This window comes from Arthrobacter sp. Sr33, from assembly GCF_054511195.1.
In genome coordinates this window covers 400,643-457,461 of the sequence record NZ_JBTNDD010000002.1, presented here as the reverse complement: position 1 = coordinate 457,461, position 56,819 = coordinate 400,643, and the positions used below count along the sequence as shown (strand labels likewise).

General features: G+C 63.3%; 52 protein-coding genes, 5 tRNA genes and 1 other RNA gene (2 of these 58 running past the window's edge). 34 read left to right on the top strand and 24 right to left on the bottom strand.

The features are described 5' to 3' along the window. Positions 1-719, bottom strand: the 5' portion of a protein-coding gene (locus ACX80T_RS05005) for a hypothetical protein (protein ID WP_459303866.1). Its footprint begins 364 nt before the window's first position; the window shows 719 of its 1,083 coding nt (coding positions 1-719); it begins with the start codon at positions 717-719; the stop codon falls past the left edge of the window. Between the two features lie 284 nt (positions 720-1,003). On the opposite strand from ACX80T_RS05005, the gene ACX80T_RS05000 reads away from it, so the two are divergent. The 6 genes from ACX80T_RS05000 to ACX80T_RS04975 all read left to right on the top strand — a co-directional run bounded on the left by ACX80T_RS05000 (position 1,004) and on the right by ACX80T_RS04975 (position 6,648). Then, complete coding sequence (locus ACX80T_RS05000; protein WP_459303865.1) at positions 1,004-1,360, top strand: YraN family protein; 357 nt, start codon at positions 1,004-1,006, stop codon at positions 1,358-1,360. Further along, positions 1,360-2,907 (top strand): YifB family Mg chelatase-like AAA ATPase, encoded by a 1,548-nt coding sequence (locus tag ACX80T_RS04995; RefSeq protein WP_019482906.1) that lies wholly within the window; start codon positions 1,360-1,362, stop codon positions 2,905-2,907. The genes ACX80T_RS05000 and ACX80T_RS04995 overlap by 1 nt, the downstream gene beginning before the upstream one ends. Next, positions 2,904-4,148: a DNA-processing protein DprA gene (gene dprA, locus ACX80T_RS04990; RefSeq protein WP_459303864.1), complete on the top strand. Its 1,245-nt coding sequence runs from the start codon at positions 2,904-2,906 to the stop codon at positions 4,146-4,148. The genes ACX80T_RS04995 and dprA overlap by 4 nt, the downstream gene beginning before the upstream one ends. A 351-nt stretch (positions 4,149-4,499) precedes the next feature. Then, positions 4,500-4,886 (top strand): methylated-DNA--[protein]-cysteine S-methyltransferase, encoded by a 387-nt coding sequence (locus tag ACX80T_RS04985; protein ID WP_165802545.1) that lies wholly within the window; start codon positions 4,500-4,502, stop codon positions 4,884-4,886. Between the two features lie 125 nt (positions 4,887-5,011). After that, positions 5,012-5,932, top strand: a complete 921-nt coding sequence (locus ACX80T_RS04980; protein ID WP_459303863.1) for a tyrosine recombinase XerC — start codon at positions 5,012-5,014, stop codon at positions 5,930-5,932. A gap of 212 nt (positions 5,933-6,144) precedes the next feature. Beyond that, the gene (locus ACX80T_RS04975) at positions 6,145-6,648 is read left to right on the top strand and encodes a DUF3145 domain-containing protein (protein WP_024476918.1); all 504 of its coding nucleotides are present in this window, start codon (positions 6,145-6,147) and stop codon (positions 6,646-6,648) included. 132 nt (positions 6,649-6,780) lie between these two features. Here the strand turns inward: ACX80T_RS04975 and fabF are convergent, their stop codons facing one another. The 6 genes from fabF to aceE all read right to left on the bottom strand — a co-directional run bounded on the left by fabF (position 6,781) and on the right by aceE (position 14,791). Further along, on the bottom strand, positions 6,781-8,016 hold the full coding sequence (fabF, locus tag ACX80T_RS04970; RefSeq protein ID WP_019482901.1) for a beta-ketoacyl-ACP synthase II: 1,236 nt from the start codon (positions 8,014-8,016) through the stop codon (positions 6,781-6,783). A 104-nt stretch (positions 8,017-8,120) separates the two neighbouring features. Next, positions 8,121-8,366, bottom strand: coding sequence for an acyl carrier protein (locus ACX80T_RS04965; protein WP_019482900.1), 246 nt, complete (start codon positions 8,364-8,366; stop codon positions 8,121-8,123). An 83-nt stretch (positions 8,367-8,449) separates the two neighbouring features. Further along, the gene (locus ACX80T_RS04960; RefSeq protein ID WP_459303862.1) at positions 8,450-9,502 is read right to left on the bottom strand and encodes a beta-ketoacyl-ACP synthase III; all 1,053 of its coding nucleotides are present in this window, start codon (positions 9,500-9,502) and stop codon (positions 8,450-8,452) included. Next, positions 9,499-10,464: an ACP S-malonyltransferase gene (locus ACX80T_RS04955; protein ID WP_019482898.1), complete on the bottom strand. Its 966-nt coding sequence runs from the start codon at positions 10,462-10,464 to the stop codon at positions 9,499-9,501. Before ACX80T_RS04955 ends, ACX80T_RS04960 begins: the two co-directional genes overlap by 4 nt. A 96-nt stretch (positions 10,465-10,560) precedes the next feature. Beyond that, positions 10,561-11,796: a PucR family transcriptional regulator gene (locus ACX80T_RS04950; protein WP_019482897.1), complete on the bottom strand. Its 1,236-nt coding sequence runs from the start codon at positions 11,794-11,796 to the stop codon at positions 10,561-10,563. Positions 11,797-12,052: 256 nt separating this feature from the next. Beyond that, positions 12,053-14,791 (bottom strand): pyruvate dehydrogenase (acetyl-transferring), homodimeric type, encoded by a 2,739-nt coding sequence (gene aceE, locus ACX80T_RS04945; protein WP_019482896.1) that lies wholly within the window; start codon positions 14,789-14,791, stop codon positions 12,053-12,055. Between the two features lie 348 nt (positions 14,792-15,139). Between aceE and ACX80T_RS04940 the strand changes: the two genes are divergently transcribed. The 5 genes from ACX80T_RS04940 (at position 15,140) to ACX80T_RS04920 (ending at position 17,582) form a co-directional block, all read left to right on the top strand. Further along, complete coding sequence (locus ACX80T_RS04940; RefSeq protein WP_019482895.1) at positions 15,140-15,559, top strand: DUF3052 domain-containing protein; 420 nt, start codon at positions 15,140-15,142, stop codon at positions 15,557-15,559. A gap of 1 nt (position 15,560) precedes the next feature. Beyond that, positions 15,561-16,043, top strand: a complete 483-nt coding sequence (locus tag ACX80T_RS04935; protein ID WP_019482894.1) for a peroxiredoxin — start codon at positions 15,561-15,563, stop codon at positions 16,041-16,043. Further along, positions 16,043-16,978, top strand: coding sequence for an NAD-dependent protein deacetylase (locus ACX80T_RS04930; RefSeq protein WP_024475982.1), 936 nt, complete (start codon positions 16,043-16,045; stop codon positions 16,976-16,978). Before ACX80T_RS04935 ends, ACX80T_RS04930 begins: the two co-directional genes overlap by 1 nt. An 87-nt stretch (positions 16,979-17,065) precedes the next feature. Then, positions 17,066-17,141: transfer RNA gene (locus ACX80T_RS04925), tRNA-Val, on the top strand. Positions 17,142-17,243: 102 nt separating this feature from the next. Continuing rightward, positions 17,244-17,582, top strand: coding sequence for a DUF732 domain-containing protein (locus ACX80T_RS04920; protein WP_459303861.1), 339 nt, complete (start codon positions 17,244-17,246; stop codon positions 17,580-17,582). A gap of 66 nt (positions 17,583-17,648) precedes the next feature. Here ACX80T_RS04920 and ACX80T_RS04915 read toward each other — a convergent pair whose 3' ends face one another. Continuing rightward, positions 17,649-19,694 (bottom strand): acyltransferase family protein, encoded by a 2,046-nt coding sequence (locus tag ACX80T_RS04915; protein WP_459303859.1) that lies wholly within the window; start codon positions 19,692-19,694, stop codon positions 17,649-17,651. A gap of 214 nt (positions 19,695-19,908) precedes the next feature. Here ACX80T_RS04915 and gndA point away from each other — a divergent pair, with 214 nt between their 5' ends. Beyond that, positions 19,909-21,348, top strand: a complete 1,440-nt coding sequence (gene gndA, locus ACX80T_RS04910) for an NADP-dependent phosphogluconate dehydrogenase (RefSeq protein ID WP_459303858.1) — start codon at positions 19,909-19,911, stop codon at positions 21,346-21,348. Between the two features lie 104 nt (positions 21,349-21,452). Here the strand turns inward: gndA and epsC are convergent, their stop codons facing one another. The 3 genes from epsC to msrA form a co-directional block, all read right to left on the bottom strand. After that, positions 21,453-22,040, bottom strand: a complete 588-nt coding sequence (epsC, locus tag ACX80T_RS04905; protein WP_459303857.1) for a serine O-acetyltransferase EpsC — start codon at positions 22,038-22,040, stop codon at positions 21,453-21,455. Positions 22,041-22,063: 23 nt separating this feature from the next. Next, the gene (gene cysK, locus ACX80T_RS04900) at positions 22,064-22,999 is read right to left on the bottom strand and encodes a cysteine synthase A (RefSeq protein ID WP_019482888.1); all 936 of its coding nucleotides are present in this window, start codon (positions 22,997-22,999) and stop codon (positions 22,064-22,066) included. Between the two features lie 100 nt (positions 23,000-23,099). Continuing rightward, entirely contained in the window at positions 23,100-23,624 is a 525-nt protein-coding gene (gene msrA, locus ACX80T_RS04895; RefSeq protein WP_026041086.1) for a peptide-methionine (S)-S-oxide reductase MsrA, read from the bottom strand. A 110-nt stretch (positions 23,625-23,734) separates the two neighbouring features. Between msrA and ACX80T_RS04890 the strand changes: the two genes are divergently transcribed. From ACX80T_RS04890 to ACX80T_RS04880, 3 genes are all read left to right on the top strand, one after another. Beyond that, entirely contained in the window at positions 23,735-24,634 is a 900-nt protein-coding gene (locus tag ACX80T_RS04890) for a Nif3-like dinuclear metal center hexameric protein (protein WP_459303856.1), read from the top strand. A gap of 113 nt (positions 24,635-24,747) precedes the next feature. Next, positions 24,748-25,488, top strand: a complete 741-nt coding sequence (locus ACX80T_RS04885) for a zinc ribbon domain-containing protein (protein ID WP_019482885.1) — start codon at positions 24,748-24,750, stop codon at positions 25,486-25,488. A gap of 4 nt (positions 25,489-25,492) precedes the next feature. Continuing rightward, on the top strand, positions 25,493-26,473 hold the full coding sequence (locus ACX80T_RS04880; protein WP_459303855.1) for a reverse transcriptase-like protein: 981 nt from the start codon (positions 25,493-25,495) through the stop codon (positions 26,471-26,473). Between the two features lie 4 nt (positions 26,474-26,477). Here the strand turns inward: ACX80T_RS04880 and ACX80T_RS04875 are convergent, their stop codons facing one another. Beyond that, positions 26,478-27,242: a YaaA family protein gene (locus tag ACX80T_RS04875; protein WP_459303854.1), complete on the bottom strand. Its 765-nt coding sequence runs from the start codon at positions 27,240-27,242 to the stop codon at positions 26,478-26,480. A gap of 108 nt (positions 27,243-27,350) precedes the next feature. Between ACX80T_RS04875 and rnpB the strand changes: the two genes are divergently transcribed. Continuing rightward, positions 27,351-27,755: RNase P RNA component class A (rnpB, locus tag ACX80T_RS04870), an RNA gene on the top strand. 115 nt (positions 27,756-27,870) lie between these two features. Beyond that, complete coding sequence (locus ACX80T_RS04865; protein ID WP_024475977.1) at positions 27,871-29,154, top strand: MFS transporter; 1,284 nt, start codon at positions 27,871-27,873, stop codon at positions 29,152-29,154. A gap of 89 nt (positions 29,155-29,243) precedes the next feature. Here ACX80T_RS04865 and def read toward each other — a convergent pair whose 3' ends face one another. The 5 genes from def to ACX80T_RS04840 form a co-directional block, all read right to left on the bottom strand. Further along, positions 29,244-29,816, bottom strand: coding sequence for a peptide deformylase (gene def / locus ACX80T_RS04860; protein WP_019482881.1), 573 nt, complete (start codon positions 29,814-29,816; stop codon positions 29,244-29,246). Positions 29,817-29,864: 48 nt separating this feature from the next. Further along, positions 29,865-31,022 carry an acyl-CoA dehydrogenase family protein gene (locus tag ACX80T_RS04855; RefSeq protein ID WP_459303853.1) on the bottom strand — a complete coding sequence of 386 codons (1,158 nt, stop codon included), beginning with the start codon at positions 31,020-31,022 and terminating at the stop codon, positions 29,865-29,867. 115 nt (positions 31,023-31,137) lie between these two features. Next, positions 31,138-31,213, bottom strand: a tRNA-His gene (locus tag ACX80T_RS04850). A gap of 140 nt (positions 31,214-31,353) precedes the next feature. Continuing rightward, complete coding sequence (orn, locus tag ACX80T_RS04845; RefSeq protein WP_459303852.1) at positions 31,354-31,956, bottom strand: oligoribonuclease; 603 nt, start codon at positions 31,954-31,956, stop codon at positions 31,354-31,356. Positions 31,957-31,976: 20 nt separating this feature from the next. Further along, the gene (locus tag ACX80T_RS04840) at positions 31,977-32,393 is read right to left on the bottom strand and encodes a hypothetical protein (protein WP_459303851.1); all 417 of its coding nucleotides are present in this window, start codon (positions 32,391-32,393) and stop codon (positions 31,977-31,979) included. 370 nt (positions 32,394-32,763) lie between these two features. Between ACX80T_RS04840 and mptB the strand changes: the two genes are divergently transcribed. From mptB to ettA, 5 genes are all read left to right on the top strand, one after another. Continuing rightward, positions 32,764-34,293, top strand: coding sequence for a polyprenol phosphomannose-dependent alpha 1,6 mannosyltransferase MptB (gene mptB, locus ACX80T_RS04835; protein ID WP_459303850.1), 1,530 nt, complete (start codon positions 32,764-32,766; stop codon positions 34,291-34,293). 55 nt (positions 34,294-34,348) lie between these two features. Then, positions 34,349-34,759: a DUF3224 domain-containing protein gene (locus ACX80T_RS04830; protein ID WP_459303849.1), complete on the top strand. Its 411-nt coding sequence runs from the start codon at positions 34,349-34,351 to the stop codon at positions 34,757-34,759. 184 nt (positions 34,760-34,943) lie between these two features. Further along, positions 34,944-35,019 (top strand) — tRNA-Arg (locus tag ACX80T_RS04825). Between the two features lie 268 nt (positions 35,020-35,287). Next, on the top strand, positions 35,288-35,956 hold the full coding sequence (locus tag ACX80T_RS04820) for a single-stranded DNA-binding protein (RefSeq protein ID WP_459303848.1): 669 nt from the start codon (positions 35,288-35,290) through the stop codon (positions 35,954-35,956). A gap of 103 nt (positions 35,957-36,059) precedes the next feature. Then, positions 36,060-37,742 (top strand): energy-dependent translational throttle protein EttA, encoded by a 1,683-nt coding sequence (gene ettA, locus ACX80T_RS04815; protein ID WP_019482874.1) that lies wholly within the window; start codon positions 36,060-36,062, stop codon positions 37,740-37,742. A gap of 134 nt (positions 37,743-37,876) precedes the next feature. On the opposite strand, the gene ACX80T_RS04810 is transcribed toward ettA, so the two are convergent. Next, a complete protein-coding gene (locus tag ACX80T_RS04810) occupies positions 37,877-38,758 on the bottom strand; it encodes an acyl-CoA thioesterase (RefSeq protein ID WP_019482873.1) in 882 nt (293 codons plus the stop codon). 156 nt (positions 38,759-38,914) lie between these two features. Here ACX80T_RS04810 and ACX80T_RS04805 point away from each other — a divergent pair, with 156 nt between their 5' ends. After that, positions 38,915-39,397 (top strand): acyl-CoA thioesterase, encoded by a 483-nt coding sequence (locus ACX80T_RS04805; protein ID WP_019482872.1) that lies wholly within the window; start codon positions 38,915-38,917, stop codon positions 39,395-39,397. A gap of 3 nt (positions 39,398-39,400) precedes the next feature. After that, complete coding sequence (locus ACX80T_RS04800; protein WP_019482871.1) at positions 39,401-40,069, top strand: hypothetical protein; 669 nt, start codon at positions 39,401-39,403, stop codon at positions 40,067-40,069. Between the two features lie 7 nt (positions 40,070-40,076). Here ACX80T_RS04800 and ACX80T_RS04795 read toward each other — a convergent pair whose 3' ends face one another. The 4 genes from ACX80T_RS04795 to pepN all read right to left on the bottom strand — a co-directional run bounded on the left by ACX80T_RS04795 (position 40,077) and on the right by pepN (position 44,597). Then, positions 40,077-40,562: a globin gene (locus ACX80T_RS04795; RefSeq protein WP_019482870.1), complete on the bottom strand. Its 486-nt coding sequence runs from the start codon at positions 40,560-40,562 to the stop codon at positions 40,077-40,079. Beyond that, entirely contained in the window at positions 40,559-41,206 is a 648-nt protein-coding gene (locus tag ACX80T_RS04790) for a mechanosensitive ion channel family protein (RefSeq protein ID WP_019482869.1), read from the bottom strand. The genes ACX80T_RS04795 and ACX80T_RS04790 overlap by 4 nt, the downstream gene beginning before the upstream one ends. Positions 41,207-41,518: 312 nt before the next feature. Continuing rightward, on the bottom strand, positions 41,519-42,013 hold the full coding sequence (locus tag ACX80T_RS04785) for an OsmC family protein (protein ID WP_019482868.1): 495 nt from the start codon (positions 42,011-42,013) through the stop codon (positions 41,519-41,521). Between the two features lie 31 nt (positions 42,014-42,044). After that, the gene (gene pepN, locus ACX80T_RS04780; RefSeq protein ID WP_459303847.1) at positions 42,045-44,597 is read right to left on the bottom strand and encodes an aminopeptidase N; all 2,553 of its coding nucleotides are present in this window, start codon (positions 44,595-44,597) and stop codon (positions 42,045-42,047) included. 176 nt (positions 44,598-44,773) lie between these two features. On the opposite strand from pepN, the gene ACX80T_RS04775 reads away from it, so the two are divergent. Then, on the top strand, positions 44,774-45,247 hold the full coding sequence (locus tag ACX80T_RS04775) for a ribose-5-phosphate isomerase (RefSeq protein WP_459303846.1): 474 nt from the start codon (positions 44,774-44,776) through the stop codon (positions 45,245-45,247). 4 nt (positions 45,248-45,251) lie between these two features. Continuing rightward, the gene (locus ACX80T_RS04770; protein WP_459303845.1) at positions 45,252-46,175 is read left to right on the top strand and encodes an Fpg/Nei family DNA glycosylase; all 924 of its coding nucleotides are present in this window, start codon (positions 45,252-45,254) and stop codon (positions 46,173-46,175) included. Between the two features lie 90 nt (positions 46,176-46,265). Here ACX80T_RS04770 and ACX80T_RS04765 read toward each other — a convergent pair. Beyond that, a tRNA-Gly gene (locus tag ACX80T_RS04765) sits at positions 46,266-46,339 on the bottom strand. Between the two features lie 132 nt (positions 46,340-46,471). Here ACX80T_RS04765 and ACX80T_RS04760 point away from each other — a divergent pair. The 6 genes from ACX80T_RS04760 (at position 46,472) to ACX80T_RS04735 (ending at position 51,833) form a co-directional block, all read left to right on the top strand. Then, a tRNA-Pro gene (locus tag ACX80T_RS04760) sits at positions 46,472-46,545 on the top strand. Positions 46,546-46,632: 87 nt separating this feature from the next. Next, positions 46,633-48,129 carry a trigger factor gene (gene tig, locus ACX80T_RS04755; protein ID WP_459303844.1) on the top strand — a complete coding sequence of 499 codons (1,497 nt, stop codon included), beginning with the start codon at positions 46,633-46,635 and terminating at the stop codon, positions 48,127-48,129. A 235-nt stretch (positions 48,130-48,364) separates the two neighbouring features. Continuing rightward, positions 48,365-48,961 carry an ATP-dependent Clp protease proteolytic subunit gene (locus ACX80T_RS04750; RefSeq protein ID WP_024475965.1) on the top strand — a complete coding sequence of 199 codons (597 nt, stop codon included), beginning with the start codon at positions 48,365-48,367 and terminating at the stop codon, positions 48,959-48,961. A 52-nt stretch (positions 48,962-49,013) separates the two neighbouring features. Then, positions 49,014-49,688 (top strand): ATP-dependent Clp protease proteolytic subunit, encoded by a 675-nt coding sequence (locus tag ACX80T_RS04745; protein WP_019482862.1) that lies wholly within the window; start codon positions 49,014-49,016, stop codon positions 49,686-49,688. Between the two features lie 163 nt (positions 49,689-49,851). Then, a complete protein-coding gene (gene clpX, locus ACX80T_RS04740; protein WP_024475453.1) occupies positions 49,852-51,144 on the top strand; it encodes an ATP-dependent Clp protease ATP-binding subunit ClpX in 1,293 nt (430 codons plus the stop codon). Positions 51,145-51,203: 59 nt separating this feature from the next. Further along, complete coding sequence (locus ACX80T_RS04735; RefSeq protein WP_459303843.1) at positions 51,204-51,833, top strand: mycothiol-dependent nitroreductase Rv2466c family protein; 630 nt, start codon at positions 51,204-51,206, stop codon at positions 51,831-51,833. Positions 51,834-51,918: 85 nt separating this feature from the next. On the opposite strand, the gene valS is transcribed toward ACX80T_RS04735, so the two are convergent. Continuing rightward, positions 51,919-54,537 carry a valine--tRNA ligase gene (gene valS / locus ACX80T_RS04730; RefSeq protein WP_459303842.1) on the bottom strand — a complete coding sequence of 873 codons (2,619 nt, stop codon included), beginning with the start codon at positions 54,535-54,537 and terminating at the stop codon, positions 51,919-51,921. 31 nt (positions 54,538-54,568) lie between these two features. On the opposite strand from valS, the gene ACX80T_RS04725 reads away from it, so the two are divergent. Both ACX80T_RS04725 and ileS read left to right on the top strand, forming a co-directional pair. Further along, complete coding sequence (locus tag ACX80T_RS04725; RefSeq protein ID WP_459303841.1) at positions 54,569-55,339, top strand: SDR family oxidoreductase; 771 nt, start codon at positions 54,569-54,571, stop codon at positions 55,337-55,339. A gap of 300 nt (positions 55,340-55,639) precedes the next feature. Continuing rightward, a protein-coding gene (ileS, locus tag ACX80T_RS04720; RefSeq protein WP_459303840.1) for an isoleucine--tRNA ligase crosses the window boundary here: on the top strand, positions 55,640-56,819 show its beginning. Its footprint extends 2,150 nt past the window's final position; only the first 1,180 of its 3,330 coding nucleotides appear in the window; its start codon is at positions 55,640-55,642; its stop codon lies beyond the right edge, outside the window.

The following is a 56,819-nucleotide window of genomic DNA, read 5'->3' as shown; positions in this document are numbered from 1 at the left end:
AGATCATGAATCGTGAGGGGAATGCCCCACTGGGTGAGTCCATCCATGGTTACGTCACCTGCAGGGAAGTACAGCTGTTGGCTTGCTAGGGCCAGAAACCCGATCAGGACTGCCATGGTTGCAACAAGGAAAAAGCGGGTGAGCTTATGCAGCCAGTCACGGTCGACTTCAGCTCGGAAGAGCCTCTGGACGTTCCCCGCTCGCACCTCAAGCAGGAAGACCACCAGGACTAGGAACAAGACACATGCAAGTGTGACGCGTAGGAAAAAGACGTACTCGTCTGCCGACGGAGCCAAACCGTCCGGTGTCTCTGATGACTTCAGTTTCTCCATTAGCACCGGAAAATCCGCCGGAACCAGAGCCACATAGACGGCATAGAAACCGGCGCCGTTGAGTGCATAGTCCTCGATCAGACCCACTCCCTGATAAGCGACAAGGCAAACCGCTATCGCAATAAGGGTTCCTACGAAAACGTCCCGGACCCAGCCCCCATAGTAGGCACTAATCGACCTTTCTAAATGGCCCTGCTCAATTGCGGTGGAGACAGTAACAACGAATAGCACCACTGGCAGCAAAACCAGGAGCCAACGAAGGTAGCTATACGTGATGAGGTGGATGTCCCTCGGGGTTTCGCTCTGAATGTTAGGAGGATTCGGCTGGTCTACGACTGGCGAAACCACGTTTTGCTGGCTGCCGTCCTGCACTGATTCGTTAGTCACGACAGGCCCCTTCTCTCGCATTCGCTTGGAAGAGCGTCCCGCCCCCAGCCTGATCTGTCAAGAAACCCCAGTGGTTTGGTGATCGTCGAAGCCTCAAGTTGTTGCGGCCATATTGGGCTCCTTCCGGCTGGGTCTACCGCCCGGCGGGTTCTGCCAGACACATCGTCAACTCCACAGTCCCACTCGCCCTGCACAGGGCGGGTGCTGCTGACTTTTCGCACATAGCTGGAGTAACCCGACACCTCCGGTACCGGCTGTAAGAGGCTGGTACCGGAGGTGTTGTGATGAAGGCGAAGGACCGACTGGGACGCAGGGGAGAGGTGCTGGCGGCGTCGTATCTCGAAGCCGCGGGGTTGGACCTGGTGGACCGCAACTGGCGCTGTGGGCTGGGGGAGATTGACCTGGTCGCGATCGACGGATCAACGCTGGTGGTGATCGAGGTGAAGACCTGCTCGTCACTGGATTTCGGTCATCCGATGGAGGGGATAAGCGCCACCACGCCCGAGCGGTTTTATTTACTTGGTGCGAGGTGGGCGCAGGCTCACGAGCTGCGCTTTTCGGAGATCCGCGTGGACGCGGTGGCCGTGCTCGACAACGGCACCGGCGAACCCCAGATCGACCATCTCCGGGCGGTCAGCTGATGCCGCTGGGACGCACCTACGCGGTGTCGCTCGTGGGTCTGAACGGCCACATCATCGAAGTGGAGGCAGACATTGGACAAACCCTCCCGGCCTTCGTGATCCTGGGTTTACCCGATGCATCGCTCAACGAAGCGCGTGACCGAATTCGGGCCGGAGCACGCAATGCTGGGCTCCCGTTGAGCCGTCGAAAGATCACCGTCAATTTGATTCCCGCCTCTCTGCACAAGCGCGGCTCAGGCTTCGACCTGGCGATCGTCATGGCGGCCCTTGCAGCTACCGGGGAGGTAAGGCGGTGCGGCAACACCGTCTTCATCGCCGAGGTGGGCCTCGACGGCAGGCTTCGGCCGATCAGCGGCGTGCTGCCCGCGGTAATGGCCGGAGTCAAGGCGGGCCACACCCGGTTTGTGGTGGCTGCCGGCAATCACGGCGAAGCGGCGCTCGTCCCGCAGGCCGAGGTCAAAGGATTTGCGAGCCTCGCCGAAGTTTTTCTGGCGTTCGGCGCAGACCCCACGAAAGTGTCCCTGCCTGACACGCCGACTGATCCCGTGCAGGCGCCACTGCCGCCGAATCCGGGGAATCGCCAGCCAGCAATCAAAGACATGGCCGACATCGCCGGCCAGCCAGCAGCACGGTTCGCCGTCGAAATCGCCGCCGCCGGGGCCCATCACATGATGATGGTGGGTCCACCCGGGGCCGGCAAGACAATGCTGGTTGAACGAATGCCCGGGATCCTCCCCGACCTCACAGATCAGGAGGCAATGGAGGTGACAGCTATTCATTCCCTCGGTCGGGTGCTTTCCTGTCACGGGCTGCAGCGACGACCTCCGTTTGAGAGCCCGCACCATACGTCGTCAACGGCCTCGATTATCGGAGGCGGTAGCGGTATTCCGCGCCCCGGCGCCGCGTCCCGGGCACACCGCGGAGTGCTCTTCCTCGACGAGGCGCCCGAGTATCAACGGGGAGTCCTTGAGGCCTTGCGAGAGCCTTTGGAAAGTGGCGAACTGGTGCTTCACCGGTCGGCAGGGACCGCGTCGTACCCCGCCAGGTTTCAACTGGTGATGGCGCTGAATCCTTGTCCCTGTGGGCTGGCCAGCGGCAAAGGCATCGACTGCGTTTGTACTGCTGAACAGCGGCGGCGATACTTCAACCGCTTGTCCCAACCCCTACTCGACCGGGTGGATCTTCAGCTGGCGGTGGCCCGGGTTTCGCTTGCGGATTACTCCGATGGCGCCCGGGCAGAGTCGTCGGCGGTTGTTGCCGCGCGGGTGGCAGCAGCTCGCGCGGCTCAACGTGAACGGTTGGCGAAGTGGGGGGCAAACACCAACGCTGAAATGCCTTCGTCGGTGCTGAACGAAGGTCTCAAACTCCCGCGGGCGGTCACAGCGCCGGTAGACAAAGCCATGAACAACGAGACACTCACCATGCGGGGACACGATCGGGTTCTGAGGGTGGCGTGGACTCTCGCCGATCTGGGCGGACAGTCCTCGCCTACCACCCACGACGTTGAAGTCGCGCTAAACCTTCGACTGCAGGAGAGTGCTTCATGACCAGTTATACCAATCCCACGGTCGTCGCCCGGGCAGCCCTATCGCGGCTGTTTGAGCCATCAGACACCGTGGGTCTGGCTTTGACTCTGGCGGCTGGGCCAATCGATGCTCTGCGGATCGCGACCGGCCGGATTTCGGCTGGATCTACGTTGCCGCTGGAGGTCGCCGGGCTACTTGAATCACAGGGGATCAGTATCCGCCCGCAGGCGCTTAGCGATGCGCTGGAACGATGGAGGCCGCGGGTCGCGGATCTGGCTCCCGAACGAGACCTTGCAACCCTCGAACGACTGGGTGGGATACTCCTGACCCCGGAAAGTGAAGACTGGCCCAACGCCATCGATGACCTGCAGCTCTCGGCGCCCTCCTGTCTCTGGGTCCGCGGAAACTACTCGCGGGGCATACCTGAGCTCAACCGCATGGTGGCAGTGGTGGGGTCACGCGACAGCACAGCCTATGGAACAGCTGTGACAGGCGACCTGGCAGCCGGTCTGGTCACCCGCGGGTACACAGTGGTTTCGGGAGGAGCCTATGGAATCGATGCGCAGGCGCACCGCTCTGCTCTGGCAGCCGCCGATGATGAACGGGCGATGCCGACTATCGGGGTGACCGCGTGCGGCATTGATCGGTATTACCCTGCGGGTAATGAGCAGTTGCTGCGCGAAACGGCACGACGCGGGCTGCTGGTCGCCGAAGTGCCGCCCGGCTCCTCGCCAACCCGGTGGAGATTCCTGCAACGCAACAGGTTGATCGCAGCCCTGTGCGCGGTGACCGTGGTGGTTGAGGCACGCTGGCGGTCGGGTGCACTGAACACCGCCCACCACGCTGCCGGGCTGGGACGGCCCGTAGGCGCCGTACCCGGGTCGGTGTTCTCAGCCAATTCTGCGGGATGCCATCGACTCATGCGGGAGGGTAGCGCCATCTGCGTCACCGACGCCGCAGAGATCGCCGAACTGGCTGGCCCCATTGGGAGCGTCATGGTTCCTGAGCCGGACGGGGAGCATGCCGTGCACGATGGTCTCACCGTCGAGGACATCCTGCTGCTTGACGCCCTGCCTGTTCGAGCGAGTACCACCATCGACAAACTGGCCTCGGTGGCCGGACTAAGCATCCGTGACGTTCTGGCAGGACTAAGCCGGTTGGAGCTAAGCACCCTCGCAGAACGAACCCACGACGGTGGGTGGCGTCGCGGCGCCCCTCATCCCGACCACAACCGGCCCCACACCAAACCCAAGAAACAATAAGGAAGGATCACACCGATGAAGACCCATAAGTTCATCGATACCCCGATAGGCAGACTCCTCCTGGTCGTCGAACGGGGTGCGCTCACAGCGGTCTTTCACGACCTGCATAAGCCACCACCGATCCCATCGGCCGTTGGCCTCCCCTTCGCCAGGATATTGGGCGCGAATACGATACCTGGTCTGAGCAACGGGTCCGGCGCCCCGGGTACCTCAGGAGGTTCAGCGGGCTTGGGTACCTCGACCGGTTCAGGAGGTTCAGCGGGCTTGGACACCCCGGCCGGTTCAGGAGGTTCAGTAGGCTCGGGCGAACATACCTCTGTTGCCGGCGGGTCCGGCGTTGTGGAGGAGCGCATGAGTGCAGCCAGCCTGAAGGCGGACACCGCCACCTTCAACCGCGCGAGCGACCAGTTCCGCGCGTACTTCGCGGGAAGCCGACGCGCCTTCAGCCTCCCTGTCCACGCCAACGGCACTGACTTCCAGCAGAAAGTCTGGGCTGCGGTCCTGGCTATCCCGTACGGGGAGACTCGCAGCTATCGGGAACTTGCCGCGCAGCTCGGGAACCCTTTAATGGGTCGGGCGGTCGGCGCTGCCATCCGGGTCAACCCGCTGTCGATCATCATTCCCGGGCACCGCGTGGTCAGGTCCACCGGCGGTATCACAGGATATTCGGCCGGACCGGAGGTCAAGCGCTTCCTACTCGAGCTTGAGGCAGGTGATGCAATCCGTCCCGCCGCCTGAGGTCGGGCAGGGCCTGTGACCCGGCTTCAACCCGGGAACTGGTTCAACCCGCGATCTGGCGACAGAAGGCCGGTAGACCGGAGCGCCTGCTTGAGGATGAACGCCGCAGGGCCCACAGTGAATAGATGCAGCAATTGCCTGAGCCCTTCCAGAGTATCGTCGCTCGGTACCAGGGCTATCTCAGCGCCGAACGGAATCGGTCTGTTCACACCGTGCGTGCCTACCTGACTGATATCGGAGGGCTGCTCCGCTTCGCTCAGGATTCCGGTGTCACACGACTGGATGAGCTGACTCTGGCTGATCTTCGATCCTGGCTTGGTTCGATGGATGCGCAGGGCCAGGCGCGGTCGACGATTGCCCGGCGCGCTGCCACCGTTCGCAGTTTCCTCGCATGGGCGGTGCGCGAGGAACTGATCGAGGCAAACCCTGCGCTTCGACTACGCGCACCCAAACGGGAAAAAACATTGCCCGGGGTCCTATCCTCGAAACAGCTGGACGTGATCTTTGAATCCCTGCGCGCCGCATCAACCGAGGGCGACCCGATTGCCTTGAGGGACACAGCCCTCGTAGAGGTGCTTTACGGCACCGGTATCCGGGTGGGGGAGTTAGTCGGGTTGGACATTGACCACCTCGACGTAGATCGCCGGACCCTGCGCGTGGTCGGTAAAGGCAACAAGGAACGAACCGTTCCGTACGGGGTGCCTGCTGCACACGCCCTCGACGATTGGCTCCGCCGCGGCCGTCCGAAACTGGTTACCGCGGCCAGCGGCTACGCGCTGTTCCTGGGTCGACGCGGGGGCCGAATGGATCAGCGCCAGGCACGGTCGACAGTCGAAAGGCTGTTCGCCGGCGTCGAAGGCACCTCGGCGACAGGACCGCACGCCTTGCGGCACAGCACTGCGACCCATCTGCTGGACGGCGGCGCAGATCTGAGGGCGGTCCAGGAAATCCTCGGACATTCGAGTCTTGCCACCACCCAGATCTATACCCACGTCTCGGTGGATCGTCTCCGTAGGAGCTATGAGCAGGCCCACCCCCGCGCCTGACGCCACACCTGGTGGTTGGCAAAGACCGACGTTGGGCGAAAGACAAGTAGCCCGAATGGCAATGTGAGTAGCACCAACGTAGTTACAGTGGCGCAATTAGACTATGTAAGGCAGAATGAACCCTAGTCTGCCGTGTCGGTGGACACAGACAGATATTTTCGATCCCGTTGCAGGTCGTTGGGGAAGACGTACCTACAGCTATGGAGGATGGAATGTCTGGTATTACGGCGCGCGGAGTGTTGTATATTCACTCAGCCCCTTCCGCGCTATGCCCACATATCGAGTGGGCCATCGGTTCTGTGATTGATCAGCGAACCGATCTAAAGTGGACCCCTCAACCTGCCTCGCCCGGTATGTTCCGTGCCGAGTTGTCTTGGGTGGGCCCGCAGGGTTCCGGTGCGCAGCTGGCATCGGCTCTTCGCGGATGGGCCCATCTTCGGTACGAGGTTACCGAGGAACAGAGCGCTGGCGCTGATGGCGGACGGTGGTCACACACACCGGAACTGGGGATCTTCCACGCCGCCACTGACGTTCACGGCAACATCATGGTGACCGAGGACCGCATCCGGTATGCCTACGAAACGGGCGCCGGCGACCCCGCTGCCGTTTACCACGAGCTTTCCCTCGCTCTCGGCGAGTCCTGGGATGAAGAACTTGAACCCTTCCGGCATGCCGCGGAAGGCGCACCGGTCAGGTGGCTTCACCAGGTCGGCTAACAAACCACCACTGCCTTGCGGACACTAACCGTCCCAGAGCTCAACCTCTTCCAGGAATAGTCAAAGGCGCCGTCCCCTGAGGGACGGCGCCTTTGACTTCGCTGGGTCGCTGGGGGCGAACCCGCTGACTTACTAGACGCTGCGAACAACTATCACAGCGTTGTGTCCGCCAAAGCCGAACGAGTTGCTCAGCGCCACCAGATCACCAGCAGGAAGCGTGCGCTCGGTGGTGACAATGTCCAGCGGAATTTCAGGATCCTGGTTCTCCAGGTTGATCGTGACAGGCATCTTGCGATCATAGACAGCGAGGACCGTCATCACCGCTTCAACGGCACCTGAAGCGCCGAGCAAATGGCCGGTCTGCGACTTGGTTGCTGACACCGCCACATTGTCGATGTGTGAACCCAGCGCTGTCTTCAGAGCCACGTATTCGGGTTTGTCACCAACGGGAGTGGATGTTGCGTGTGCGTTCACATGCGAAATATCCGATGGCTGCACCCGTGCGTCGAACATGGCGGCCTTCAACGCCCGCGTAGCGCCCAATCCGCCGGGATCGGGAGCAGTGATGTGGTAGGCATCGGCGGTGACCGATGTGCCAGCGAGTTCGCCGTAGATCCGGGCTCCGCGAGCCAGAGCATGTTCCTCAGCCTCGATGAGGAGGGCCCCAGCACCTTCACCCATGACGAATCCATCTCGCCCGGTGTCGTAGGGGCGTGACGCATGCTCGGGATCGTCGTTGCGACGCGAAAGCGCGTGCATCGACGCGAACGCGGCAATTGGCATGGGGTGGATAGCAGCTTCGGCGCCGCCACACATGACGACGTCGGCCTTCCCGGAGCGAATCAGCTCAAGCCCCTGGTGGAGTGCTTCGGTGCCCGAAGCACACGCCGAGACCGGCGTGTGGGCACCCGCGCGGGCACCCAGGTCCAAGCTGACGGCCGCTGCCGGCCCATTGGGCATCAGCATGGGCACCGTCATGGGCAGCACACGGCGTGGGCCCTTGGCGCGGAGGGTGTCCCACGCATCCAGCAGGGTCCACACCCCGCCGATACCGGTTGCGAAGGCTACCGCAAACCGGTCATGATCAATTTCTTCAAGCCCGGAATCCCGCCAGGCTTCGCGGGCTGCGATGACCGCGAACTGGGTGGACGGATCCATGCGCTTGGCTTCGACTCGCGAGAGGACCTCGCTGGCAGGGGTGGTGACCTGTGCCGCGAAGGTCACAGGCAGCTCGTACTCCTGGACCCAGTCGGCTTCGATGGTTCGAGCACCGGAAACACCTTTAAGGGCGTTCTTCCACATGGTGGGAACGTCGCCGCCGATGGGCGTCGTCGCGCCTAGGCCAGTGATCACTACTTTGCGTGCCATGGTTCACTCTCTAAAACGTGGGGGTGTTGCGATGGAACGTGCTGGTGGGCGTCTTCCGGGCCGCCGGCACCCGAGGATGCCGGCGGCCCCGAAGTCTGAAAAATCTAGGCCTGCGCGCCGGAGATGAAGTTGACGGCGTCGCCGACGGTCTTCAGGTTCTTGACCTCTTCGTCGGGGATGCGAACGCCGAACTTTTCCTCGGCGTTGACCACGATGGTCATCATCGAGATGGAGTCGATGTCCAGGTCATCGGTGAAGGACTTGTCCATCTCAACCGACTCTGGTGCAAGACCAGTTTCCTCGTTGACGATTTCGGCCAGTCCGGCCAGGATTTCTTCGTTGCTAGCCATGGATGGCTCCTTTTCTTGTCTAGCCGGATCAATGATCCGACATGGTTAATCAAACCGCGGTTGACGGTTTGGCTTGGGGAAAACTAGGGGAGTACTACCACCTGTGCGCCGAACACCAACCCGGCGCCAAAACCGATCTGCAGCGCAAGACCGCCACTCAGGGCGGGATTTTCCTGCAGCATGCGGTGCATGGCAAGTGGAATGGAGGCGGCGGAGGTGTTTCCCGCGTCTACGATATCGCGAGCCACCTCGACATGCTCGGGAAGCTTGAGTTGCTTGACCATTTCATCGATGATGCGGATATTCGCCTGATGAGGGACAAACGCGACCAGGTCGTCAGCTGTGACCCCGGCTTCGTCGAGAGCACGTTGTGCCACCTTGGCCATTTCCCAGACAGCCCAACGGAAGACGGTCTGCCCGTCCTGGCGCATGGTGGGCCAGGAGGCCTTCGGCGCGTCGTCGAGGGATCCACCCACTGCGGCAACCGAGGCCAACTCGGCATCCCGGATGTCGAGGAGCGAGTGGGACATCCGGATGGCCTGGTGCTTGCTGCCATCGGAGCCCCAGACGGACGGACCAATCCCGGCGCTGTCGGCAGGACCGATCACCACCGCGCCGGCCCCGTCGCCCAGCAGGAAGGAAATAGTGCGGTCTGCGTTGTCGATGAAGTCCGACAGCTTCTCAACGCCCACCACCAGCACGTACTCGGCAGTTCCGGCGTGCACCATCGCATCAGCCTGCGCAATGCCATAGCAATAACCTGCACAGGCTGCGGAAATGTCGTAGGCCGGCGCCGGAGTTGCTCCCAACCGGTCGGTGAGCTGGGCGGCTGCCGAGGGAGTGGCATAGGGGTGGGTCACGGTTGAGACGAGCACGGCGTCGAGCTGGGATGCCTCAATGCCAGCGTTCTCCAGAGCGCTTCGGGCAGCAGCTTCGGCCATGTCGATCACACTGGTGTCCCGGTCGGCGCGATGCCGCGTCACAATCCCGGTACGCTGCCGGATCCACTCATCAGAAGAATCTATCCACTGACAGACGTCTTCATTGGTCACAATGACATCGGGGCGGAAAGCCCCAATACCGAGGATGCGGGTGTGCTCGCGCAGTGGAGCTTGCTTCAAAGCCGGGGCGTTCACGAATGTCCTTCTGCGATGGGGGAAATGACCGGATCCGGTGTACGGGAATGCTCATCAATGAAGGCAGCCGCAGCATCAAGATCCTCTGGCGATTTTACGGCCAATGTGGGGGTCCCGCGTATTCCGCGCTTCATCAGGCCGGTTAAAGTACCCGCCGGCGAAAGTTCGATCACCCCGGACACACCCATCTGTTCCATCTGGGCCATGCAGAGATCCCATCTGACCGGCCGGGATACCTGGGCGATCAGACTGTCCAGATTGCCCTCCCCAGTGACCACCGGTGCCCCATCAAAGTTGGACAACAGGGTGGCGGCCGGTGCCATCGGCATCAGGGACCCTCTCAGCTCCTGCAGCGCTGTCGCAGCCGGGCTCATGTGATGAGTGTGGAAGGCGCCCGCCACCTTGAGGGGGATGACTCGGGCCTTGGCTGGCGGATCGGCTGTCAAAGCCGCGAGCTGCTCCAGGGTGCCGGCAGCGACTACCTGGCCACCACCATTGCAGTTCGCCGCTGTCAGGCCGTGCCGCGCAAGTACGGTGGCGACGTCGTCGGGATCTCCACCCAGCACTGCACTCATACCGGTGGGAACGACCGCAGCCGCCTCCGCCATCGCTGTCGCTCGGACGCGAACAAATGTTACGGCGTCCTGTTCGGACAATGCACCGGAAATGGCCGACGCCGTCAGCTCGCCGACCGAGTGACCGGCGACAACTGTCGCTGCAGTCATTGGACGATTGGCCAGCAGTACACGGGCTGTCACCAAGCCGGCAGCAACAATCAGGGGTTGCGCCACCGCCGTGTCCTTGATCGTTTCCTCATCGGACTCGGTGCCGTGCCGGATGAGATCCAGACCGGCCTGGCCGCTGAGGGAGTCGAGATGATCAGAGACGCCCGGAAGTTCCAACCAGGGGCTCAGGAAACCGGGCGTTTGGGACCCCTGACCGGGGCAGACGATTGCAAGCACTTTTCAAGCTTTCCAAACTGGGAGAGGTTTATTGGGTATCCCGGTGCACGAAGCTCCGGGGGTCGCTTTGTAGGAAGTCTACAACGAGGGACCGGGTTACGGACGAGTAACAGGGCGCTCGGCCGGCCCTGGCGATGGTTGGGACAGTCTGCCCACCACGAGCGCCGTCTGCAGGACAAACGCCTCACGGGGGAGCAACGGATCCCATCCGGTGATGTCGCAGACCCGTCGTAGCCGGTAGCGAACGGTGTTCGCGTGGACGAACAACGCGCGGGAGGTTGCCTCAAGCGAATGCCCCAGATTGAGGTAGGAGGACAGGGTCTCCTCGAGGCCATTCGATGCACCCACCAGCGGACGGTAGATGTTGCGAATCAGCGCCTTTCGCGCCGTGTCGTCGCCGGAGATGACCCGTTCCGGCCACAGGTCGTCGGCAGCAACCGGGCGTGGCGCGGCAGGCCAGGCGCGCGCCGCGGTCAGTCCGGCGAAAGCCGCCTGCGCTGAGCTGCTCGCGGCCACCAGGGATTCGGATTCGGGTCCGTACACCACAGGCCCCGGCCCAAACAGATCACTCAAACGGCTGTAGGTGCTTTCGTTGTTCTCCACCCCGCCGAGGACGAGGATCAACCGGTCGCCCTGGATTCCCACCAGGGTGTCTTCGGCGATTCGATCGGTGGTGCGCCGCAACTCGTTGAGGAATAGGGCGTTGGGCTCCGGCGGGGAACTGCCTACCATGACGGTAATTCTGGCCTGGGACTGCCAGCCCACTGCGGCGATCCGTGAACGTAAGGCGTCCGAACTTTCCCCGCGGAGGATGGCGTCGACCACGAGTGCTTCGAGCCGGGTGTCCCAGGACCCACGGGTCTCAGCGGCCCGCGCGTACACGTCGGCAGCAGCAAATGCCACCTCCCGTGAATAGCGCAGAACGGCTTCGCGGAGTGCGCCCTGGTCGGCGTCAGCTGCCAGGTCAGGCACCCGGTCCTCGACCACTTGAACCACTACGCGGATCAGTTGCAGCGCCTTCTGCAGGCTGATTGAGCGGGTGAGCTCGGTTGGCGCGGTGCCAAAAACGTCGCTGAGGACCCAGGCTGGCGAAACCGGGCGCTGATACCAGTTGACGAAAGACGCGATTCCCTTTTGCGCCACCAGTCCCAGAGCAGACCGCTCATCCGGACGTAATCCCCGGTACCAGGGCAGCGACGCATCGAGTTGCTGCAGGGTGGCGGTTGACAGGGCGCCGATCTTCGACTTCAGCCGCTCCACCGTGTCCGGGTCGGCTACAGGGATCTGAGCCCTACGGGAACTGGGTGGAAAGGGGCGTTCGGACACAGGCATGGGTTGAGCATACGTCCCCTCGGCGTCAGGCTCCATTTTGTGCGGAGGCTACAAACACGCCGCCAGCGCGCCACCCACCCAACAGAAACGGCCCTGGGCCTCAGATTCGCCGGTTGCAACCGGCAAACCTGAGCCCGAGGGCCGTTTCTGAATCGAGCGAGCGACTGTGCCCGCCGACGCTGTACCTACCTAGGCCCTGTCAGCCCGCCGGCGTGTGCCTGCCGACGCCGCCGCAGTCGCTAGCCCACTGAGCGGGTTAGCTGTCCCCGCCGGTGTTGCCGGTGGTGCCGGCGTTCACATCAAGCAGCTTGTACTTGTCGATCGCCTCGGCGGGCGCTCCAGCGTCCACCTCCCCGCGGCGTGCCAGCATCTCGAGGGCTCGCACCACCACGGAGTGGCTGTCGATCTTGAAGAACCGGCGTGCCGCGGCCCGGGTGTCGGAGAAACCGAACCCGTCGGCGCCGAGCGTCGCGAACTCGTTCGGCAGGAACTGACGCACCTGGTCCGGAATAGCCTTCATGTAGTCGGTCACTGCCACGATCGGACCGGTGGCGCCTTCGAGTTGCTGGGTGATGAACGGTACCCGGGCATCTTCGGACGGATTCAGGAACGCGTCCTCTTCAGCCGCGAGGCCGTCCCGGCGCAACTCGTTCCAAGAGGTCACCGACCACACGTCAGCGGAGACACCCCAGTCGTCAGCGAGAATCTGCTGCGCTTCCAGAGCCCATGGCACCGAGACCCCGGAGGCAAGCAACTGGGCGCGCGCTCCGTCGATCTTGGCCGGCGACAGCAGATAAATGCCCTTGAGAATTCCCTCGACGTCGAGCTCTTCCGGTTCCTTGGGCTGCAGGATCGGCTCGTTGTAGACCGTGATGTAGTACATCAGGTTTCGGTCCTCTGACCCTTCGCCATACATGCGCTTCAAACCGTCCCGCACAATGTGGCCGATTTCGTAGCCGTAGGCCGGATCGTAGGTGACCACTGCCGGGTTGGTGGAGGCCAGCAGTGGGGAGTGCCCATCAGCGTGCTGTAGTCCTTCACCGGTCAGGGTGGTGCGACCCGCGGTGGCCCCGATGATGAACCCGCGGGTCATCTGGTCGGCTGCAGCCCAGTAGGAATCGCCGGTGCGCTGGAAGCCGAACATCGAGTAGAACACGTAGACGGGGATCAACGGTTCGCCGTGGGTGGCGTAGGCAGTTCCGGCGGCGGTGAACGCTGCTACCGAACCAGCCTCGTTGATACCTGCGTGCAGGATCTGCCCTTCGACCGACTCTTTGTAGGCCAGGACGAGATCCCGGTCCACCGACAGATAGTTCTGCCCATTCGGGTTGTAGATCTTGGCCGTCGGGAAGAATGAGTCCATCCCGAAGGTGCGTGCCTCATCAGGGATGATCGGCACCACCCGGTTGCCGAACTCCTTGTCCCGCATCAGGTCCTTCAACAGCCTGACGAACGCCATGGTGGTGGCAGCCATCTGCTTCCCGGAGCCCCGCTTGGCTACCTCGTAGGCCTTGTCGCCCGGAAGGGTAATCTCCGTGTGCTTGTTTCGGCGCTCGGGGACAAAGCCGCCCAGTGCCTTGCGGCGGTCCAGGAGGTACTTGATCTCGGGGGCATCCGCACCTGGGTGGTAGTACGGGGCGTTGTAGAGGTCGTCGTCGATCTGCTCGTCGGAGACGGGGATGCGAAGGTGGTCCCTGAACGCCTTCAGGTCTTCCGACGTCAGCTTCTTCATCTGGTGGGTCGCGTTGCGTCCCTCGAAGTGTGGTCCGAGACCATAACCCTTGACCGTCTTGGCCAGGATGACGGTCGGCTTCCCCTTGAACTCGGTTGCGGCTTTGTAGGCGGCGAAAACCTTGCGGTAGTCGTGGCCACCCCGCTTGAGCTTCCAGACGGCGTCGTCGCTGTAGTCAGCGACCATTTCCTTGGTTTGCGGCGTCTTTCCGAAGAAGTGCTCGCGGACAAATCCACCAGATTCTGCCTTGTATGTCTGGTAGTCGCCGTCGGGGGTGGAGTTCATGATCCCGACGAGAGATCCGTCCTCGTCCTTCTCCAGCAGTTCGTCCCACTCGCGGCCCCAGACCACCTTGATGACGTTCCAGCCGGCGCCCCTGAAGAACGCCTCAAGTTCCTGCATGATCTTGCCATTACCGCGCACCGGCCCGTCGAGGCGCTGCAGGTTGCAGTTGATGACGAAGTTGAGATTGTCCAGCCGTTCGTTGGCTGCAAGCTGCAGCAGGCCGCGCGACTCCGGTTCGTCCATTTCGCCGTCGCCGAGGAACGCCCAGACCTGCTGGTCGGAGGTGTCCTTGATGCCACGGTTGTGGAGATACCGGTTGGACTGGGCCTGGTAGATCGCGTTCATGGGGCCGATGCCCATGGACACGGTGGGGAATTCCCAGAACTCCGGCATCAGGCGCGGGTGCGGGTATGAGGAGAGGGCGTGGCCCTCTTTCGACTTCTCCTGTCGGAATCCGTCGAGGTCTTCCTCGGTCAGGCGTCCCTCAAGGAAAGCCCTGGCATACATCCCGGGGGAGGCATGGCCCTGGAAGAACACCTGATCGCCACCGCCCGGGTGGTCCTTGCCGCGGAAGAAGTGGTTAAAACCGACTTCGTAGAGCGTGGCCGCGCCCGCATAGGTGGAGATGTGGCCGCCGACCCCGATTTCGGGGCGCTGAGCGCGGTGCACCATGACGGCCGCATTCCAGCGCATCCAGGCGCGGAACTTGCGCTCGATCTCTTCGTCACCCGGGAAGTCGGGTTCCTGGTCCACCGGGATGGTGTTCACGTAGTCGGTCGTTGTCACCATCGGCACGCCGACGCTCCGCGCACCGGCACGCTGCAACAGCGAACGCATGATGAATTGGGCCCGTTCGGTGCCCTGGACCCGGATCAGCTCATCGAGGGATTCAATCCACTCGGCTGTTTCTTCCGGATCACCGTCCGTGCCGCCGGCCAAATTGCTTAGAATCTCCGGTCCACCCTGCTCTACAGCCACGCCAAACCTCTCCCACTTCGCAGATGATTTCTGCGATGCTCAAAACTGCCGCAACGGAGCTGTACTCCGAAGCCTGTCTGTAGCCACAATCCAAGATTGTCAGGATCGTGACGGATCACTTAGTTACTCTAGCCGCGACGTGCCGGGGATGCGTAGCCGGGACGGGGTGACAAGCGGCTCAGCGCGGCGAGGACCGGCTATAAGGTGTAGGTATGCAGGCAATAGACCGCTGGAAACCCGTGCTGGCTTGATGCATGGCGTTAAAGGGTGTTGGCTGGTAATAATGCATATCAACGTAACTAGTGGTCCCGTCCCCAGGATGGTCCACAGTCTTTCGGGAGGACAACAGTGAGCGAGGCCGAAGCCGCCACAGCGGATACCGTGGCGGGCAAGTTGGGTTTCAAGGACGGGGACCTGCTGCAGGAACTCGGATACGACGAGGATGTGGACTTCGATTTCCGCGCCACCCTCGAAGATGAAACCGGATCGGAATTGCTCACGGAAGACGATCAGGACGTTGTCGACGGTGTGCTCCTCTGGTGGCGCAGCGACGACGGCGACCTGGTCGACGCGCTCGTGGACTCCCTGACCTGCCTCGACGAGGGTGGCACTGTGTGGGTACTCACCCCCAAGTCCGGACGCGACGGCTACGTTGCTCCCTCCCTGATCCAGGAAGCCGCACCAACCGCTGGACTGCACGCGACGTCGTCGGCCGGTGTGTCAAAGGATTGGGCAGCCACCCGTTTGGTCAGCCGACGGAAAAGCTAGCATGACCGGGCTCCCGGCAATCGGCGAGCCAGCGCCGGACTTCGCACTGTCAAATCAGTTCGGCGAAACAATTCGTCTTGGCGACCTGCGCGGGACACCAGTCGCGCTGGTGTTCTACCCCTTCGCCTTCTCGGGTGTCTGCACCGGTGAGCTCTGCGAGTTGCGTGACAATCTGGCCATGTTCGACGACGACGGCGTCCGCCTCCTCGCGGTCTCGGTGGACTCGAAGTACACCCTGCGGGCCTACGCCGAAGAGCAGGGCTTCGGCTTCGATCTACTGGCGGACTTCTGGCCGCACGGCGCCCTCGCAATCCGATACGGGGCTTTCGATGCCACCCGTGGTTACGCCGAGCGGGCCACCTTCCTGATCGACCCGGACGGGGTCATCGCAGCGACCTTCAGAACCGAACTCGGAGCCCCTCGTCCGCTTCGGGCCTACCAGACGGCACTGACCACCCTTGCCGCACCGGTGCAACTCTCCTGATGACCGCCAACGCTCCCGATGCCAAAGCCCCTAAAGGTTTAGGGTTGACTGGTTTCGCCAGCGGCGATCCTGTGGCCACCGGCCAGGACCTCACCGCAGAGCAGGGGAGGGCGATGGGGGCGGTAGTCGAGTTGCTGAGCGGCCACCGACTGGCGGTGCTGACCGGGGCTGGACTCAGCACAGATTCGGGGATCCCCGATTATCGCGGCCCCGATTCGGTTCCCCGGAGCCCCATGACCTATCAGCAGTTCGTCGGGGACGAACTACTGCGGCGCCGCTACTGGGCCCGGAACCATGTGGGCTGGCATCATCTCCGTCACGCGGACCCCAATCCCGGACACCTGGCGTTGGCAACACTTGAGGCGCGGGGTCTGCTGTCCGGGCTGATCACCCAGAACGTTGACCGGCTCCACTCGGCCGCTGGTAGCGCCGAGGTGATCGACCTGCATGGCACCTACGACCGCGTGGTATGCCTGCAATGCCGGACGCAATACAGCCGCGCCGAGATCGCCGTCCTCCTTGAAGCACTCAACCCCGGTTATCTGGAGCGTGAGTCCGACGCCGGGGACGTGGCACCCGACGCCGACGCCGACGTCGACGACACCGGCGATTTCGTCATGGCCCCCTGCCCCAACTGCTCAGGCATGCTGAAACCAGACTTTGTGTACTTCGGAGAGAACGTGCCGAAGGACAGGGTTGCCGAGGCCTACCAGGTGGTCGATGCCGGCGATGCCCTCCTGGTGGCCGGATCGTCGCTGACGGTAATGAGTGGACTGCGTTTTGTACGACACGCATCGAAGGCAGGCAAGCCGGTGGTTATCATCAATCGGGGTAAGACCCGAGGCGACGATCTGGCCAATCTCCTGGTGGACATCGGGGTGTCGGAGGCGTTGACCTTCCTCGTCGAATCCCTGCCGGACCTAGAGCGCCGTTAGCCCGGCGGCGATTGGCATTCTATTTGGAATGCCAGTAGAGTAATTCTTCGTTGGTTGGCCGGTCCAAGGACCGCCGGCAACGTGTTCGGGTCTTTAGCTCAGCTGGTAGAGCGCCACGTTTACACCGTGGATGTCATCGGTTCGATCCCGGTAGGACCCACCACCGAAAACCCCGTCATCTCAAGCGACAGAGCTAGAGAAGGCGGGGTTTTTCCATTGCCAATCACCTACGGCCTTGACAGCGGGCGGGCAGGAGCCATCGGCTATGAACCGGAGAACAACGAACCAGGCCGCCAGCGCGGCCATGCTCTGTCTGCTGGCTGGGCTGGTGGGCTGCGGGTCAGCCGGCGGACCCGCCAGTGCTGCCACTTCCCAGGAACGGTTTCTCACCGAATTGCGCCAGGCGGCACCCGACTCAGCGTACTCAAAGGACGAACAACTCCTCGCCACCGGTCAGCAGGTCTGTGAGGAGCTGGCCGCTGGAAACGACCTCGAACAACTCGGCGCTCGCAACCCGGCGGAGAATCTCACCGACGAAACCGTCGAACGGATCCGGATCACCCAGGTTCTCGCCTCCCAGCACCTCTGCCCTGACGCCGCCTAGGGACCCGCCGCCTCGGGACTGACGCCGTTTAGGGACCCGGCGCTGCCTAGCTTCTCGCCCCGTCCGCTACTGGACCTTGTCCAACTCGTCTCCCAGCGGTCCCGCCAACGCCCGGCTGAACTCGGTGGTGATGTGGTGCTTGTCCCGGTAGACCAGCAGATCGCCAATGATTGAGGGGCAGATATCGGTGCACAGGTAGCCGTTGAGGTCGACATAGAAGGAGTTGTTCCCCTGGCTCGTGGCTCGCTTTTCCAGCGCGATGACTTCCTCATCGACGCCCTCAGCCCGGTCCAGGTCACACCTGCTGGCATCTTCGGTGTTTTGCGACAAACAGTCCAGCGGAGAAGCATCGTGACGGGGCGTATCGGCCAGCACCACGGTCCGCGATGACTCTGGCAGAGCCTCCAGGGTGGAACGCAGGCCCGCTTCCCACTGCTCGAGCAGCCCTCTTGACGTGTCGACCGGTGACACCTCGCCGAAGTTGCTGAGCAGGACCAACTCGGGGTCCACTGCGTTCACGTAGCTCAGGGCGCTCTGGCGCCACTCTTCGCACTCGGAATAGGGGGACTCTTCATGCAGGATCCCGATATCCACTGACGGACAGCTGGATTTGGTCAGATTATGCAGCCGATAGGAATTCGCGGCGGCGTAGGCCTCTACGGCGGGGAACCATTGGGCGGAATGGGAATCTCCGAACAGCACAATGTCCCGCTCTGCGGTGTTGTCCCCATAGACGCAGTCGGCCTGGACGACCGTGGCAGCAAAGTCAGCATGGCAGCCGTCCTGATAAATCCCGGGAACGCTGTTGGGCGCATCGCGGAGGGTGGGCGTCAGGTTGGCGGGCACGAACGTGGACCCGGTGGGGGAGACCTGCAACGGTTGGGCGGCGGCGTCCCGGGTGCTGGCGATGGGAGTGCTGCTCTGCACCGAGCTGAGGCCGGCGGCGACGGCAACGAACACCAACGACGCTGCTGCGGCAGTGGCGATGACCCGGCCGGAGCGGACCGGCGCACCCGCCCCTGGATGCCTGAAGCGGGTTTCGACAAACCTGTACAACAGGACGGCGAGGGGCACACTGAGCACGCCAAGGACGAGCGTCAGATAGAGCGGCAGCGGGTTCTCGTAGCCAACAGCGGCCTGCGGGATGATCAGCAGGGGCCAATGCACCAGGTAGATCGAGTAGGACCAGGCGCCGATCTTCTGCATGGGCCGAAATCCGAGCACTCTGCCCGCCCCGCCAGCCGGACTAGCGCTGCCACACACGATGACGGCCGCGGTGGACAGGACCGGAAGCAGCGCAGCCCAACCAGGAAATACGGTGCTTGAGTTCAGGACCACGAGGCTGACGGTGATGCCTGCCATGCCCACCCAGGTTCCGATGGCCGCGGTCCTGCCGTTCAGACTGATCAGCCCCGCATGAAGAGCGAATGCTGCGAGTGCACCTACCCCCAATTCCCAGGCCCGCGTCGGCAACAGGAAAAATGCTGCCGGCTGCGAGGTGGTGGTCATGATGACACACAGAACGAATGACACCGTGACAATCGCCAGGACCACCCAGAACAGGCGCTTGATGGATTTGCTGACAAGCAGGAAACCCAGCAGAAGGATCAACGGCCAGAAGAGGTAGAACTGCTCCTCTATGCCCAACGACCAGTAGTGCTGGAACGGTGACGGCGCTGTTTCGGCGAGATAGTCGGCACCCTGCGCGGCGAATACCACGTTGGGGACATAGAGTGCGGTGGCAATGGCATCCTGGAGGGCGCCCGGCCGGGTGGATGGCGGGAGGAAGAGCAAGGAGGCCAACGTCGTCAACGCGAGGACAGCGAACGACGCCGGAATGATCCGTCTGATCCGTTTGGCATAGAACTCGCCGAACGGGATCCGGCCGTGGGCCTGAAGCATCGAAATCAGCTGGCCGGTAATCAGGAAGCCGGAGATCACGAAGAAGATGTCCACCCCGACGTACCCGCCCGGAACCACCGCCAGTCCGGCATGGTAAAGGACCACGGCGCCGACCGCTATTGCGCGCAACCCCTGGATATCGGGCCGGAACGACGCCGACTGCCGGGCAGGTGGAGAAGAAATAACAAGTCCTTTCGCTGGGGATGCCATGGTTAACGTATATCAATTCAGCAACGATGATTGGATGGCGGGTTGGCTGCTGGACGTTTCCTGTCCATGGCCTGATCGTCACGATCCGACCCCGTCTGGCCACTGGGCTACCGGCAGTAATAGGGTGAAAGTACTGCTTCGTAACGTGGGGCTAGCCAGCTGTCCGCGTATCGGCCCGCCTCAGTGGGGGCACAAACCCAGTATTGGAGACTTCATGAGTGCACAGATCGGTGTCACAGGCCTCGCGGTCATGGGCGCAAACTTGGCCCGCAACCTTGCCCGTAACGGTTACACCGTTGCGCTGCATAACCGCTCGATCGAGAAGACCGACGTCCTGTTGGAGAAGCACGGCCACGAAGGCGACTTCATTCGCACCGAATCCCTGCAGGAACTCGTCGATTCTCTTGAAACGCCGCGCCGGGTGCTGATCATGGTCAAGGCTGGCGGCCCGGTGGACTCGGTAATCGGCCAGCTCGAGCCGCTGCTCGAAAAGGGCGACATCATTATCGACGCCGGTAACTCGCACTACGAGGACACTCGCCGCCGGGAAGCTGAGCTGGCGACCAAGGGCCTGCACTTTGTGGGCGTCGGTGTCTCCGGGGGCGAGGAAGGCGCGCTGCTGGGCCCATCGATCATGCCGGGCGGCTCCCGCGAGTCCTACGATTCGCTGGGACCGATGCTCGAGAAGATCTCCGCCAAGTACAACGACGAGCCATGCTGCCGCTGGATCGGCACCGACGGGGCTGGTCATTTTGTAAAAATGGTCCACAACGGCATCGAGTACGCCGATATGCAGGTCATCGGCGAGGCCTACGACCTTCTGCGGTCGGGCGCTGGCATCGAGCCAGCCGAACAAGCCAGGATCTTCACCGATTGGAACACCGGCACCCTCTCATCGTTCCTGATCGAGATCACCGCCGAGGTTCTCGCCCACACCGACGCCAAAACGGGCAAGCCCTTCGTTGACGTCGTCGTCGACTCTGCGGGCCAGAAGGGGACCGGCCGCTGGACAGTGGTTTCGGCGCTCGAACTGGGCAGCCCGACGTCGGGCATCGCCGAGTCGGTGTTCGCCCGAGGTCTGTCGTCGCAGCGTGACCAGCGTGCCCAGGCACAGGAGATCCTCGCCGGCCATGAAGGGTCCGTGGAGCTTCCCGAGACCTTCGTCGAGGACGTTCGGTTGGCTCTGTACGCCTCCAAACTGGTCAGCTACGCGCAGGGCATCGATATGCTCACCGCAGCGGCCAAGGAGTACGGCTGGGAGCTGAAGCTGGATGAGATTGCTTCGCTGTGGCGTGCCGGTTGCATCATCCGGGCCGAACTGCTGGACGACATCATGAAGGCCTACGCCACCGCTGACGGTCAACCAGCCAACCTGCTGCTTGCCCCGGCCTTCGCCGAATCCATCGCCGGAGCGCTTCCGGCCTGGCGCCGGGTCGTCTCGACCGCCGTCCAGCTCGGCATCCCGGTGCCGGTGTTCTCGGCGTCGCTGGCATACTATGACGGGCTCCGTCGTCGACGCCTGCCTGCAGCCCTCACCCAGGGCCTGCGGGACCTGTTCGGTGCCCACACCTACAACCGGGTGGACATCGACGGCACCTTCCACACCCTCTGGGGCGAAGACAAGTCGGAAATCGAAGCCGTCGACACGCATTAGAACACCACTGGTCACGGCAGCACCGGTACGTAGCGGCTGTTAACTGAGGATTGGCCCGGCAAACTTCCAAGCCAATCCGCTTTAACGGTGCGCTAGATGTTGCGCTAGATGTAGAGTGCCGGATCGATGTACTCCGCCGGGTCAACGGCCGGAAGGTTTTCCCGCGACGAATCGCGATGCCGGTAGGTCGCAGGGATGCCGGTCGCAATTGAATCGGGCGGCGTGTCCTTGACGACGACGGCGTTGGCGCCGATGGCGCTTCCGGCGCCGATAGTGATCGGTCCGAGCACCTTCGCGCCAGCGCCGATCGTGACCCGGTCACCGATGGTTGGATGCCGTTTGACCTTTTCCAGGGACCGTCCACCCAGCGTGACGCCTTGATACAGCATTACGTCCTCACCGATTTCGGCGGTTCCGCCGATCACCACACCCATGCCGTGGTCGATGAAAAACCGCCGGCCAATGGTCGCTGCGGGGTGGATTTCAATCCCCGTCGCCGCCCGGGCCAGCTGCGCCAGCAGCCGGGCCGGGAACCGTAGACCGGGTCTGGCCCACATCCGGTGCGTCAGGCGGTGCACCCAGATTGCGTGCAGGCCGGAATAGACCAGCCCATTCTCGAAGGAACCCCGGGCGGCCGGATCGTGTTCGCGGGCCGTCTGAAGATCCTCGTGCAGTCGCGCTAAAAAACTCACAGACTACTTTCTGTTGAGGGGTGTTAGCCCCTGATGTCGTCAAACAGGACAGTTGAGATGTAACGCTCACCGAAGTCGCAGACCACAGCCACAATGAGCTTACCTGCGTTCTCCGGCCGCTTGGCGAGCTCCAGGGCCGCCCAGACGATGGCGCCGGAAGAGATGCCACCGAGGATACCTTCCTGGGTTCCGAGGGCGCGTGCAACCCGTACCGAGTCCTCGACGGAGGCGTCGATAACCTCGTCGTAGGCGTTCCGGTCAAGAATTTCGGGGATGAAGTTGGCGCCAAGGCCCTGGATCTTGTGGGGGCCTGGGGCTCCACCATTCAGGATCGGCGAATCGGCTGGTTCCACCGCGACGATCTGAACGCCAGGCTTGCGTTCCTTGAGGACCTGCCCGACGCCGGTGATGGTTCCGCCGGTGCCAACACCCGCCACAAAGATGTCAACGGCACCGTCGGTGTCTTCCCAGACTTCCTCCGCAGTGGTGGCGCGGTGGATGGCCGGGTTGGCTTCGTTGGCGAACTGCTGGGCCCAGATAGCGTTCTCGGTGGTCGCCACAATGTCCTTGGCCTTGTCCACGGCGCCACGCATGCCCTCGGACCCGGGGGTCAACACAATCTCGGCGCCATAGGCACGCAACATCACCCGGCGTTCGGTGGACATCGTCTCGGGCATGGTGAGCAGCACCCGGTAGCCGCGTGCAGCGCCCACCATGGCAAGGGAGATGCCGGTGTTACCGGAGGTGCCTTCAACGATGGTTCCGCCCGGCTTGAGCGCTCCTGCCTTCTCGGCGGCGTCAATGATGGCCACCCCGATCCGGTCCTTGACGCTGTTTGCGGGGTTGTAGAACTCGAGCTTGACGGCGACCTGGGCGTCGAGGCCTTTGGTCAGACGGTTCAGGCGCACCAGCGGGGTGCGACCTACCAGCTGGGTGACGTCGTCGTAAATTTTTGCCATGGGTACCTACCTAGGTTGGAAGTCGGGACTTGTCCGCCGGATGCTCCGGTGCACGCTGGGATTCAGCCTAGCGGCGCGGGTGTGCTGGCGGGCGGGTGCGTTACTCGATCAGCCATTGGGCGTAATACTTCCGCGCCTTGGCCAGCTTGGGGTTGATGATCACCTGGCAGTACCCCTGCTCGGGGTGCTTGGCATAGAAATTGTTGTGCCATTCCTCGGCCAGGTGGAAGCGGGGGAGCCGGCTGACCTCGGTGACGATCGGCGTGGACCAGCTCTCCTGGTTCCGCTCAATGGAACGTTCGAACAGTTCCTTCTGCTCGGTGTCCTGGTAGAACATTGACGACCGGTACTGGGTACCGACGTCGTATCCCTGGCGGTTGAGGGTGGTCGGATCGTGCGACACGAAATACATGTCAAGGATCACCTCCGGCGGGATGATGGATTCGTCGAAGGTCACCGCCACTACTTCGGCGTGACCGGTGGTGCCGGTGCAGACCGCGTCGTAGTCAGGGTCCGGGGTGTGACCGCCGGTATAGCCGGAGATGACGTCGGTGACGCCGCGGGTTTTTTGGTAAAGGGCGTCGAGGCACCAGAAGCAGCCTCCGCCAAGTACGAATGTCATCATGCCTATAACAATGCGTTGCCTATCCAGAAGATTCCCGAGGCGCACGATCAGTGACAACGGGGACCCCCAAAATTGGGCCTGAGCAGCAATTGCGGGGTACAACTAGTGCTATGGAAGCTGATCATCAGACCGCTGAGCAACCCTCCGAGCAGCCCACCGAAGGCGCTACGACGCCCAGTGTGGGCGATGCCATGTTAGCCATTGAGGAACTGTGGCCCGAGGCCCTGGCCGAGAGCTGGGACGCGGTCGGCCTGGTGGTCGGGAGGCCGGAGCGCAGCGCGGCGAAAATCCTGTTCGCCGTCGATCCCACCCACGCCGTGATCAGCGAGGCCCTTGACTGGGGTGCTGACCTGGTTATCGTCCATCACCCCCTGATGATGAAGCCCGTGAATTCGGTGGCGGCCAGCCACTTCAAGGGCGATGCAGTGCACCGTCTGATTGAGGGCGGGTGCGCCCTCGCCACAGTCCACACCAACGGCGATAGCGCCGTTGGCGGCGTATCGGATGTGCTGGCAGACGCGTTCGGGCTGGAGGACGTCGAACCCCTCTCCAAATCCGCTGATGGGCTCCCCGAGGAGGGCATCGGGCGTGTTGGTAATCTCGCCGAGGCGACCACCCTGGGTGATTTCGCCGGCGTGGTGTTCTCCATCCTGCCGGCGGTAGCGGGAGGAGTACGCGTTGCCGGTGACCGCGACGCAGTGGTACGCCGGGTTGCTGTGTGTGGCGGAGCAGGCGACAGCCTCTTCGAGAAGGTACGGGAAAGCCGCGCCGACGTCTACGTGACCGCTGACCTGCGCCACCACCCGGTGTCGGAAGCGCGTGAAGCGGCCGGGGATGGCAGGCCATACCTGATCGATGTGTCACACTTCGGCAGCGAATGGCTCTGGCTGACGCCCGCTGCCGCAGCCCTGGAGAATGTGCTGGCCGATCAGGGATTCACCGCCGAGATCAGGGTCAGCACCGTCAACTCAGACCCCTGGGATTTTGTCCTGACGCCCGGCACCGACTAGCCGGAAACCAGGCAGTCGGCCCACGAAGGTTCACGGCTCCTCGACGGTGACCGGACCGCGCTCTGTGCAATAGGGTGGATGGACGCCCCATCAGCAACTGCGGAGGTTTTACTGTGGCAAAAGCACCACCGGCAGAGCAGCTTCGGCTGTTGGAACTACAGGCGCTCGACTCGCGGCTGAACCAGCTGCAACGTCAGGCGGCCACAGCGCGGGCTAATCCGGCCATTGCTGAGCTTTCCTCACAGCTTGAAGGGACCGACGGCGACCTGGTGCGCGCCGAAACGGCACTCCTCGATCTTGAGCGTGAACTGACCCGCTCCGAGGATGACGTGCAGTCGGTCGTCAACCGGCTCGAGCGCGACCAGAAGCGACTGGACAGCGGCACGGGCAGTCCCAAGGACCTGATAGCCCTGCAGAGCGAAGTCGCGTCCCTGACCAAACGACGCTCAGATCTTGAAGACGTCGAACTGGACATCATGGAACGGGTCGAATCGGCCCGCGGAGCCAAACAGTCGGCGCAACAGTTGAAGGACGACGCCCGGGAGCGTCTCGCCGCCATCGAATCCACCCGCGACGCCGAACTGGCCACCATTGCAGCCGAGGCGGACTCGGTCAAAGCCGAGCGCGCCGAATTGGCAGCGACCTTCGAGGCTGGTCTTCTCGCCTTGTACGAAAAGACCCTCGCCCGACGCGGTGTGGGTGCTGCGCGCCTGTTCCACGGCACCTCTGAAGGCTCGGGAATGCAGCTGAGCCCCGGCGACCTCGCCGACCTCCGCAAAGCTGCCGAGGACGACCTCGTGTTTTGCCCGGACTCGGGCGCCATTCTGGTGCGATCCGACGAGTGGGGCAACTGAGCCGGTGCCCGCTGAACAAACCCTTTTTGACCACGCCGACGAAACCCCCACCACGGCAACTCCGCGGTTCCTGATTGTGGAAGCCGACGGCGGATCCAGGGGCAACCCCGGCCACGCCGGCTACGGCGCCCTGGTGCGCGACCCGGAATCCGGTGCCATCCTGGTGGAGAAGGCCGCCTACATCGGCAAGGCGTCCAACAACGTCGCCGAGTACTCAGGCCTCGTTGCCGGTCTGGAACTGGCCAACGAGCTCGATCCCACCTGCCGGATCCTCGTCAAGATGGACTCCAAGCTCGTGGTTGAGCAGATGGAGGGCCGCTGGAAAATCAAGCACGCAGACATGCAGGCTTTGGCCCGAAAGGCCCGGGCGGTGCTGGATCCCCGGCGGGTGAAGTACCAGTGGATTCCGCGGGAGATCAACAAGGACGCCGATCGTCTGTCCAACGAGGCGATGGACGCGGGCATGGCCGGCACCCCCTGGGTGCCGCGCAGCCTCTCTCCAGCCAGCGCCCGACCGGCAGCAGAGACAGCTGAGGCAGCTGAGTCTGAGCCTGAGCCGGTCAGGGCGCCGTCCGGACGGCTGCACCATGTTGAGCTGTGGGTCAATGATCTGCAGGCGGCCACAGCTTCCCTCGGCTGGCTGCTGCTGCAACTTGGTTTCACAGCCAGGGAAACCTGGGCGGACGGCGCCAGCTACGTCGGCGCCGACGGGCTGTACCTGGTGATTGAAGCAGGCCCCGATGTCACCGGCGAGCTTCACGAACGACGTCGGCCCGGGTTGAATCATCTGGCATTCAGGGCAGGAAGCCCGGCTGAGGTGGATTTACTGGCACGCCGCGCCACAAGCCATGGCTGGACGCCGATGTTCGCCGACGCGTACCCGCACGCCGGCGGCCCGCAAAGTTACGCGGCTTACCTGGAGAACGCGGCCGGTTTTGAAGTGGAGCTGGTCGCCGACTGGGACGGACCAGCTCAATCCACCTGAGCGACTAGCCCTGCAGGATGATGCTGAGCTGGGCTGGTTTGCGTGAGGTGGCCGGGGTGAGTTCGGCTTGCCACTGCTCGCGGGCAGCCTTCAGCAGCTGATCCGGTGTGGTGGGGCGGCTGGACCGCCGGGTAATCAAATGCCGGGCCAGCAGTCCGCGGGTGTGCTTGGCTGAGTGGGACACCACTGAACGCTTGCCGTCCCGCTCCAGCAGCACGTTCACCGCGACTGTCCGCTCGGGGACACCAGCCCAGGCCGCCCCATAGGTGCTGGAGCGGCAGTCAACGATGAGCGAATCGCCGGACCGGTGATCCAGGGGACCGGCAAGGCGTTGCTTCCAGAAGGAGGCGAGCGTACCGGTGCCGGGAAGTGACACCGACATGGACAACCGGTAGGCAGGGATCGCATCGGCGAAGCCAAGGGCCCCCCAGAGCGCAGAGACCACCACCACCGATTCCTGGGCCTTCCGGCGTTGCACCGGAGTGAGGGTGCTGTAACCCAGCGCGTCGTACAGGACCCCCGAGTAGACCTGGTAGGCCGGTGCCGCGGGCTGATCCAGCAGGGTGATGTTGCGGAGCACCTCGGCGCCCAGCGACGGGCCGACACCAAGGATACGGTGAGCGTCCGGGCCGGTGCTGGCGATAGCCAGGGAGCCCAGCACCGTTTGGCGGGCGGCCGTGAGCTCAGGGAACTGAAGACCTCCGAGATCCACGGCAGGGCCCTTCACCGCTGGGGATTTACCTTCGGACGGGGGCAGCAAAATCAGCACCGCACTACTTTACCCAGGTTCACCGCCCCCATAATGCCGGGTACCGAGGACCACCAGTCGTTGGACGGTTAAGGACAGGGCCGCCAGCCGCGTAGAATCGGGTGCGGATGGGTTGACTAGGCGGCCGCGTTGCACCGACTCAAGCGCCTGGCGCGAGGGATCGGTGTACCGAGGAACGTCCGGGCTCCGCAGAGCGGGGTGGTGGGTAACGCCCACTCGGGGTAACCCGCAGGAAAGTGCCACAGAAAACAGACCGCTGCAGCCCGCAGCAATGCGCTGTAGTAAGGGTGAAAAGGTGGTGTAAGAGACCACCAGCGTGCCGGGTGACCGGCGCGGCTCGGTAAACCCCACCCGGAGCAAGGCCAGACAGGGCGCGTTTGAAGGCTGCTCGCCTGAGTGTCCGGGTAGGCCGCTGGAGGGCGTCGGCAACGGCGTTCGTAGATGGATGGCCGCCACTTCACCACCGGCGACGGTGGTGAAGGACAGAACCCGGCGTATCGGTCAACCCATCCCCAAAAAACCGGTAATTATCTCTGCGCCAGGGCCGCTGGTCAAGACCTCGGAACGAAGTTCAAATAGAATTCCCGATCTGGCCAGTGAAGCGATTCCGCTCGGTTACGCTATCCCAATGACCGACACCCTGGTGCCCCAAAAGTCGTTGCTGGTACGCAACCGCAACTTTCGGGCACTGTGGCTTTCCAGCACCGTCGGGGTGCTGGGAACGGCGGTCACCTCCATCGCCTTCCCCGTTATTGCCGTCATCGAACTGCAGGCCAGCGACTTCGCTGTGGCCGCGCTGGCAGGAATGACTTTCCTCCCATGGCTGCTGCTGGGGTTGCCGGTGGGAGTCTGGGTGGACCGGTGGCCACGGAAGCCGGTGATTATTTGGTCCCTGATCGCGCGCATTCTCGTGCTGGCGACCCTGCCGGTGGCGTTCTGGTTCGGCATCATGTCTATCGCCCAACTGTTCATTGTCTCCTTCCTTGTCGGCCTGTCGGCAGTCTTCTTCACCCTGGCTGACCAGGCGTTGATACCCCAGGCGGTGTCGAAGGATGAGCTGGTCGAAGGCAACGGTTTGATGACGGCGTCGTCGGCGTCCGCGGACGCGGCCGGTCGCGGCCTGGCCGGCTGGTTGACCGTGGCGTTCGGCGCCTCCAATTCCTTGCTGGTGCAGATCGCGACGTCGGTCGCCTCCCTGTTCGCCATTTCGTCCCTGAAGCTCAAGGAGGCGCAGCCGCACCAGGGGGAGCGGCGGATCTTTCGGGAGATGAAGGACGGGCTGCGTTACACGTTCAGCACCGGTCCGCTGCGGGCGATCCTGTTCAACGCGGCGCTCTGGAATCTGGGCGGAAGTATGGTCGCATCGCTTTTGGTGCTTTTGGTGCTTCGGACCCTCAACGAGTCCGAGATCTGGCTGGGCGTGCTCCTGGCCGCAGCGTCCGTCGGGGGAGCGTTGGGCGGTATTACCGTCAAGGGCGCCACCGACCGGTTTGGGTCCGGCCCGGTCTGGCGCTATTCGATGGTGCCCGGCGTGCTGGGCTACGCCTCGCTGCTGGTCATGACCCCGGGCTACGGAATGCTCTGGGGCGTGCTGGGCCTGTTCCTGATGGGCGTGTGCGTCGCCTGGAACATCGTGGTCGGGGCAGCCTTCAGACAGCGGGTCTGCCCGCCCACCATGATGGGCAGGCTCGGGGCCGCTTCCCGGATGGTCAGCTGGGGGATGCTGGGGATCGCCAGTATCCTCGGCGGCATCCTGGCAGAGCTGGTCGGAATCTGGACCGCTATCCTGATCGGCGTCATCCTGACGGCCGGAGCCCCCCTCGTGGCGATCTTTGGGCCGCTCCGGCACGTCGAGCGGCTTGAGGATCTCGAACCCGGGCAGGAGCCGGGTGCCGCCGCCAAAGAGGTCTAGCAGCCACGGCCCACCGGACCGACCGGACCACCGGACAGACCAGACCTACGGACCGGACCGGCCGACCGGACCGACGGGCGCGCCGTCGGCTAGTGGCCGAAGGGGTCCGGGTCAACACCTGGCATCCAGGTCAGACCGGGAGCGCCCCAGGCATTCTTCTTGATGGCCTTGCGGGCGGCGCGTGAATAGGGTTCGACGAGCCGGTCAACGTACAGCTTGCCTTCCAGATGGTCATACTCGTGCTGCATGCAACGTGCAAACCAGCCGGTGGCCACAAATTCAACCCGCTCACCGAAGCCGTCAAAACCCGTCACCTTGACCCATTCGGCGCGTTTCAGCGGAAAGGATTCACCAGGAACGGACAGGCACCCCTCGGATTCTTCGTCGGGGTCCGGGTCGGCCCCCGAAATCTTGGTGGTCACCAGCGTCGGATTCACCAACACGCCGCGGGGCGCGACGTCGTCGTCGTTCACCATCCCGTACACGAATATCCGCTGGCCCACGCCGATCTGCGGTGCGGCGAGGCCAACGCCGTTGGCTTCGTCCATGGTCTCGAACATGTCGGCTATGAGGGTGCGCAGCTGCTCATCGAACTCGGTGACGACGGCGGCGCGGCGGTGCAGCACAGGCTCACCGGTGATGGTGACTGGGTGAACGGTCATTGTCGCTTTCCTGGAGGGGAGAAAATCGGAAGGGGCTAACGAGCTCGGTTATCGGCCGGCGATGTGGCGGCCGACGACGTCGCGCATGATCTCGCTGGTGCCGCCGAAGATGGTGAGCAGCCGGGTGGCGAGGAACGCCTGCGCCACCGGATACTCGAGGATGTACCCGTACCCGCCGTGGAGCTGGAGGCAGCGGTCAGTGATGGATTTGGCCCGCTCGCTTGCCCACAGTTTCACCCGGGCAGCGCTGGCCGCGTCGAGGGTTCCGGCGTTGAACGCGAGCATCGCCTGGTCGACGTACGTTTCGGTGACCTCGACCTCGGTGAGGATATCGGCCAGCTGGAAACGGGTGTTCTGGAAGTCGATAACCCGCTCGCCAAACGCGTTGCGTTCCTTGGTGTAGGTGACGGCGGCCTCGTAGCTGGCACGGGACACAGCTGAGGCTGCAACGGCAATCGCGAGGCGCCCCTGCGGCAGCTGTTCGGTGGCGTAACGGAGCCCGTGGCCCAGTTCGCCCACCAGGTTGTCCCCGCTGACCCGAACCTCATCGAAAAAGAGCTCGGCGGTGTCGGAGGCTTTCAGGCCCATTTTGTCGAGCTGTTTGCCGGTGTTGTACCCCTCGCCTTTTTCGACCATGAACAGGGAGAAGGAGTCAGCGGAGCCCCGGCCGGTGGTGCCGTCGGTGCGGGCCAGCACGAGGGAGGCGTCACCGCTGATGCCGTTGCCGATGAAGGTTTTCTGTCCGGAGATCAGCCAGTCGTCGCCGTCGCGCACCGCCTTGGTCCTGATGCCGCGCAGGTCGCTGCCGGCACCGGGCTCGGTCCACGCAACGCTGGTGACGCGTTCGCCGCTGACCATCCCGGGGAGCCACCGGGCTTTGAGGTCGTCGGAGCCGTAGGCCAGCAGGTGGGGGAGGACCAGGTCGTCGTGCAGGTGGAAGGCGAGGGCGACGGCGAGGTGGTTCGTTTTGGCGAACTCCTCGTCCAGCACGGCGCGGAAACGATAATCGGGCATTCCCGCCCCGCCGAACTCCTCGGGCACGGCCAGACCAAGGAGCCCCTGTTCGCCAGCGGCAGTCCACAGCGTGCGTGGCATGAGGTGGTCCTGGTCCCAGCTGGCGTAGTGGGGTGCCACTTCGCGGGAGATGAATTCGGCTGCGACCTCGCGGAACAGCAGATGGTCTTCCTCAAACACGTTGCGTTCCATGCGGTCCAACCTCCACGGTGGCTCAACGCCAGCTGACGCCGGCCTGGGTCCTACAGGTAAGGCCGCCCCCGAAGATCTTCAGGGACGGCCTTCCAAGGCTAACTTTCAACCTTCTTGGGGTGAGTAACGGGGCTTGAACCCGCGACCTCCTGGACCACAACCAGGCGCTCTGCCAACTGAGCTATACCCACCATGTGCCTTCGGCCAAAATGACATCCCACCGGATGTTTCCGGTCGTGTTGTCACCTACAAAAGGCAGCGCAGACAAGTCTACACAATTTTTGCGGTCCCTCTGCAACCGGCTGCCCGGAAGGGGTTCCGGGCGCCCGAACTAGTCAGCCATCGACCCGGCAATCGCCTTGCTGGACGCCGAATCGGGGCCCGGGCTCGGCACGAAAATCGACTCCCGGTAGTAACGCAGCTCACGGATGGAGTCCTGGATATCCCCCAGGGCCCGGTGTCCCCCACTCTTGGTAGGGGACTGGAAATACGCCCGGGTGAACCACCGGCGAGCGAGTTCCTTGATGGTCGATACATCGATGATCCGGTAGTGCAGGTGCTCGATCACGGCCGGCATGTCGCGGGCCAGGAACGACCGGTCGGTACCCACCGAGTTCCCTCCCAGCTGGGCCTTGCGGGGTTCGGGGACCCATTTGGTGATGTAGGCCAGTACCTCAGCCTCAGCCTCGGCCATGCTGATGCCCTCGGGAAGTTCGGTGAGCAGCCCTGACGTCGTGTGCATGTCCCGCACAAAATCGCCCATCTGCGCGAGCGCGGCGTCGTCGGGCTTGATGACGACGTCGACACCCTCTCCCAGAATGTTCAGCTCGGAATCAGTCACGAGTACTGCAACTTCGATGAGTGCGTCCGAAACGAGGTCGAGCCCCGTCATTTCGCAGTCAATCCAGACAATGTGTTCATTAGATATCGGCACACCCCAAATGTACCGCGTGATCAGGCGCGGGAGTGGCTCCACTGGCGGCCGTCGGAGCGTTGCTCAACTGATCCGGCGAACACTCCCGCACCGCGGTTGCGCCGATAGGCCTGAACCGGCAGGGGGCCGGTGTCCGGCGGACCGAACTCCTGAACCCAACGGCTCGCCGCGGTGTCGCTCCCCGCTTCCGAGGCTGGCTGCTCACGAGCTGGCTGCTCACGAGCGGGCTGGGCCAGGGCCGGACGGGTGGGCTGCGGACCCGGCTGGGTACCGTGACCCCTGGCGGGCTCCGGCGTCGCGCCCGGTGTTGTGGTGCCAACGGGTGCAGTGGCTGCTGTTGGCGCAGGCCGGCACGAGGCCGAGTGGGCTCCAGCGGGGTGTTGGGTGAGGGCTCCGTTGTTGAGGATCCAGACCACACCGAAAGCTGCCGCAGGCATCGCGCCCAGGATAAACCCGGGTCCGGGGTCGAGGTCCAGGACCCACATGGAGGCGAAACATGCCACCGAGATAAACACACCCCACGCAAGAAGTTCGTCAGCGGGTTTCTGCCGTTTGACAGGTTCCGCACTGTGGCGCCCCAAAACCATCAACCACCAAATCGTCAAGGAATATTGGTCAAGCCAAGTGTAAGCACTGTTTCGCCGGATCCGGACGCAGCAACCGGGTGCGGCGATACCGGCTACGGGCCAGCTGTCAATGCTAAAATCTAGCCAGTCTGCCCGGCCACGGCACCTCGGTTTAGATGCAGTAATTCAGCAGAACAGCCGTTCGAGATTTAGTGTTCGACCGAAGATTGGATAACCACAGATGACTGCCCAGGTGCCAGCCGACGCCTCGCAGCCCCGGACGGACTCAGCCTTGGCGGGCCGCCCGAATGTCGCGGTTATCCAGGGGTTCGTGGGATCACTGATGATGATGATCGGATCGTATGGTGTCGGCTGGCTGTCGCTGGCGTCGGTCGAGTTGCGCAGGGTCCCCGTCATCATGTGGATGCGGTTTGAACCGGCCGGCGCTGTGGTGTCCGTCCTGATCCTCGCCTTGGGTGGCATGCTTCTGGTCCGCTCCTGGCTGCGGCTTGGTCAACGCCTGCATGGGTGGGGGCCCGAGTCCCGGCCGGTGATCCTCCGCGCCGTGATTGCCTGGGGTGCGCCCATGTGCCTGGCCCTCCCGCTGTTCAGCAGGGATGTGTTCGCCTACATCGCGCAGGGCCAGGTGGTGTTGTCAGGGTTGAATCCCTATGTCGACGGCTACTCCCAGATCTCGAACTACCTGCAGATCGGTGCCGACGATATGTGGGCGCAAAGCCCCACCCCCTACGGGCCCGTATTCCTGTGGATTGAAGCCCTGGTGGTTGGCATCACCGGCGGGCAACCCGACTTCTCGATACTGCTCTTCCGGCTCATCGCCATTGTGGGAGTGGCACTGTGCGTGTATTACGTGCCCAAACTCGCCGAACTGCACGGCGTCAACCCCAACCGGGCGCTGTGGTTGACCGCGGCGAACCCCCTCTTCTTGATCAATTTCATTGCCAGCATCCACAATGATGCGCTGATGATCGGTCTTGCCCTCTGGGGGCTCTACCTGGCGGCGACCCAGAAACCGCTGCGCGCCATCGTGATCGTCACCCTGTCCATCGCCATCAAGCCCATCACGCTGATCTTTCTTCCTTTCATGGGGCTGATGTGGGCAGGTAAAGGTGCCAGCTGGCCGCGGAAGTTCCTCTACTGGGGTCTCACCGCTGGCATCTCATTTGCCATCCTCTGGGCGATGGGAATGATCAACGGGTTCGGGTTTGGCTGGGTGGGCGCACTGAGCACCCCGGGCAGCGTCTGGATCTGGTACGCACCCATTGGATTCCTGGGCATGGTCGTCATGATCCTCGCGGACGCACTGGGCTTTGACGGTCAATCCTTCACTGATGTGGTCTACCTGCTGGGGCGGATCACCTCGCTGGCCATCATCGGGTGGCTCATGTTCACCGGTGAACACAGCCGGTTGGTACGCCGGCTCGCCCTCGCCTTCGCGGCGATCGTGTTTCTCGCGCCGATGATCCAGTCCTGGTACGTCGTGTGGCTGATCCCCTTGTTCGCCGTGACCGGTATCCGCAACGACTGGCAGGTCAAGACCCTTTACTTCATGGTGTCCTTCTTCATGATCTACGCCATCTCGGATCAGCTGGACATTTTCCCGTACTTCGAGCTCAGCCTGACGGTGGCACGGCAGGTCGCTGCGGTGGTGGCTCTGGGCTTCGCGTGCTACCTGGTTTTCCTCGATCCGAAGACCAAGATCCTGTTCCGGAAACGCTATGAAAGCCCGGCGGCAGGCGAGCTGCACTGATCACCGGGGTCCTCCCAAACATGCTTTCTCGGGCTGAACCGGCGATACTGGGTCAATGACCGAATCGACAGAACACATCATCAGCGGCGATTTCGAGATATCTGACTGGAGTCCCGAGCGCTATTCAGTTCCCGGGTCGTCGAGTGAATTGTCCCGGGTCAGCGCCACCAAAGTCTTCACCGGCGACCTGGCTGGGACCAGTTTCGCCGAGTTATTGATGGCGGGGAACGACTTCGGCGCCGGCTACGTCGCGTCGGAGGTCTTCACCGGATCGGTCGGCGGCAGGGTGGGCACCATGATCGTCCAGCACTGGGGGATTGCCGAGGGTAGCGCTGCAGCCAGTTCAGGCCACATCATCCCGGGATCCGGTACCGAAGGCCTCACGGGAATCTCCGGCAAGGCGGTCTATTCACAGGACATCGCAGGCCAGCACCACCTCGAACTCAAGGTGACCTTCGGGGCGTAGCGAACCACCACCCGTTCCGGTGACCAACCCGGACCGCGGTGACCAACACGGACCCCGGCGAGCAACCCGGCCATCCGTGGACGGAAATGCCCTGCATGTCAGCCACGCATGTCCAGATGCTGACGTAGAACCGGGCCGCCCATCGTCACGACGATGCTGGGCGGCGTAGTAACCTAGAAAAGTCGCCCCCGTAGCTCAGTGGATAGAGCAACGGCCTTCTAATCCGTTGGTCGCGCGTTCGAATCGCGCCGGGGGCACCACAGCATTACCGGGCCGACCAGCAGGCAAGACGCTGGCCCCGGAACAGGACGGCCTGCAGGCAAGACCCCAGCCCCGGAACAGAGGCGGCCCGCGGAGTTGCGGCCGACCGCAACCGGTCCAGCGTGTTGATGACTTTCCCTCCACCTGCGACCCTTCCCTCAGCCTGTCCACATAGGGCTGCCACAGCCCCCGCCCGCACCCCGGTACCGGTGAAATAGTGTCTGCTGGCACACCCGCCAGCGCACACCTTTGCTGAAGGGGAATTCGATGAGCGACAACATCACAGTCCGAGGCTATGTGGCCACCGACGTCAAGTCAGGGGTCGCAGTCAGCGGCCTGGCCTACGCCAGTTTCCGCATGTGCTCGACCGAGCGCCGATTCGATCGGAACACCAGTTCCTGGGCTGACGGCCAAACCAACTGGTACGCCGTGTCAATGTTCAGGCAATTGGCCACCAACGCCGGAGTGAGCATCAAGAAGGGCGACAAGGTGGTGGTGAGCGGGCGGCTTCGGATCCGGCCGTGGATCCGGGAGGACGGGAGAACCGGTACCTCGGTAGATATCGACGCTGAAACGGTCGGGCATGACCTGATGTGGGGGACCGCCCACTTCCACCGCACCAGCGCCGACCGCACCGGAGGGGAAACGTCGACGGCGGGTGATCCATCGGATGTGCAGGACTCCGATGTGGATTATCCACGGGTCGACCAGGCCACCGGGGAGATCATGGACGCGTCGGGCGGCTACCCAGAGCTCTCCGACGACGACGGCGCAGAGCACACCGACGGGGAGGCTGACAGGCGGCACACTGATGGGCACACCGACGGGCAGACCGCTGGCGCCGACGCCGGGCACACCGCTGACGCCGACGACTCGTCTGGCGGTGGCACCAGTTCACCGGAAGCAGGACGTCAACTCAGTGACGCACCCTTCTAGAACTCGGTGGCGCCACCCTCCTCAAGGGGAACGCTCCTGTCAGGCAACGGGAGCTACCGCACACAAATGGGAGATAGTTGGTTGCACCGACTAGCCTTGGAGCATGGCGGAATTTATCTACACAATGACCAAGGCACGCAAGGCTGTCGGCGACAAAGTAATCCTCGACGACGTCAGCATGTCCTTCTACCCCGGCGCGAAGATTGGCGTCGTGGGCCCCAACGGCTCGGGCAAGTCCACCATCCTGAAGATCATGGCAGGCCTGGACACCCCTTCGAACGGCGAAGCGAAGCTCAGCGCTGGCTACTCAGTGGGCATCCTGCTGCAGGAGCCGCCCCTGAACGAGGAAAAGACCGTTCTGGGCAACGTGCAGGAAGGTGTCGGTGAGATCTACGGCAAGATCCAGCGATTCAACGAGATCTCCGAAGAGATGGCCAACCCGGACGCCGACTTCGACACCCTGCTTGAAGAGATGGGGAAACTGCAGGAAGCCATCGACGCGGCTGACGCCTGGGACCTCGATTCCCAGCTGGAACAGGCCATGGACGCGCTGCGCTGCCCGCCCCCGGAAACCGATGTCACGATCCTTTCCGGTGGCGAACGACGCCGGGTTGCGTTGTGCAAGCTGCTTCTACAGAAGCCCGACCTGCTGCTCCTCGATGAGCCCACCAACCACCTCGACGCTGAAAGTGTGCTGTGGCTCGAGCAGCACCTCAAGAGCTACGCCGGAGCTGTCCTGGCCGTGACCCACGACCGGTACTTCCTCGACCACGTTGCACAGTGGATCGCCGAGGTCGACCGCGGCCACCTGTACCCCTACGAGGGCAACTACTCCACCTACCTGGAAAAGAAGCGTGCCCGCCTCGAGGTGCAGGGCAAAAAGGATGCCAAGCAGTCCAAGCGCCTCACCGAGGAACTCGAATGGGTTCGCTCCAACGCCAAGGGCCGCCAGACCAAGTCGAAGGCCAGGCTCGCCAGGTACGAGGAGATGGCGTCAGAAGCGGAGCGCACCAAGAAGCTCGACTTCGAAGACATCCAGATCCCGCCGGGCCCACGCCTGGGTAACCAGGTCATTGAAGCAACTGACCTGCGCAAGGGCTACGACGATCGCATCCTGATCGACGGACTGTCCTTCTCGCTGCCCCGCAACGGCATCGTCGGCGTCATCGGCCCCAACGGCGTCGGTAAGACCACGCTGTTCAAGACCATCGTGGGCCTGGAACCAATCGACGGCGGCAAGCTGACCATCGGTGATTCGGTGAAAATCTCCTACGTCGACCAGTCCCGTGGTGGCATCGACCCCGAGAAGACCCTCTGGGAGGTTGTCTCCAACGGACACGACTTCATCCAGGTGGGACAGGTCGAAATGCCTTCACGGGCCTACGTATCGGCCTTCGGCTTCAAGGGCCCCGATCAGCAGAAGCGTGCCGGTGTCCTCTCCGGTGGTGAGCGTAACCGGCTGAACCTGGCCCTGACGCTCAAACAGGGTGGAAACCTTCTCCTCCTTGACGAACCGACTAACGACCTCGACGTCGAAACGCTGTCCAGCCTGGAAAACGCACTGCTGGAATTCCCCGGCTGCGCCGTGGTGGTATCGCACGACCGGTGGTTCCTCGACCGGGTCGTGACCCACATTCTCGCCTACGAGGGTACCGAGGAGAACCCGGACAAGTGGTACTGGTTCGAGGGTAACTTCGAGTCCTACGAGGAGAACAAGGTGGAACGGCTCGGCGCCGACGCCGCAAAGCCTCACCGCGTCACGCACCGCCGCCTGACCCGCGACTAACAGCTGACTCGTTGAAGAAGGAGCGCCCCGGCCACTAACGGTCGGGGCGCTCCTTCTTTTCATCGAGTCAACACCAAGGACGCGTTTGCGGCGATTTTCCGGTTATGTGTGTTGGCTCGATCCAGGTGGGGGCATCAGGGAACGCGGACCATGCCCTCCTGGGCAACGGTTGCCACCAGCTCGCCGGCACGGTTGAAGATCTGCCCGGTCGAGAGGCCACGTGCCCCCGAAGCGCTGGGGGACTGCTGAACATAAAGCAACCACTCATCCACCTTCACCGGACGGTGCCACCACATGGCGTGATCCAGGCTGGCGACACTCATGCCGGGGGTGATCCAGCTCAGGCCGTGCTGGCGGAGGATTGATTCGAGCAGCGTGTAGTCGCTGGCGTAGGCAAGGGCCGCCCGGTGCAGCCCCTGATCTGCCGGCATCGGAGCAAAGGTTTTCATCCAGACCGCATTGCGTGCCACCCGGTCGCTGTCGTGCTGCACATAGAGCGCACCATCCACATGCCGAATGTCGAACGGCCGGTCAAATGACCATGCGCGTGCCAACGGGTGGTCCATGTCGCCGAGCAGGTCGGCGGTGCTGGGGAGCGACTCAGGATCGGGTACTCCCTCAGGCATCCGCTCCTGGTGGGACAGACCGTCGTCGGGCTGCTGGAAGGAGGCGATCATCGACAGGATGGGGACCCCATTCTGGTACGCGTGCGCCCGCCGGGCCGAGAAGGACCGGCCATCACGCAGACGCTGCACCCCGAAGGTGATCGGTTCAAGCGCATCTCCCGCCCTCAAAAAGTAGGCGTGCATGGAGTGGACTTCCCGGGTCGGCTCGACGGTGCGAATCGCCGCAATCAGTGCCTGAGCCAACACCTGACCACCGAAAATCCGCCGCCCTGCCTGTTGCACCGAGGTACCCACGAAGATCTCCTCGTCGGTCTGCGCTCCATCCGCGCTGCTCAGATCAAGCAGGTCGACCAGCGTTTGGGTTGGATCGACAGTGGACTCGACAGCCATAGGTAAATTCTCCTTGTAGTGCGGTGATGCGTGGGGTAGATCCGTCGCGGAAACGACGTCGAAAGTACCTCTGACCTTAGTTGCACACGCGTCCGCCCCTCAACACCAGTGGTGAAGCGTTTAGCCGGGCCGGGTTACGTTTGAGAGGATGGGAGCATGCCCCGGATCCAGCGCTTCCCTATTCAGCTACGCTTCGGCGACGAAGACTCCTACGGACACGTCAATAACGTGCGGTTCCTGCAGTACCTTGAGGACGCGCGCGTCCAGTTCATTCACCTGCCACTCTCGGACCCGGTCCAGGGCGGCGCCGAACCGTCCGATACCCTGCTTGACCTGATCGGCCCGGACCACTTCACGCTCGTTGCACGGCACGAGATCGAATACTCGGCGCCGCTGAACTACCGTCCCAGCCCGCTGGAGATCAGCATCTGGGTGACCGGCATCGGCGGCTCAAGCTTTGATCTGGGCTACCAGATCGCGGAGCCGGACGGCTCCATCAGTTACGCTCTGGCGGCTTCCACCATGATCCTCGTCAACCGGACCACCGGCCGGCCCGCGAAACTCAACGAAGCGCAGCGCGCCGCCCTGGAGCGCTGGCTCGGCGACCCGGTGGCCTTCCGGCGCCGACAGGACGGCTGACCGATGGTGTCACCGCCGGAATCAACCGAGCTGATCTTCACCGATCCACTGGTGGTCGCCGACCTGCGGACGTTCATCGCCCGGGCCAGGGCAGCCGAAGACGGCGCCGTCCGGCTGCAGGCGACGGGAACTGTCCTCGCCGCCTACATCTGCATTCTCCGGCCGCGCATCCTCGGCGAGGCGATCCCCACCGTTCTTGGCTTGCGGACCATGCCGCTGGCAGCCCCGGCGAACGTGGACACCACTGTTGCTTTGGCCTCGGTGTCGGACCGGCTCGCCCGGATGGCCGACGACGACGTCGTCCTGCAGGTTCCCCCGACCACGGTCACCGAGAGCTGGACCGGGGTGCTGCCCCCACGCTCCGGGTGGGAGCCGCGCGGCGACCTGAGCGCCGAGCTTGTCGAGACTGCAGCCAGAAACGGTATCCGCGAAGTCGCGGAGACCGTCCCGAACAATCCGGGCGCCCTGATCGTCAACAGTGCCAGGGGAGCGATCTGGGGTCGCAGCATCGAAGATCTGGCAGTCGAGGTGCCAGCGGGTGCAGCCTTCGGGGCCTTCGCCCTGGGTTTCCTCGCCGGGGAAGAGCGTCCACTGGTCCTGACCAACGGGCGGTGGACCCGGATCAGCACCTCGCGAGGCCATGTGCTGTCGCGGATCCCCACCGTGATATGAACGGGTCCTAGCGGTCGTCCGCCGAGTTGACCATCGAATGGGCAGCCCGCTCAAGGTAATCCCACAGCGTCGCCTCATGGAGAGGTGCGAGGTCCAGGGCGTCGACGGCAGCGCGCATGTGCGTCAACCAGTGATCCCGGGCCTGGGGTGACACGGCGAACGGCATGTGCCGCATCCGGAGTCGCGGATGCCCACGCTGCTCCCCGTACGTCTTGGGACCGCCCCAGTACTGTTCAAGGAACATCAGCAGGCGTTCCTTGGCCGGTCCGAGATCCTCCTCGGGGTACATCGGGCGCAGCAACTCGTCATCGGCGATGCCGGCGTAGAAGATATCGACCAGTTTCACGAAGACCGGATGCCCTCCGACTGCTTCGTAGAAGTTGTCGGTATAGGCTGGCTGGTCGAATCGCGGACCCACCGGTGTGAGCCTGGCGAGCGGCTCCCCGAATCGGGACGGGATGGGAATGCCTTCGGCGTTTCCGGGGTTTGTCATGATTTCTCTCCTGTAGGTTCGGCGCCGGGTACCGGGGCAACGGGTGCGGCATCGGCAGCTACTGGCGCCACGTAGTCGCCCTGTGAACGGTTGCCCACTTTCATGATGTCCCCGTTGCGGAGGTACCAGATGGCCCCGTTGTCATCGATCAGACGCGTAATCCGCAGACCTACCGACTGCACCACTCCGACGGTGTCGCCGACCTCGATGGTGTCGCCGATTCCGTACTGATCCTCGAGGGTGATGAAAAACCCGAGGAACGCATCCCTGATGATTTCGCGGGCACCAAAGCCAATGGCGATACCCACGATTCCGACGCTCGCGAGAATGGGACCAATATCCACGCCGAGCGCCTGCAGGGCCATCATGATGGCAATGATCGCGATGGTGAGACCCGAAACGCTGCGCAGCAGTGCCCCGATGGTCTCGGTTCGTTGCACCCGCCGTTTGTGGTCGAGGGTACGAAGGACGGGCTGCGCCCATTTGAGATGCGGTTTCTTGAACAGGTCGGACCCGCTGCGCACCCGCCGCACCATCCGGTTGATGATGAAGCGGACCACCAGCCATAACACCAGCCCAGCCACCAGGATGATGGCGGCGTGGAGGAGCTGGTCTCCTAAACCAATCTGGGTGGGCGACTGCATGGGGGCGTGACCGTTTCCTTCACAAGCGCAGGGTTCTCCCCGCCAGCGGCGGAAAGGGTGTCTGGTCCTAGGCTAGCGCCGTAGGTCGAGCCGAGATGCATCCTGATCCCCGGCGGCAGCGGATTTCTCTCCCGGCGGATTGTCGGCCAAACACTCAATTTGGGGCATGGGTGCCGCGGGGACGACGTCGGGCCCGCCGGGCGGCGCTGGATTGGCGAAGGCCGAGAGGGCCACCCGAAGCAGCGAGCGGAAAATCGGGTCTGATCCCGGCGCGGAGGAACGGCTCCATCCGCGCCGGACCGACGACGCTTCCTAGGCGTCCTGCGGGGCCTCTTCCACCACCACTACCACCGGTTCGTGATTGACCGGAAAGTTAACCGACCGCGCGATAAAACAGGACGCGGCGGCATCACGGTGGATGGCCTGCGCGGTGTATTTCAGCAGGGGATCGGTGATGGTCACCCGAGGCTTCAGGGTGACACTGATGAACTCGCCGCTGCCGTTGCCATTCAACCTCATGGTGCCGACGGCGGGATCCTCGTAGGCGGTCACTACCACCCCGTTTTTCACCGCCATATGGAGATAGGACAGCATGTGGCATTGGGACAGTGCCGCGAGCAGCAACTGTTCAGGATTCCACCTGTCCTTGTCTCCGTGGAAGGTGGGGTCCGCCGTGCCGAGCAGCAACGGCGGACCCACAGCCGACACCTCGTGGTCCCGGCCGTAGCCTCGGTAGGACCGGGTGCCTTCGCCACGATTCCCGGTCCATCTGACAGCTATCCGATAGTGGTGCTCGGAGAGGTTCATGGGTTATAAACTACACCCCAAACCGCCTGATTTACCGGTCGACGGCCTGCGCTTTCAGAGCCCGCACAATCCCGTCCTGGCTCTCAAGGATCAGGCGTCGCAACGAGGTGCTTTCGGCATCGAGCGCGGCCAGGAAGGCTGCAGATTTGTCCAGCGTCTCCTGGGTGGTTAACCGCGATGGATACAGCCCCACGATGATTTGCTGAGCGATCTCGTGAGTCCTGCTGCCCCAGACGTCAGGGGCAGCAGCAAAGTACTTGTCCACGAAGGGAGCAAGGACTGCTGGGTCGTGAACGCGCATGAACCCGGCAATCGCTGACCGCTGGGCCGCGTTGGGCATGTCCGACCGCTCAATGATGCTGTGCCACGCTTCGGCCTTCGCCTCCGGCGTGGGGATGGCCGCCTTCGCCTGGGCGGCTGCCAGCTGACCGGTGGCGGTGGCATCGCGCTCGAGCTCGGCGTCGATGTCCGGCTGTGCGAACCTGCCACCAGCCACGAGTGAGGTCACCAACTCCCAGCGTAGGTCGGCGTCAATCTCCAACCCCGCGGGCACCTCGGAGCCGCTGAAGATCGCTTCAATGGTGTCCAGATGGGGTCCGGTCTGCGCGTGTCCTGCGAACGCCTTGATGAACTGCAACTGTGAATCCGATCCGGCGTCGGCCCGCTGGGCGAGTTCCCAGAGGCTGTCGGCGGCCGCGATAGTCATCGCTGACCGGTCGACGGGGTTCACATAGAACGCGAGCGTCGTGGCGAGCTGACGGAGCAGGACCAGCACCACCGACGAATCGGATTCGGCGCCGATGTTCTGCAGGATCAGCTCCACGTAGTTGCGGGCCGGTGTCTCACCGTCGCGTGCTGCGTCCCAGGCTGAAGCCCAGACCAGGGTGCGGGGGAGCGAGTCGTTGAAGTCCTTGAGGTGTCGCGTTGCTGTGCGCAACGACACCTCGTCGAGCCGGATTTTCGCGTAGGCCAGATCATCGTCGTTGAGCAGCACCAGGTCGGGGCGGGCCCGGCCAACCAGTTCAGGCACGTCGGTGCGTTCGCCGTCGACGTCGAGTTCCACCCGGTCAATACGCTGCAGCTTTCCGGCATCGTCCAGGGAATAGCAACCAATCGCCAGTCGGTGCGGGCGGATCGTGGGGTAGTCGGCAACAGCCGACTGGAGGACCGCAAAGCTGGTGATCACGCCGTCGTCGTCGACCTCGAGTTCAGGCCGCAGGGTGTTGACGCCAGCCGTTTCCAGCCACAGGGCCGACCATTCCTTCAAGTCACGGCCGCTGGCTTTCTCCAACTCGGACAGCAGGTCCACCAGTTCGGTGTTCTTCCAGGAGTGCTTGCCGAAGTACTCCCTGACGCCTTCCATGAATTTGTCCTGGCCCACCCAGGCCACCAGCTGCTTGAGCACCGAGGCGCCCTTGGCATAGGTGATGCCGTCGAAGTTCACCTGCACATCTTCGAGGTCGTTGATGTCGGCGACGATCGGGTGGGTGGAGGGGAGCTGGTCCTGACGGTAGGCCCAGGCTTTCTCCAGCGAGGCGAACGTGGTCCATGACTGCTTGAACTCGGTGGCTTCGGCGGCGGCGAGGGTGGACATGAACTCGGCGAAGGATTCATTGAGCCAAAGGTCGTTCCACCAGCGCATGGTCACCAGGTCGCCGAACCACATGTGCGCGAGTTCATGCAGGATGGTGATGGCCCGGCGCTCAACGGTGGCGTCGGTGACCCGGGACCTGAAAACGTAGCTTTCCACGAAAGTCACGGCGCCGGCGTTCTCCATGGCACCCGCATTGAACTCGGGGACAAAGAGCTGGTCGTACTTGGCGAACGGGTACGGGGTTCCGAACTGCTCTTCGAAGAAGGCGAACCCCTGCCGGGTCAACGCGAACACGTTCTCGGCGTCGAGGTGCTGCATCAGAGACTTCCGGGCAAAGACACCCAGGGGAATGACACGGCCGTCCGAACTGGTGAGCTCGCTGCGCACCGACTGGTACGGTCCGGCGATCAGGGCAGTGACGTAGGACGACAGCACACCGGTGGGCTCGAAGGACCAGGTGGACGTCGCGACGCCGTCGTCGGCCGAGCCGGCGTCGACAGGGACGGGCGTGGGGGAGTTGGAGATGACATCCCAGTGCGACGGCGCCGTCACGGTGAAGCTGAAGGTGGCCTTGAGATCGGGCTGCTCAAAGACGGGGAACACGCGCCGGGAGTCCGGAACCTCGAACTGGGTGTAGAGGTACACCTCGTTGTCGACCGGGTCGACGAAGCGGTGCAGACCCTCGCCGGTGTTCATGTAAAACATGTCAGCGTCAATCACCAGCTCATTGGCTGCCGCGAGCTGGGGCAGCTGGATGCGGATTCCATCAGAGACCTCGGACGGGTCGAGCTCGACGCCGTTCAGGGTCACCCGTGACACGTCCTTGGTGACGGCGTCAATGAACGTTGAAGCACCCTGGGTGGCCTCGAACTTCACGACAGTCCGCGACCCGAAGACTGTGTCGCCACGGGTGAGGTCAAGGTTGATGTCGTAGGAGGTGACGGTCAAAATGTCAGCGCGAGCTCGTGCCTCTTCGCGCGTCAGATTCATGCCTGGCAAAGTGGAGCCTTTCGAAAAAGATGATGGGAAGCCCTGCGGGTGGCGGGCGTCGGGTGTGATGCAGCTTACGCAGCACAGCCATTCTTTCATCAGCGTCGACCAACCTGCACACCCGGCAACCAAGTACCCTTGACAGCACACACCCATCTCATCGAAACGGATCTTTCATGCGCGTTCATATCGCCACTGACCACGCCGGCATGGAGCTCAGTGCCCACCTGATCGAGCACCTGCGCGGAACCGGGTACGAGGTCATCGACCACGGACCACAGGTCTACGACGCTGAGGATGACTACCCCGGGTTCTGCATCAACGCAGCGCAGGCCGTCGTCATTGACCAGCAGGCAGGGCGCGAAACGCTGGGCATTGTGCTCGGTGGATCCGGCAACGGCGAACAAATGGCTGCCAATAAGGTGCGGGGAGTCCGCGCTGCGCTGGCCTGGAGCCTGGACACCGCAAAGCTGGCGCGCCAGCACAATGACGCCAACGTGGTGGCAGTCGGCGGACGGCAGCACACGGTCGAGGAAGCAACACTCATCATTGACGCGTTCCTCGCCGAGCCGTTCAGCGACGCCGAACGCCACGTGCGGCGGATCGGGCAGCTCGCCGCCTACGAGACCACCGGCAGCGTCAACCTGTAGTCCGATGCCCGAAGGCCATTCAATTCACCGGCTGGCGTCCCAGCTGTCCTCAGTGTTCGGCGGGGAGCAGGTCGCGGCATCCAGCCCACAGGGTCGGTTTACTGCTGGCGCGGCGGGCCTGGACGGACGCGTGTTGGTGCGAGCCGCCGCGCATGGAAAGCAACTCTTCGTCGAGTTCGCCGACGGACTCGACGAAAGTCCTACCCCCACACTTTTCCTACGCGTGCACCTGGGGCTTTACGGTGCCTGGAGCTTCGGCGGCGACAAGTCGTTCATGGGCGCGTCCAGCATCGGTGCGCCGCGCAAGGTGGGGGAGCGGGAGGTCGCCGGCACCCCCGACGCCACCTACGCCGGGCCGCCGGCTCCCGTGGGTGCCGTCCGTCTGCGCCTCGTCAGCGACTATGGCTGGGCCGATTTGCGCGGCCCGACAGCCTGTGAGGTTATTACCGAACCGGAGCGCGACGCCGTCGTCGCCCGCCTTGGCCCCGATCCGCTCGGCAGCGCCGCTCTGGATGCGCCCGACGACGTCGCCCGGTTCGCCTCCGGTCTGCGCAAGAGCGCCAGCCCGGTGGGCCTGCTCCTGATGAACCAGGCGGTGATCGCGGGCGTAGGCAACATCTATCGGGCTGAGGCGCTGTTCAGGCAAAAGCTGGACCCGTGGCGCCCCGGCAAGTCGGTCAGCGTTGAGGAAGCCACAGTCCTGTGGGAGGACATCGCCGCGATCATGGGCGACGGAGTGCGTGCTGGCCGGATTATTACGACGTCGCCGGCCGATCGGTCCTCGTCGTCGTCCCGGGTCAAACGCGAGGACGCGCATTACGTCTATGGGCGGGCCGGTCTGCCCTGCCGCCGCTGCGGAACGCCGGTGGCTGTTGCCGAGATGGCGGCGCGGAAATTGTTCTGGTGTCCCGGCTGCCAGGCGCCCTAGCAGCCCGGTAGTCAAACGAAAAAAGCACCCGGCGCCAGGTTGGCGGGGTGCTTTTTTATTGGACTGGGCTGGGGAAATCTACCCACATTCTGGAGGGGATGACGGGAATCGAACCCGCATCATCAGTTTGGAAGACTGAGGCTTTACCACTAAGCTACATCCCCAAAAACCCGAGCAAGCTACTAACTACTTTAGCGGCTCAGGCCGTCGGAACGCCTATAACTACACCACAGGCAAGGCCGTTTAGCCAAATGTGCAACTGGAGCAAAAGTTACGTAGACTAATGGCTGCACTTACGGGGTGTAGCTCAGCTTGGTAGAGCGCCTGCTTTGGGAGCAGGAAGTCGCAGGTTCAACTCCTGTCACCCCGACTCTGCATTATCGCCGCGGATGCCGTTCCGGTAATTCCACGGGCGCCGTGTGGTCATTCATCTTCAATCATTCAGGAGTACTACGCCGTGAAGAGCGCTGTCGAAAACCTCACTCCCACGCGAGTGAAGCTCAATGTTGAAGTTCCTTTTGAGGAGCTCAAGCCAAACATCGATGCGGCTTACAAGACCATCTCCGCCCAGGTCCAGGTTCCGGGCTTCCGCAAGGGACGCGTCCCCAACCAGCTGATTGACCAGCGGGTAGGTCGCGGTTACGTCATCGAAACCGCAATCAACGATGGTTTGAATGACTTTTACCAGAGCGCCGTTCAGGAAACGGGAATCCGTCCCCTGACCCGCCCAGAGGTTGAGATCACCGAAGTGCCGGATCCCGCCGCCAAGGATGGACAGCTCCTGTTCACCGTCGAGCTGGATGTCCGCCCGGAGATCACCCTTCCCGAGTACTCGGGTCTCGAAGTGACCGTCGAAGCTGCAGAGGCATCCGACGCCGACGTCGACAAGGCTCTTGACGAGCTGCGTGGCCGGTTCGGTACCCTCACCGCGGTTGATCGTCCCGCCGCCGACGGTGATTTCCTCACCGTGAACCTGGTAGCAACGGTCGACGGCGAGCAGGTTGACGCCGCGCAGGACGTGTCCTACCAGATCGGTTCCGGCACCATGCTTGAGGGCATGGACGAAGCCGTCACCGGGCTCAGCGCCGACGAGGACGCCATCTTCGAGACCACGCTGGCCAACGGCGAGAACGCCGGCAACAAGGCGCAGGTCAAGGTTGAGGTCAGCGCCGTCAAGGAGCGCGAACTCCCCGAAGCTAACGACGACTTCGCCCAGCTTGCCAGCGAATTCGACACCATCGCTGAACTGCGCGCCGACCTCACCAAGCGCGCAGCCGAAGAGAAGGTCACCGAGCAGGGCGTTGAAGCTCGTGACCTGGTTCTCGAGAAGCTCATCGAGCTCATCGAGGTCCCCGTCCCAGCAGCCTTCATCGAGGATCAGCTGGAACAGCACTTCACCGGTGAGAACGCCCACGCCAACGCCGAGGGTCACGACACCGAAGAGCACCGCACCGAGATTCGCGAGAACACCGAGCAGGCGTTCCGCAACGAAATGATCCTCGACGCGATCGCCGAGAAGGAAGAAATCGGTGTCAGCCAGCCGGAGCTGATCGATTACATCGTGTCGACCGCCGGCCAGTACGGCATGGAGCCGAACCAGTTCGCTCAGATGCTGGATCAGAGCGGTCAGGTTCCGATGATTGTCGGAGAGGTCCGTCGTCGTAAGGCACTGGCGAAGGTCCTTGAACTGGCAGTCGTCACGGACAGCTCCGGATCCGTTGTTGACCTGAGCGACTTCGTTCGCCCCGGCGATGAAGCTGACGACTCATCCGAGGCGCCCGCTGAGAAGAAGCCGGCCAAGAAGGCCCCAGCAGCCAAGAAGGCTCCTGCAGCCAAGAAGCCAGCCGCTGAAAAGAAGCCAGCTGCGGAGAAGAAGCCTGCTGCGAAGAAGGCGGCTCCGAAAAAGCCAGCCAAGGCCGAGGCTGCAGCTGACGAAGAGTCCAGCAAGGCATAGCCCCACCATTGACGAATGAGGGCCGTCTTCCCACCCGGGAGGACGGCCCTCGGCCGTTAAGTTCCGCAGCCCCCGCTCTGGTGCGCCGTCAGCGAACAGCCTCCGCAGCGGGATCAAACGGACCCCCAAACAAGTTACTGTCCAATGAGAGACAAACGGTCGGCTACCGGCACCCGGTAGACCAACCAGAGTGAGAGGCTAACTTCCAATGGCAATCGAACCCACCACCCCGACCATGGCGACCGTAGACCCCGCTGGCCGGGATGACTACATCTATAACCGGCTCCTGAAAGAGCGCATCATCTGGCTCGGCTCAGAGGTCAGGGATGACAACGCCAACGCCATCTGCTCCCAGCTGTTGCTCCTGTCAGCTGAAGACCCGGACAAAGACATCTTCCTGTACATCAACTCGCCCGGCGGGTCGGTCACCGCGGGAATGGCCATTTACGACACCATGCAGTTCATCCCGAACGACGTGGTCACCGTCGCCACCGGGCTTGCGGCGTCGATGGGACAGTTCCTCCTCTCCTCGGGCACCAAGGGCAAGCGCTATGCGACCCCTCACGCCCGGGTACTGATGCACCAGCCCTCCGGCGGCATCGGTGGAACGGCGTCGGACATCCGGATCCAGGCCGAACTGATCCTGCACATGAAGCGCGTGATGGCTGAACTCACGGCAGAGCAGACCGGGCAGACGGTCGAGAAAATCCTCAAGGACAACGACCGCGACAAGTGGTTCACTGCGCAGGAGGGCCTGGAATACGGCTTCTTCGACAAGATCGCTGCGCACGCCAACACGGTATCCGGCGGCGGCGGAACGCAGCGCGACTAAGTCGCTGCGCCTGCGCCCCACCCACCACAGCAGAGATCACCCAGGAGAGACCATGAACCACAATTTTGGAGCCGCAGCAGGCGGCGCCGCACCGCAGATGCCGTCCAACCGCTACGTTCTTCCCCAGTTCGAAGAGCGCACCCCCTACGGGTTCAAGCGCCAGGACCCGTACACCAAGCTCTTCGAGGACCGCATCATCTTCCTTGGCGTGCAGGTTGACGATGCATCGGCCGACGACGTGATGGCCCAGCTGCTGGTGCTTGAGTCGACCGATCCAGAGCGCGACATCACGCTCTACATCAACTCGCCGGGTGGATCGTTCACGGCCATGACCGCAATTTACGACACCATGCAGTTCATCCGCCCTGAAATCCAGACCGTCTGCCTCGGCCAGGCAGCCAGCGCTGCAGCCGTGCTGCTCGCGGCAGGGGCCCCCGGCAAGCGGCTTGCACTTCCCAACGCCCGTGTCCTGATCCACCAGCCGGCCCTTGGCGGCGGCCAGGGTGGTCAGGCGTCGGACCTGGAAATCCAGGCCAACGAAGTGATGCGGATGCGCACCTGGCTGGAGGACACGCTGGCCCTGCACAGTGGCAAGAGCGCCGAGCAGGTCAACATCGATATCGAACGCGACAAGATCCTCACCGCCGCCGACGCCAAGGCGTACGGCCTGGTGGACGAAGTTCTCACGTCACGCAAGATCAGCCCACCGAAGATCAACAAGCCGTAAGGCACTCTTCTCCGGACCAAGGCCCGTGGTGCGAAACAATCGCACCACGGGCCTTTTGGTGCTTCATAGCCGCGCCAATTGTCCTAGAGTGGAAGGTAGCCCGGTTCCATCAGCTCGGATATCGGGTGTCGATTTCAACAGATCCACGTAAGGGGACTGACACATGGCTCGCATTGGTGAGAGCACAGATCTGCTTAAGTGCTCTTTCTGTGGGAAAAGCCAGAAGCAGGTCCGGAAGCTAATTGCCGGCCCGGGCGTGTACATCTGCGATGAATGCATCGATCTCTGCAACGAGATCATCGAGGAAGAGCTGTCCGAGGTAGCTGACCTTGGCACCTTCGAGCTTCCGAAGCCCCGCGAAATCTTCGATTTCCTGCAGGAATACGTGATCGGTCAGGAACCCGCCAAGCGGTCCCTCGCCGTCGCCGTCTATAACCACTACAAGCGGATCCAGTCCGGGCATGCCCCGCGGAGCACGGGAAACCTCTCCGACGCGGTGCCTGCCGAAGACGTGGAGATTGCCAAGTCGAACATCCTCCTCATCGGCCCCACCGGCTGCGGCAAGACCTATCTCGCGCAGACCCTGGCCCGCCGGCTGAACGTCCCCTTCGCCGTCGCGGACGCCACGGCGCTCACCGAGGCGGGCTACGTGGGGGAAGATGTTGAGAACATCCTCCTGAAGCTCATCCAGGCCGCTGACTACGACGTCAAGAAGGCCGAGCAGGGCATCATCTACATCGACGAAATCGACAAGATCTCCCGCAAGAGCGAGAACCCGTCAATCACCCGCGATGTATCGGGTGAAGGCGTGCAGCAGGCATTGCTGAAGATCCTCGAGGGTACTGTCGCGTCGGTGCCGCCCCAGGGCGGCCGCAAGCACCCGCACCAGGAATTCATTCAGATCGATACCACCAACGTCCTGTTCATCGTTGCGGGTGCATTTGCTGGCCTGGAAGAGATCATCGGCTCCCGTGCGGGACGCAAGGGGATCGGCTTCGGCGCCCCGTTGTCCTCACTCAAGAGTGAGGAAGCCAGCTACGGCGACGTCATGCCCGAGGACCTGCTCAAGTTCGGTCTGATTCCCGAGTTCATCGGACGTCTGCCCGTCATCACCACGGTGACCAGCCTAGACCAAAAGTCGTTGATGCAGATCCTGACCGAACCGAAGAACGCCCTGATCAAGCAGTTCCAGAAAATGTTCATGCTCGACGGCGTCGAGCTCACCTTCGAGCCAAAGGCTCTCGAGGCCATCGCCGATCAGGCGCTCGAGCGGGGAACCGGGGCCCGGGGGTTGCGCGCCATCATGGAGGAAGTCCTTCAGCCCGTGATGTTCGACCTGCCCAGCCGGGATGACATTGCCACGGTTGTCATCACTGAAGATGTGGTCGCCAAGAAGGCGGAACCCACGCTGATCTCGCACGACGTCGTTGCGAAGCGCCGGAACAAGTCGGCCTAACGCCGGAAATTTCGGCGTCCGGCCGGAATACACCGGTTGGTACCCGGGTTGTAGGGAATATGACTGAAACGATTGTTCCCACCGACAATGTCCAAAAGGCCGATTTCTGGTTTGATCCCGCCTGCCCCTTCGCCTGGATCACCTCCCGGTGGATTGAGGAAGTGGAGAAGGTCCGCAGCATCAAGGTGGACTGGCATGTCATGAGCCTGGCCGTGCTCAACGACGGCCGTGATCTTCCCCAGGAATACCAGGACTTCATGAAGCAGGCCTACGGGCCCGTCCGGGTCATCGTTGCCGCAGCTGAACTCCACGGTGATGACAACATCAAGAAGCTCTACGATGCAATGGGCACCCGGATTCACCAGGGAAAGAACCAGGATTTCGCTGCAGTGATCCGCGAATCCCTCGAGGAAGTCGGACTTCCCGCCGAACTCGCGGACTACGCCACCAGCGAGGTATACGACGCCCAGCTCCGCGCCTCGCACCAGGACGGAATTGACCGGGTGGGCGATGAAGTCGGCACCCCCGTGGTCGCGTTCAACGGCACGGCCTTCTTCGGCCCCGTCCTGACCCGCATCCCCCGGGGCGAAGACGCAGGACGCATCTTCGACGGCGCCGTCATGCTCGCCGGATTCCCGGAATTCTTCGAACTGAAACGCTCACGCACCGAGAGCCCTTCCTTCGACTAGTTAGCAGTAACCGTAAAAGAGGGAGGCCCCGCAGACCGAATCGGTCTGTGGGGCCTCCCTCTTTCAGGATTGTGTCAGCTGCAGGCTAGACCGCTTCGACGGGAGCCAGTTCCACCTCGAACACCGACAGCTCACCCTCGGCTTCGGCCAGGTGCAGCTCGCGCACATTGCCTGCCGCCAGCAGATCGTTCAGGCCGGCGTTGAGCTGGCGCAGTTGCGCAGCAGAGCCGTTGACGACGGCGCTGAGCACCTCGGTGCGCTGCTTCACCTTCGCCTCGGACTTCGACCGGCGGATGCCGCCGAGGGCGAGCGCCACTGTGCCCAACACGCCGGTATCGGCGGTGCGGATGGTTCCGGCGAGGTGGCCCGACGTCGGCCATTCGGTCCGGTGCACCGATCCACTGCGCCACCAGCTCCAGACCTCCTCGGTAGCGAAGGGCAGGAACGGCGCGAACATCCGCAGCATCGCATCGAGAGTGGTCGCGAGGGTGGCCAGTACCGACGCCTGCTCGGCCTCACCGGCAGCACCGTAGGCGCGGTCCTTGATGAGCTCCACGTAGTCATCCGTGAAGGACCAGAAGAACGTCTCGCTGAGCTGCAGAGCCTTGGCGTAGTCATACTTCTCGAACGCGGCAGTCGACGCGTCGATGACCTGTCCCAGCTGAGCCAGCAGGGACAAATCCAGCTGGTTCGTAACCACTGAGGTGTCATCGGTGAGGACCGTGTGCTCGGTGGCACCAAGGTTCAGCACAAACTTCGACGCGTTCAGCAGCTTGATGGCCAGCCGCCGCCCAATCTTCATCTGCGCAATCTCATAGGCCGTGTCGGCGCCCAGCTTGGCTGAGGCAGCCCAGTACCTGACGGCGTCGGCCCCGAATTCCTCGAGCACGTCGGTGGGGACCACCACGTTGCCCTTGGACTTGGACATCTTCTTGCGGTCCGGGTCCAGGATCCAGCCGGACAGCGCGGCATGGCGCCACGGTGCCGAATCCTGCAGCGAATCGGCGCGGACGGCGCTCGAGAACAGCCAGGTCCTGATGATGTCGTGGCCCTGCGGCCGAAGATCGAACGGAAAGACCTTTGCGAACAGGTCGGGGTTCTTCGGCCAGCCGCCCACAATCTGGGGCGTCAGCGACGACGTCGCCCACGTGTCCAGCACGTCGTTCTCGCCGACAAAACCACCCGGCTGGTTGCGGGCGCTCTCCTCAAAGCCGGGAGCCGGTTCGGCTGCCGGGTCCACGGGAAGTGCCTCGTAGGTCGGCACGATCGGAGCCTCGTAGTCAGGCTCCCCGTCGGCGTCGAGGCGGTACCAGACCGGAATCGGGACGCCGAAGAAACGCTGCCGTGAGACCAGCCAGTCGCCGTTGAGTCCTTCGATCCAGTTCTCGTACCGGGACCGCATGAACGCGGGGTGGAAGTCGATCTCCCGGCCGCGCTGGATGAGCTTCTCGCGCTTGGCCTCGTCGCGGCCACCGTTCCGGAGGTACCATTGGCGGCTGGTGACAACCTCGAGCGGCTTGTCGCCCTTCTCGTAGAAGTTGACCGGGTGGACCACCTTCTTCGGCTCGCCCTCCAGCTCCCCGCTGGCGCGCAGCAAGGCAACGACGCCTTCCTTGGCGCTGAAAACGGTCTTCCCGGCGATGGCCGAATAGTTTTCCTGTGCCTTCTCCGTGCTGATCCACTCGGGGGTCTCGGACCGGATCCGGCCGTCGCGGCCCACAATGGCGCGGGTGGGCAGCTGCAGCTCACGCCACCAGATGACGTCGGTGAGGTCACCGAAGGTACAGATCATGGCAATGCCGGTGCCCTTGTCGGGCTTCGCCAGCGGGTGCGCCTTGATTTCAACCTCAACGTCGAACAGCGGCGACGTGACAGTGGTGCCGAACAGGTGCTGATACCGCTCGTCGTCGGGATTCGCCACCAACGCCACGCAGGCGGGCAGAAGTTCCGGGCGGGTCGATTCGATGAAGATCTTCTCCCCAGCGGGGGTGTGGAACGCGATCCGGTGGTAGGCGCCTGGCTGTTCCCGGTCTTCGAGTTCGGCCTGTGCCACTGCCGTGCGGAACGTGACGTCCCAGAGGGTGGGAGCCTCGGCAAGGTACGCGTCGCCGCCGGCGAGGTTCTCCAGGAACGCGCGCTGGCTGACGGCACGGGACGTGTCGTCGATGGTGCGGTACGTCAGGTTCCAGTCAACCGAGAGGCCGAGGGTGCTGAACAGGTTTTCAAACACCAGCTCGTCCTGGACCGCGAGCTCCTCGCACAGCTCAATGAAGTTCCGGCGCGAGACGGCGTCGAAGTCGCGCTGGTTCTTGGGCGGCTCAGCGGGAGGGGTGTAGCCGGCGTCGTAGGCGACCGAGGGGTCGCAGCGCACACCATAGTAGTTCTGGACGCGGCGTTCAGTGGGCAGACCGTTGTCGTCCCACCCCATCGGGTAGAACACGTTCTTGCCGCGCATCCGCTGATACCGGGCGACGACGTCGGTCTGGGTGTACGAGAACATGTGGCCTACGTGCAGCGAACCTGATGCCGTGGGTGGGGGAGTGTCAATCGAATACACCTCCGCCCGGGACGTCTCGGGGTCGAAGGTGTAGGTACCATCCGCCCGCCACTGTGCGGCGAGCCGGGACTCGAGACCCTCAAGAACCGGTTTGTCAGGGACATTTACTGTTGCGGGCGTGTCTGTGCCCGGAGTGTGTTCAGCCATACCGACAATTGTTTCACGATAAGTTGGATCCATGACTTCCACCCAGATCACGCCAGCGCAGCGAGCAGCAGTTGTTACCGGAGCCAGCACCGGCATTGGGCAGGCCACGGTCCGCCTGCTCGCGGCCCAGGGGTGGCGGGTCTTCGCCGTCGCCCGTCGCGCCGACCGTCTGGCGGAGCTGGCCGCCGGGACCGGGGCCATCGCGGTGCCCACCGATATCACCGAGGACGACGACGTCGAGCGCCTTCTGGGCACCGTCGCCGACGCAGGTGGTGCTGACACCCTGATCAACATTGCCGGCGGTGCCCGCGGCGCCGACCGGCTGGTCGACGCGAAGACTGCCGATTGGGACTGGATGTACCAGGCGAACGTGGTGGGCACGATGAAGATGACCCGAGCGTTTCTCCCTATGCTCAGGGATCAGGCGGATGGCGGCACTGTCCTGAACCTGACGTCGACGGCCGGAATGGTCTCCTACGAAGGTGGCGCCGGCTACAACGCGGCGAAGGCTGCCCAGCGTGCCATGACCCGGGCGCTGCGGCTGGAGGAAGCAGAGCATGGTGTCCGTGTGGTCGAGGTGCTGCCCGGCATGGTGCACACCGAGGAGTTCTCCCTGAACCGGCTGGGCAGTGCAGACGCCGCCTCAAAGGTGTACGACGGCGTCGAAAAGCCACTCACCAGCGAGGACGTGGCGGATATCGTCGTCTACGCGGTGACGGTGCCCCACCATGTGAACCTCGACGAGATTGTGGTCCGCCCGCTGGCGCAGGCCGCAGCGCACAAGGTGATCCGGAGCCAGTAGTCCCAGCTGCATTGGCGCCCCCCGCGGGCCGGTCAGTTTCCGCTAGACTAGGTGCAACAGCTTTGACCCGGCCATCACCGGTGAGCTTCCGGAAGAACCCCTGTCGTACGTCCTTCGTGCTGCAGGCTAGTAGAACCGGACGGGTAAGCCCGTCATAGCGGTCACGAAGTGGCAGCCGCGAGAAGATATGTCTCGTTGGCGGCAAGTGAGGTGGTACCGCGGGTTTGGCACCCGGGTTGCAGGCTGACCCGATTGTTGGACGCGTCCTCGCAGGTAACTGAACCACACCTTGCCTACAGGATGAACAACATGCCACAGATCTACCCCAAGGCCACCAGCCATGACAGCGCGGCTGGCGCTGCCTCCTCCTCTTCGGCGTCCCCGCGGTTCCCCGAGATCGAGGAACGGATCCTCAAGTACTGGGACGCAGATGGCACGTTCCAGGCGTCGATCGACGCCCGCAGCGCAGACCTTCCCGACGGTGAGAACGGCTCAAATGAGTTTGTCTTCTACGACGGCCCCCCGTTCGCCAACGGGCTACCCCACTACGGCCACCTGCTGACCGGCTACGCCAAGGACCTGGTGGGCCGCTACCAGACCCAGCGCGGCCACCGTGTGGAGCGCCGGTTCGGCTGGGACACCCACGGACTGCCCGCCGAGCTGGAAGCGATGAAGCAGCTGGGCATGAGCGACAAGGCGCAGATCGAAGCCATGGGCATCGACAAATTCAACGACGCCTGCCGGTCCTCAGTGATGAAATACGCCGGCGAGTGGCAGGACTATGTCACCCGCCAGGCCCGCTGGGTGGACTTCGACAACGACTACAAGACGCTGAACGTCGACTACATGGAGTCGGTCATCTGGGCGTTCAAGAACCTGTACGACAAGGGCCTCACCTACAACGGTTACCGGGTGCTGCCGTACTGCTGGAACGATGAGACGCCGCTGTCCAACCACGAGCTGCGGATGGACGACGACGTCTACCAGGACCGCCAGGACCAGACCGTCACCGTGACCTTCCCCATCCTGGCCGGCAGCACCGAGCTGTCGCAGGAGCTCGCCGGGGTGCAGGCCCTCGCCTGGACCACCACGCCCTGGACCCTGCCCACCAACGCCGCTCTCGCCGTCGGGCCCGACATTGCCTATGCACTGGTTCCCGCCGGACCGACACTGGCCGACGACGACCGCCGCTTCCTCATCGCCGCTGACCTGTTGGGCAACTATGCCAAGGACCTCGGCTACGCCTCAGCGAAAGAGGCGACAGCCGCCGTCGAGCGCACCCTGCAGGGCGCCGAGCTCGCGGACCTGGCCTACGAACCGCTCTGGGACTACCTGGCCGACCCAGAACAGGGCGGTTACCGCAACGCCTTCCGGTTCCTCGTGGCCGACTACGTCACCACCACCGACGGCACCGGCATTGTGCACCAGTCACCCGCCTACGGTGAAGAGGACCAGAAAATCTGTGAGGAGGCTGGCATCC

Excerpts from the sequence above, each read along its gene's own strand:
- ACX80T_RS04930 (WP_024475982.1), top strand. The coding sequence starts at position 16,043 with ATGACCGCCAACGCTCCCGATGCCAAAGCCCCTAAAGGTTTAGGGTTG.
- ACX80T_RS04950 (WP_019482897.1), bottom strand. The coding sequence starts at position 11,796 with ATGCCTGTGTCCGAACGCCCCTTTCCACCCAGTTCCCGTAGGGCTCAG.
- ACX80T_RS04975 (WP_024476918.1), top strand. The coding sequence starts at position 6,145 with ATGTCTGGTATTACGGCGCGCGGAGTGTTGTATATTCACTCAGCCCCT.
- pepN (WP_459303847.1), bottom strand. The coding sequence starts at position 44,597 with ATGAATCTGACGCGCGAAGAGGCACGAGCTCGCGCTGACATTTTGACC.
- ACX80T_RS04770 (WP_459303845.1), top strand. The coding sequence starts at position 45,252 with ATGCCCGAAGGCCATTCAATTCACCGGCTGGCGTCCCAGCTGTCCTCA.
- ACX80T_RS04865 (WP_024475977.1), top strand. The coding sequence starts at position 27,871 with ATGACCGACACCCTGGTGCCCCAAAAGTCGTTGCTGGTACGCAACCGC.
- ACX80T_RS04750 (WP_024475965.1), top strand. The coding sequence starts at position 48,365 with ATGGCGACCGTAGACCCCGCTGGCCGGGATGACTACATCTATAACCGG.
- ACX80T_RS04745 (WP_019482862.1), top strand. The coding sequence starts at position 49,014 with ATGAACCACAATTTTGGAGCCGCAGCAGGCGGCGCCGCACCGCAGATG.
- ACX80T_RS04820 (WP_459303848.1), top strand. The coding sequence starts at position 35,288 with ATGAGCGACAACATCACAGTCCGAGGCTATGTGGCCACCGACGTCAAG.
- ACX80T_RS04890 (WP_459303856.1), top strand. The coding sequence starts at position 23,735 with ATGGAAGCTGATCATCAGACCGCTGAGCAACCCTCCGAGCAGCCCACC.
- ACX80T_RS04965 (WP_019482900.1), bottom strand. The coding sequence starts at position 8,366 with ATGGCTAGCAACGAAGAAATCCTGGCCGGACTGGCCGAAATCGTCAAC.
- ACX80T_RS04830 (WP_459303849.1), top strand. The coding sequence starts at position 34,349 with ATGACCGAATCGACAGAACACATCATCAGCGGCGATTTCGAGATATCT.
- cysK (WP_019482888.1), bottom strand. The coding sequence starts at position 22,999 with ATGGCAAAAATTTACGACGACGTCACCCAGCTGGTAGGTCGCACCCCG.
- msrA (WP_026041086.1), bottom strand. The coding sequence starts at position 23,624 with ATGATGACATTCGTACTTGGCGGAGGCTGCTTCTGGTGCCTCGACGCC.
- ACX80T_RS04935 (WP_019482894.1), top strand. The coding sequence starts at position 15,561 with ATGACCGGGCTCCCGGCAATCGGCGAGCCAGCGCCGGACTTCGCACTG.
- mptB (WP_459303850.1), top strand. The coding sequence starts at position 32,764 with ATGACTGCCCAGGTGCCAGCCGACGCCTCGCAGCCCCGGACGGACTCA.
- ACX80T_RS04795 (WP_019482870.1), bottom strand. The coding sequence starts at position 40,562 with ATGACAAACCCCGGAAACGCCGAAGGCATTCCCATCCCGTCCCGATTC.
- ACX80T_RS04790 (WP_019482869.1), bottom strand. The coding sequence starts at position 41,206 with ATGCAGTCGCCCACCCAGATTGGTTTAGGAGACCAGCTCCTCCACGCC.
- ACX80T_RS04735 (WP_459303843.1), top strand. The coding sequence starts at position 51,204 with ATGACTGAAACGATTGTTCCCACCGACAATGTCCAAAAGGCCGATTTC.
- clpX (WP_024475453.1), top strand. The coding sequence starts at position 49,852 with ATGGCTCGCATTGGTGAGAGCACAGATCTGCTTAAGTGCTCTTTCTGT.
- def (WP_019482881.1), bottom strand. The coding sequence starts at position 29,816 with ATGACCGTTCACCCAGTCACCATCACCGGTGAGCCTGTGCTGCACCGC.
- dprA (WP_459303864.1), top strand. The coding sequence starts at position 2,904 with ATGACCAGTTATACCAATCCCACGGTCGTCGCCCGGGCAGCCCTATCG.
- ACX80T_RS04785 (WP_019482868.1), bottom strand. The coding sequence starts at position 42,013 with ATGAACCTCTCCGAGCACCACTATCGGATAGCTGTCAGATGGACCGGG.
- ACX80T_RS04810 (WP_019482873.1), bottom strand. The coding sequence starts at position 38,758 with ATGGCTGTCGAGTCCACTGTCGATCCAACCCAAACGCTGGTCGACCTG.
- ACX80T_RS04775 (WP_459303846.1), top strand. The coding sequence starts at position 44,774 with ATGCGCGTTCATATCGCCACTGACCACGCCGGCATGGAGCTCAGTGCC.
- ACX80T_RS04800 (WP_019482871.1), top strand. The coding sequence starts at position 39,401 with ATGGTGTCACCGCCGGAATCAACCGAGCTGATCTTCACCGATCCACTG.
- ACX80T_RS04980 (WP_459303863.1), top strand. The coding sequence starts at position 5,012 with ATGCAGCAATTGCCTGAGCCCTTCCAGAGTATCGTCGCTCGGTACCAG.
- ettA (WP_019482874.1), top strand. The coding sequence starts at position 36,060 with ATGGCGGAATTTATCTACACAATGACCAAGGCACGCAAGGCTGTCGGC.
- ACX80T_RS04840 (WP_459303851.1), bottom strand. The coding sequence starts at position 32,393 with ATGCCTGCGGCAGCTTTCGGTGTGGTCTGGATCCTCAACAACGGAGCC.
- ACX80T_RS04995 (WP_019482906.1), top strand. The coding sequence starts at position 1,360 with ATGCCGCTGGGACGCACCTACGCGGTGTCGCTCGTGGGTCTGAACGGC.
- ACX80T_RS04915 (WP_459303859.1), bottom strand. The coding sequence starts at position 19,694 with ATGGCATCCCCAGCGAAAGGACTTGTTATTTCTTCTCCACCTGCCCGG.
- ACX80T_RS04805 (WP_019482872.1), top strand. The coding sequence starts at position 38,915 with ATGCCCCGGATCCAGCGCTTCCCTATTCAGCTACGCTTCGGCGACGAA.
- valS (WP_459303842.1), bottom strand. The coding sequence starts at position 54,537 with ATGGCTGAACACACTCCGGGCACAGACACGCCCGCAACAGTAAATGTC.
- ACX80T_RS04920 (WP_459303861.1), top strand. The coding sequence starts at position 17,244 with ATGAACCGGAGAACAACGAACCAGGCCGCCAGCGCGGCCATGCTCTGT.
- gndA (WP_459303858.1), top strand. The coding sequence starts at position 19,909 with ATGAGTGCACAGATCGGTGTCACAGGCCTCGCGGTCATGGGCGCAAAC.
- fabF (WP_019482901.1), bottom strand. The coding sequence starts at position 8,016 with ATGGCACGCAAAGTAGTGATCACTGGCCTAGGCGCGACGACGCCCATC.
- ACX80T_RS04855 (WP_459303853.1), bottom strand. The coding sequence starts at position 31,022 with ATGGAACGCAACGTGTTTGAGGAAGACCATCTGCTGTTCCGCGAGGTC.
- ACX80T_RS04985 (WP_165802545.1), top strand. The coding sequence starts at position 4,500 with ATGAGTGCAGCCAGCCTGAAGGCGGACACCGCCACCTTCAACCGCGCG.
- ACX80T_RS05000 (WP_459303865.1), top strand. The coding sequence starts at position 1,004 with ATGAAGGCGAAGGACCGACTGGGACGCAGGGGAGAGGTGCTGGCGGCG.
- ACX80T_RS04725 (WP_459303841.1), top strand. The coding sequence starts at position 54,569 with ATGACTTCCACCCAGATCACGCCAGCGCAGCGAGCAGCAGTTGTTACC.